Origin of the sequence: Taibaiella chishuiensis, from assembly GCF_003014535.1 — a bacterium.
GTDB lineage: Bacteria > Bacteroidota > Bacteroidia > Chitinophagales > Chitinophagaceae > Taibaiella > Taibaiella chishuiensis.
The window spans coordinates 113,627-171,297 of record NZ_PYGD01000010.1 but is presented as its reverse complement, the minus strand read 5'-3'; the positions used below and the strand labels follow the sequence as shown (position 1 = coordinate 171,297).

At 50.7% G+C, this 57,671-nt stretch carries 53 protein-coding genes (2 of these 53 running past the window's edge); 35 read left to right on the top strand and 18 right to left on the bottom strand.

Annotated elements, in window-relative coordinates:
* The 4 genes from B0I18_RS20705 to porX all read left to right on the top strand — a co-directional run.
* A protein-coding gene (locus tag B0I18_RS20705; protein WP_106524658.1) for a hypothetical protein crosses the window boundary here: on the top strand, positions 1 to 529 show its 3' portion. The gene continues 350 nt to the left of window position 1, outside the view; the window shows 529 of its 879 coding nt (coding positions 351–879); the start codon falls outside the window, past its left edge; the stop codon is at positions 527 to 529.
* Between the two features lie 104 nt (positions 530 to 633).
* Complete coding sequence (gene proC / locus B0I18_RS20700; protein ID WP_106524657.1) at positions 634 to 1,434, top strand: pyrroline-5-carboxylate reductase; 801 nt, start codon at positions 634 to 636, stop codon at positions 1,432 to 1,434.
* Between the two features lie 77 nt (positions 1,435 to 1,511).
* Positions 1,512 to 2,222 carry an SDR family oxidoreductase gene (locus B0I18_RS20695; protein WP_106524656.1) on the top strand — a complete coding sequence of 237 codons (711 nt, stop codon included), beginning with the start codon at positions 1,512 to 1,514 and terminating at the stop codon, positions 2,220 to 2,222.
* A 218-nt stretch (positions 2,223 to 2,440) separates the two neighbouring features.
* Complete coding sequence (porX, locus tag B0I18_RS20690; protein WP_106524703.1) at positions 2,441 to 3,994, top strand: T9SS response regulator signal transducer PorX; 1,554 nt, start codon at positions 2,441 to 2,443, stop codon at positions 3,992 to 3,994.
* Between the two features lie 36 nt (positions 3,995 to 4,030).
* Here porX and B0I18_RS20685 read toward each other — a convergent pair whose 3' ends face one another.
* Complete coding sequence (locus tag B0I18_RS20685) at positions 4,031 to 5,821, bottom strand: mechanosensitive ion channel family protein (RefSeq protein ID WP_181358560.1); 1,791 nt, start codon at positions 5,819 to 5,821, stop codon at positions 4,031 to 4,033.
* 159 nt (positions 5,822 to 5,980) lie between these two features.
* Between B0I18_RS20685 and B0I18_RS20680 the strand changes: the two genes are divergently transcribed.
* Together B0I18_RS20680 and hppD are read left to right on the top strand one after the other, a co-directional pair.
* A complete protein-coding gene (locus tag B0I18_RS20680; RefSeq protein ID WP_106524654.1) occupies positions 5,981 to 7,141 on the top strand; it encodes a homogentisate 1,2-dioxygenase in 1,161 nt (386 codons plus the stop codon).
* A 180-nt stretch (positions 7,142 to 7,321) separates the two neighbouring features.
* Positions 7,322 to 8,461, top strand: a complete 1,140-nt coding sequence (gene hppD, locus B0I18_RS20675; protein WP_106524653.1) for a 4-hydroxyphenylpyruvate dioxygenase — start codon at positions 7,322 to 7,324, stop codon at positions 8,459 to 8,461.
* 457 nt (positions 8,462 to 8,918) lie between these two features.
* On the opposite strand, the gene B0I18_RS20670 is transcribed toward hppD, so the two are convergent.
* Entirely contained in the window at positions 8,919 to 10,247 is a 1,329-nt protein-coding gene (locus B0I18_RS20670; protein WP_106524652.1) for a saccharopine dehydrogenase C-terminal domain-containing protein, read from the bottom strand.
* A 192-nt stretch (positions 10,248 to 10,439) separates the two neighbouring features.
* Between B0I18_RS20670 and B0I18_RS20665 the strand changes: the two genes are divergently transcribed.
* Positions 10,440 to 10,871 (top strand): hotdog fold thioesterase, encoded by a 432-nt coding sequence (locus B0I18_RS20665; protein ID WP_106524651.1) that lies wholly within the window; start codon positions 10,440 to 10,442, stop codon positions 10,869 to 10,871.
* Between the two features lie 89 nt (positions 10,872 to 10,960).
* A complete protein-coding gene (locus tag B0I18_RS20660) occupies positions 10,961 to 11,773 on the top strand; it encodes a glycosyltransferase family 2 protein (RefSeq protein ID WP_106524650.1) in 813 nt (270 codons plus the stop codon).
* On the opposite strand, the gene B0I18_RS20655 is transcribed toward B0I18_RS20660, so the two are convergent.
* From B0I18_RS20655 to B0I18_RS20640, 4 genes are all read right to left on the bottom strand, one after another.
* Complete coding sequence (locus tag B0I18_RS20655) at positions 11,763 to 12,998, bottom strand: 4-hydroxy-3-methylbut-2-enyl diphosphate reductase (RefSeq protein ID WP_106524649.1); 1,236 nt, start codon at positions 12,996 to 12,998, stop codon at positions 11,763 to 11,765. The two genes, B0I18_RS20660 and B0I18_RS20655, sit on opposite strands and share 11 nt — an antisense overlap.
* Positions 12,999 to 13,050: 52 nt before the next feature.
* Positions 13,051 to 13,998, bottom strand: coding sequence for an arginase (locus B0I18_RS20650; protein WP_106524648.1), 948 nt, complete (start codon positions 13,996 to 13,998; stop codon positions 13,051 to 13,053).
* A gap of 117 nt (positions 13,999 to 14,115) precedes the next feature.
* A complete protein-coding gene (locus B0I18_RS20645) occupies positions 14,116 to 14,613 on the bottom strand; it encodes a TlpA disulfide reductase family protein (RefSeq protein ID WP_106524647.1) in 498 nt (165 codons plus the stop codon).
* 133 nt (positions 14,614 to 14,746) lie between these two features.
* On the bottom strand, positions 14,747 to 15,817 hold the full coding sequence (locus tag B0I18_RS20640) for a branched-chain amino acid aminotransferase (protein ID WP_106524646.1): 1,071 nt from the start codon (positions 15,815 to 15,817) through the stop codon (positions 14,747 to 14,749).
* Positions 15,818 to 15,943: 126 nt separating this feature from the next.
* Here B0I18_RS20640 and B0I18_RS20635 point away from each other — a divergent pair, with 126 nt between their 5' ends.
* Entirely contained in the window at positions 15,944 to 16,402 is a 459-nt protein-coding gene (locus B0I18_RS20635; protein WP_106524645.1) for a DNA polymerase III subunit psi, read from the top strand.
* A 20-nt stretch (positions 16,403 to 16,422) separates the two neighbouring features.
* Positions 16,423 to 16,998, top strand: a complete 576-nt coding sequence (rdgB, locus tag B0I18_RS20630) for an RdgB/HAM1 family non-canonical purine NTP pyrophosphatase (RefSeq protein WP_106524644.1) — start codon at positions 16,423 to 16,425, stop codon at positions 16,996 to 16,998.
* A gap of 743 nt (positions 16,999 to 17,741) precedes the next feature.
* Here rdgB and B0I18_RS20625 read toward each other — a convergent pair.
* From B0I18_RS20625 to B0I18_RS20615, 3 genes are all read right to left on the bottom strand, one after another.
* Positions 17,742 to 20,204 (bottom strand): PIG-L family deacetylase, encoded by a 2,463-nt coding sequence (locus tag B0I18_RS20625; protein ID WP_106524643.1) that lies wholly within the window; start codon positions 20,202 to 20,204, stop codon positions 17,742 to 17,744.
* Positions 20,205 to 20,299: 95 nt separating this feature from the next.
* The gene (gene porU2 / locus B0I18_RS20620) at positions 20,300 to 25,372 is read right to left on the bottom strand and encodes a putative type IX secretion system sortase PorU2 (protein ID WP_106524642.1); all 5,073 of its coding nucleotides are present in this window, start codon (positions 25,370 to 25,372) and stop codon (positions 20,300 to 20,302) included.
* Between the two features lie 33 nt (positions 25,373 to 25,405).
* Positions 25,406 to 26,578 (bottom strand): putative type IX sorting system protein PorV2, encoded by a 1,173-nt coding sequence (locus B0I18_RS20615; RefSeq protein WP_181358559.1) that lies wholly within the window; start codon positions 26,576 to 26,578, stop codon positions 25,406 to 25,408.
* Positions 26,579 to 26,837: 259 nt separating this feature from the next.
* Between B0I18_RS20615 and tyrS the strand changes: the two genes are divergently transcribed.
* Genes tyrS through B0I18_RS20600 form a run of 3 tightly spaced genes read left to right on the top strand, consistent with a single transcriptional unit; the run spans position 26,838 to position 30,387 of the window.
* On the top strand, positions 26,838 to 28,121 hold the full coding sequence (gene tyrS / locus B0I18_RS20610; RefSeq protein ID WP_106524641.1) for a tyrosine--tRNA ligase: 1,284 nt from the start codon (positions 26,838 to 26,840) through the stop codon (positions 28,119 to 28,121).
* 12 nt (positions 28,122 to 28,133) lie between these two features.
* Positions 28,134 to 29,642 carry an NAD(P)H-hydrate dehydratase gene (locus B0I18_RS20605; RefSeq protein WP_106524640.1) on the top strand — a complete coding sequence of 503 codons (1,509 nt, stop codon included), beginning with the start codon at positions 28,134 to 28,136 and terminating at the stop codon, positions 29,640 to 29,642.
* Between the two features lie 43 nt (positions 29,643 to 29,685).
* The gene (locus tag B0I18_RS20600) at positions 29,686 to 30,387 is read left to right on the top strand and encodes an outer membrane beta-barrel protein (protein ID WP_181358558.1); all 702 of its coding nucleotides are present in this window, start codon (positions 29,686 to 29,688) and stop codon (positions 30,385 to 30,387) included.
* Between the two features lie 2 nt (positions 30,388 to 30,389).
* On the opposite strand, the gene B0I18_RS20595 is transcribed toward B0I18_RS20600, so the two are convergent.
* Together B0I18_RS20595 and B0I18_RS20590 are read right to left on the bottom strand one after the other, a co-directional pair.
* Positions 30,390 to 31,589, bottom strand: coding sequence for a PepSY-associated TM helix domain-containing protein (locus B0I18_RS20595; RefSeq protein WP_106524638.1), 1,200 nt, complete (start codon positions 31,587 to 31,589; stop codon positions 30,390 to 30,392).
* Positions 31,590 to 31,657: 68 nt separating this feature from the next.
* Positions 31,658 to 34,018, bottom strand: a complete 2,361-nt coding sequence (locus B0I18_RS20590; protein ID WP_106524637.1) for a TonB-dependent receptor — start codon at positions 34,016 to 34,018, stop codon at positions 31,658 to 31,660.
* Between the two features lie 307 nt (positions 34,019 to 34,325).
* Here B0I18_RS20590 and B0I18_RS20585 point away from each other — a divergent pair, with 307 nt between their 5' ends.
* From B0I18_RS20585 to B0I18_RS20560, 6 genes are all read left to right on the top strand, one after another.
* Positions 34,326 to 35,489, top strand: coding sequence for a hypothetical protein (locus B0I18_RS20585; RefSeq protein WP_106524636.1), 1,164 nt, complete (start codon positions 34,326 to 34,328; stop codon positions 35,487 to 35,489).
* Positions 35,490 to 35,547: 58 nt separating this feature from the next.
* Positions 35,548 to 36,609, top strand: coding sequence for a tetratricopeptide repeat protein (locus tag B0I18_RS20580; protein WP_106524635.1), 1,062 nt, complete (start codon positions 35,548 to 35,550; stop codon positions 36,607 to 36,609).
* Between the two features lie 107 nt (positions 36,610 to 36,716).
* Positions 36,717 to 36,974, top strand: a complete 258-nt coding sequence (locus B0I18_RS20575; protein WP_106524634.1) for a phosphopantetheine-binding protein — start codon at positions 36,717 to 36,719, stop codon at positions 36,972 to 36,974.
* An 83-nt stretch (positions 36,975 to 37,057) separates the two neighbouring features.
* Complete coding sequence (locus B0I18_RS20570) at positions 37,058 to 38,254, top strand: beta-ketoacyl-[acyl-carrier-protein] synthase family protein (RefSeq protein WP_181358557.1); 1,197 nt, start codon at positions 37,058 to 37,060, stop codon at positions 38,252 to 38,254.
* Positions 38,255 to 38,309: 55 nt separating this feature from the next.
* Positions 38,310 to 39,269, top strand: coding sequence for a YpdA family putative bacillithiol disulfide reductase (locus tag B0I18_RS20565; RefSeq protein WP_106524632.1), 960 nt, complete (start codon positions 38,310 to 38,312; stop codon positions 39,267 to 39,269).
* A gap of 65 nt (positions 39,270 to 39,334) precedes the next feature.
* Positions 39,335 to 40,405, top strand: a complete 1,071-nt coding sequence (locus B0I18_RS20560) for a beta-ketoacyl synthase chain length factor (RefSeq protein WP_106524631.1) — start codon at positions 39,335 to 39,337, stop codon at positions 40,403 to 40,405.
* A 134-nt stretch (positions 40,406 to 40,539) separates the two neighbouring features.
* Here B0I18_RS20560 and B0I18_RS25165 read toward each other — a convergent pair whose 3' ends face one another.
* Positions 40,540 to 40,773 (bottom strand): class I lanthipeptide, encoded by a 234-nt coding sequence (locus tag B0I18_RS25165; RefSeq protein ID WP_219906019.1) that lies wholly within the window; start codon positions 40,771 to 40,773, stop codon positions 40,540 to 40,542.
* 225 nt (positions 40,774 to 40,998) lie between these two features.
* Here B0I18_RS25165 and B0I18_RS20555 point away from each other — a divergent pair, with 225 nt between their 5' ends.
* The 5 genes from B0I18_RS20555 (at position 40,999) to B0I18_RS20535 (ending at position 44,878) form a co-directional block, all read left to right on the top strand.
* Positions 40,999 to 41,256, top strand: coding sequence for a DUF7660 family protein (locus B0I18_RS20555; protein ID WP_106524630.1), 258 nt, complete (start codon positions 40,999 to 41,001; stop codon positions 41,254 to 41,256).
* A gap of 63 nt (positions 41,257 to 41,319) precedes the next feature.
* Positions 41,320 to 41,718, top strand: coding sequence for a hypothetical protein (locus B0I18_RS20550; RefSeq protein ID WP_106524629.1), 399 nt, complete (start codon positions 41,320 to 41,322; stop codon positions 41,716 to 41,718).
* A 66-nt stretch (positions 41,719 to 41,784) separates the two neighbouring features.
* Positions 41,785 to 42,429, top strand: a complete 645-nt coding sequence (locus tag B0I18_RS20545; protein WP_106524628.1) for an SMI1/KNR4 family protein — start codon at positions 41,785 to 41,787, stop codon at positions 42,427 to 42,429.
* 33 nt (positions 42,430 to 42,462) lie between these two features.
* The gene (locus B0I18_RS20540; RefSeq protein WP_106524627.1) at positions 42,463 to 43,281 is read left to right on the top strand and encodes an AraC family transcriptional regulator; all 819 of its coding nucleotides are present in this window, start codon (positions 42,463 to 42,465) and stop codon (positions 43,279 to 43,281) included.
* A 40-nt stretch (positions 43,282 to 43,321) separates the two neighbouring features.
* Positions 43,322 to 44,878, top strand: coding sequence for an FAD-dependent monooxygenase (locus B0I18_RS20535; RefSeq protein WP_106524626.1), 1,557 nt, complete (start codon positions 43,322 to 43,324; stop codon positions 44,876 to 44,878).
* Here the strand turns inward: B0I18_RS20535 and B0I18_RS20530 are convergent.
* Positions 44,875 to 45,258 carry a VOC family protein gene (locus B0I18_RS20530; protein ID WP_106524625.1) on the bottom strand — a complete coding sequence of 128 codons (384 nt, stop codon included), beginning with the start codon at positions 45,256 to 45,258 and terminating at the stop codon, positions 44,875 to 44,877. The two genes, B0I18_RS20535 and B0I18_RS20530, sit on opposite strands and share 4 nt — an antisense overlap.
* A 69-nt stretch (positions 45,259 to 45,327) precedes the next feature.
* Between B0I18_RS20530 and B0I18_RS20525 the strand changes: the two genes are divergently transcribed.
* From B0I18_RS20525 to B0I18_RS20490, 8 genes are all read left to right on the top strand, one after another.
* Positions 45,328 to 45,663: a hypothetical protein gene (locus B0I18_RS20525; protein ID WP_106524624.1), complete on the top strand. Its 336-nt coding sequence runs from the start codon at positions 45,328 to 45,330 to the stop codon at positions 45,661 to 45,663.
* A 14-nt stretch (positions 45,664 to 45,677) separates the two neighbouring features.
* Positions 45,678 to 45,845 carry a hypothetical protein gene (locus B0I18_RS25160; RefSeq protein WP_181358555.1) on the top strand — a complete coding sequence of 56 codons (168 nt, stop codon included), beginning with the start codon at positions 45,678 to 45,680 and terminating at the stop codon, positions 45,843 to 45,845.
* Positions 45,846 to 45,883: 38 nt separating this feature from the next.
* Positions 45,884 to 46,282, top strand: coding sequence for a VOC family protein (locus tag B0I18_RS25380; protein ID WP_106524622.1), 399 nt, complete (start codon positions 45,884 to 45,886; stop codon positions 46,280 to 46,282).
* Positions 46,283 to 46,453: 171 nt separating this feature from the next.
* Entirely contained in the window at positions 46,454 to 47,284 is an 831-nt protein-coding gene (locus B0I18_RS20510) for a helix-turn-helix domain-containing protein (protein ID WP_181358554.1), read from the top strand.
* A 57-nt stretch (positions 47,285 to 47,341) separates the two neighbouring features.
* Positions 47,342 to 48,112 (top strand): MBL fold metallo-hydrolase, encoded by a 771-nt coding sequence (locus B0I18_RS20505; protein WP_219906018.1) that lies wholly within the window; start codon positions 47,342 to 47,344, stop codon positions 48,110 to 48,112.
* Between the two features lie 19 nt (positions 48,113 to 48,131).
* On the top strand, positions 48,132 to 48,410 hold the full coding sequence (locus B0I18_RS20500; protein WP_106524620.1) for a hypothetical protein: 279 nt from the start codon (positions 48,132 to 48,134) through the stop codon (positions 48,408 to 48,410).
* Between the two features lie 141 nt (positions 48,411 to 48,551).
* On the top strand, positions 48,552 to 49,418 hold the full coding sequence (locus B0I18_RS20495) for a helix-turn-helix domain-containing protein (protein WP_106524619.1): 867 nt from the start codon (positions 48,552 to 48,554) through the stop codon (positions 49,416 to 49,418).
* Positions 49,419 to 49,568: 150 nt separating this feature from the next.
* Positions 49,569 to 50,711 (top strand): epoxide hydrolase family protein, encoded by a 1,143-nt coding sequence (locus B0I18_RS20490; protein ID WP_106524618.1) that lies wholly within the window; start codon positions 49,569 to 49,571, stop codon positions 50,709 to 50,711.
* A gap of 285 nt (positions 50,712 to 50,996) precedes the next feature.
* Here B0I18_RS20490 and B0I18_RS20480 read toward each other — a convergent pair whose 3' ends face one another.
* The 3 genes from B0I18_RS20480 to B0I18_RS20470 all read right to left on the bottom strand — a co-directional run bounded on the left by B0I18_RS20480 (position 50,997) and on the right by B0I18_RS20470 (position 54,119).
* A complete protein-coding gene (locus B0I18_RS20480; RefSeq protein ID WP_106524616.1) occupies positions 50,997 to 51,242 on the bottom strand; it encodes a hypothetical protein in 246 nt (81 codons plus the stop codon).
* Between the two features lie 72 nt (positions 51,243 to 51,314).
* Positions 51,315 to 52,016 carry a hypothetical protein gene (locus tag B0I18_RS20475; RefSeq protein ID WP_106524615.1) on the bottom strand — a complete coding sequence of 234 codons (702 nt, stop codon included), beginning with the start codon at positions 52,014 to 52,016 and terminating at the stop codon, positions 51,315 to 51,317.
* A 6-nt stretch (positions 52,017 to 52,022) separates the two neighbouring features.
* Positions 52,023 to 54,119: a WG repeat-containing protein gene (locus B0I18_RS20470; protein WP_106524614.1), complete on the bottom strand. Its 2,097-nt coding sequence runs from the start codon at positions 54,117 to 54,119 to the stop codon at positions 52,023 to 52,025.
* Positions 54,120 to 54,411: 292 nt separating this feature from the next.
* On the opposite strand from B0I18_RS20470, the gene B0I18_RS20465 reads away from it, so the two are divergent.
* Positions 54,412 to 55,350, top strand: coding sequence for an alpha/beta fold hydrolase (locus B0I18_RS20465; protein WP_106524613.1), 939 nt, complete (start codon positions 54,412 to 54,414; stop codon positions 55,348 to 55,350).
* A gap of 139 nt (positions 55,351 to 55,489) precedes the next feature.
* Here the strand turns inward: B0I18_RS20465 and B0I18_RS20460 are convergent, their stop codons facing one another.
* Positions 55,490 to 55,924, bottom strand: coding sequence for a hypothetical protein (locus B0I18_RS20460; RefSeq protein ID WP_146146823.1), 435 nt, complete (start codon positions 55,922 to 55,924; stop codon positions 55,490 to 55,492).
* A gap of 315 nt (positions 55,925 to 56,239) precedes the next feature.
* Positions 56,240 to 56,674 (bottom strand): hypothetical protein, encoded by a 435-nt coding sequence (locus tag B0I18_RS20455; protein ID WP_106524611.1) that lies wholly within the window; start codon positions 56,672 to 56,674, stop codon positions 56,240 to 56,242.
* A 292-nt stretch (positions 56,675 to 56,966) separates the two neighbouring features.
* Between B0I18_RS20455 and B0I18_RS20445 the strand changes: the two genes are divergently transcribed.
* Both B0I18_RS20445 and B0I18_RS20440 read left to right on the top strand, forming a co-directional pair.
* Entirely contained in the window at positions 56,967 to 57,626 is a 660-nt protein-coding gene (locus tag B0I18_RS20445) for an SMI1/KNR4 family protein (RefSeq protein WP_106524609.1), read from the top strand.
* Positions 57,627 to 57,651: 25 nt separating this feature from the next.
* Positions 57,652 to 57,671: the start of a DUF7677 family protein gene (locus B0I18_RS20440; RefSeq protein ID WP_106524608.1), read on the top strand. 304 nt of this gene lie beyond the right edge of the window; the window shows 20 of its 324 coding nt (coding positions 1–20); its start codon is at positions 57,652 to 57,654; its stop codon lies off the right edge, out of view.

Here is a 57,671-nt window from a genome sequence, read left to right as displayed (position 1 = left end):
AGTAGGATTCAGCGGGCAATACGACAACCGGCTTAAATATAAATTCATTACCGAAGAGCTCTTCCTGCACGAAACCCAGCAGTTCGATATCCCGGACATGGTGAACCACTTTATGTACGAGGAGTTCCACCCCAACCATAAACTGTCTATTGAAGCCCTGGTACAGGAGTTCCTTGATAGCTGGCTGGCCAAGCAACTGGACCCGGAAACCTGGGTACTGGCCGAAATGCTGCAGGGCAGCGAAAGGCAGTACAGCAAAACGGAGGTGCTTACCCGTATCGATCATATCTTCGATGCCTATCTCGGTTTCGATGCCGGCGCTGCCGAAATTACGCTGACCGCGTTCGAAGAGCATCCCGAAAACCCTGTGGTGCAGGGTACCGGGTATGCGGAGGGCGTGATCAGCTACGATGCCCAGCTGGAAAGCCACGAAACCCTGCATATCAGCGGCGCCTTCCGGCTGGAGGTCGAAATGCGCGAAGGCTATTGGGCCATTTGTGGTATCCGGATGCCGGGATTGACCCTCTGACCCTTACCAGGTAACGGTTTCGTCCTTGATGAGCTGCTGTTGCTTCCGCCAACTTGCTGCCATATGTTTGCCGATGCGCAATTACGATCTTAAACATTTTTAACATGAACCATAAAATAGCCATCATTGGTGGTGGCAACCTCGGCCAGGCTATAGCCGAAGGACTGATCAGCAGCGGGTTTACAGCCCCTGCCGACCTTATCGTTACGCGGCGCAATACCGAAGCCCTCGCCGGTCTGCAGCGCCAGGGCGTAGCCGTAAGTAATAATAATGCCCGGGCGGTACAACAGGCCCGCTGGGTTATACTGGCCGTAAAGCCTTTCCAGGTCAAAGCCATACTCGACGAGCTGCAACCGGTGCTCGACCCGGCGCAACATGTTATCATCAGTGTGATCTCCGGCGTATGGATCAAAGACCTGCAGGAAATGCTGGCTCCCGGTTTTGCCCTGTTCCGCGCGATGCCGAATACGGCTATAGCCATACGGCAAAGCATGACCTGTATCTGCAGCCACCAGGCCAATACGGAGCATACCGATTATGTAACGGCCATATTCGACCGCCTGGGTAAAACCGTATTTATTGAAGAACAACTGATGGATGCCGCCACGGTGCTGGGCGCCTGCGGTACGGCCTATGCCATGCGTTATATCCGCGCCAATATACAGGGCGGTATCGAGATCGGCTTTAATGCAAAAACAGCCGCCCTGATTGCCGCACAAACCGTAAAGGGCGCCGCCGAACTGTTGCTGACGCACAATACCCATCCCGAACAGGAAATAGATAAGGTAACCACACCCAAAGGCTGTACCATAGCAGGTTTGAACGAAATGGAACACCAGGGCTTCAGCTCGTCGCTGATCCGGGGCGTAGTGACGAGTTATAAAAAAATAACCTCGGGTATGTAAGCCGCAATGAACAAACCCGCAGTTGCATTGTTCTTATAGCGCAGAAAAAAAATCTAAATTCAATACACTTCCATAACATGTCAACAGGAATAAAAACAGCCTTCATAACCGGCGGATCCAAAGGGATCGGTTATGGTGTGGCAGAGGCCCTGATCAAACAGGGTATACGTGTGGCGGTAACGAGCCGCAGCCAGGGCAATGCCGACGAAGCGGCCCAGCGGCTCAATGCCATCAAGGCGGGTTACGCCATCGGTATCGAATCGGATGTGCGCAATTTTGCATCGCAGCAAAAAGCCGTACAAACCGTGCTCGACCAATGGGGCGGCATCGACTACGTGATCGCCAATGCCGGTGTGGGGCACTTTGCGCCCGTACAGGAACTTACACCCGAAGTATGGCTCGAAACCATCGAGATCAACCTCAACGGCGTGTTCTTTACCGCCAAAACCACGATGGATGCGCTTCGTGCGAGCAAGGGCTATTTTATCAGCATTGCCAGCCTGGCCGGTACCAATTTCTTTGCCAATGCCTCGGCCTATAATGCCAGCAAATTCGGTGTGGTGGGCTTTACCCAGGCCATGATGCTCGATGTGCGTAAGGAAGGCATTAAAGTGTCTACCATTATGCCGGGCTCGGTAGCAACCGAATTCGACAATCATACCGTATCCGAAAAAGATGCCTGGAAGATACAACCCGAGGACATAGGCCAGATCGTAGTCGACCTGATCCGTATGCCGGCGCGTACCCTGCCCAGCAAAGTGGAAGTGCGGCCTTCGATGCCCGCCTGACCTGCATTACAACCGTTTATGCCTGCACCCCGCGTGCAGGCTTTTTTTTGTCCCTGCCGATACAAAAACTTCTGTTAAGACAATAGTTTCTTAGTTTATTCGTTCTAACTTAGCGCTTTCCAAATTGTATTATTTCTATTCTGTATCTTTACCCCATACCAATTTTTCATCTTTAAAAACAAATGTACCGCCTGGCGGTATATCGCTCAATACACAATATGCAAGCAGAAATTCTTTGGGTAGACGACGAAATAGAATCCCTGAAATCACAAATCCTTTTCCTTAAAAATAAAGGCTACGAAGTAAGTCCCTTTACCAATGGCTACGACGTACTCGAACACTTAAAAACCAACCAGGCCGATGTGGTGCTGCTCGACGAGAGTATGCCGGGCATGACCGGCCTCGAAACCCTTTCGAAAATAAAAGAGCTCTATCCTACCCTGCCCGTGGTTATGGTAACCAAAAACGAGGCGGAGAACATTATGGAAGAAGCCATCGGCGCACAGATCACCGACTACCTGATCAAACCCGTAAATCCCAACCAGGTACTGCTTTCGCTCAAAAAGATTATCGACAGCCGGCGCCTGGTTTCCGAAAAAACCACGGTAGAATACCAGAAAGACTTCCGTAACCTGTTTATGGCCCTCAACAATAATCCCAACGTGGAAGAATGGGAAGAGCTGTACAAAAAACTGGTATACTGGGAAGTGGAAATGTCGAAGAGCGACAGCCCGGAAATGCAGGAGGTATTTAATACCCAGAAGGCCGAGGCCAATACCGAATTCTTCAAGTTCGTATCCCGCAATTATATCGACTGGATCAAGGAGAAGAATGAAGATACGCCCGTAATGTCGCATACCCTGTTCCCGAAAAAGATTGCGCCTCATATCAAAAAAGGCAAACCTACCTTTATGGTGCTGATCGATAACCTGCGTTACGACCAGTGGAAAGCCATCGAGCCGATCGTAAGCCAGTCGTTCCGTACCGTAGAGGAAGATATGTTCTATGGCATTTTACCTACCTCTACCCAATACAGCCGTAATGCCATCTTTTCGGGCATGCTGCCTGTAGAGATTGAGCGCCGTTACCCGCTGGAATGGAAAAACGACGACGAACAGGGCGGTAAGAACCTTTATGAAAAACAATTCCTGGGCGACCAGCTGAAACGCCTCAACCTGGGCAATATAAAATGGGACTACCTGAAGATTACCAATAACGACGACGGTAAGACGATGGAAGATAATATCCATAACTACCTGAAGAACGACCTGACCGTTATCGTGTACAACTTCGTGGATATGCTGTCGCATGCCCGTACCGAAATGGAAGTATTGAAAGAGCTGGCCGGCGACGAAGTATCTTACCGCTCGCTTACGGTAAGCTGGTTTGAGCACAGCCCGCTGTACCGTGCACTGAAAAAGATCGCGGATAAAGACATACAGCTGATCGTTACGACCGACCACGGTACCATGCGGGTAAAAACACCGAGCAAGTGTATCGGCGATAAGGCCACTACGACCAACCTGCGTTACAAACACGGCCGTAATATCCAATACGAGGATAAGGACGTGTTTGCCATTACCACACCGCACGAGGCCGGCCTGCCCCAGCCCAATGTAAACTCCAAATACATTTTTGCCAAAGGCGATGTATTCCTGTGTTATCCCAATAACTACAACTATTACGTAAACTACTACCGCAATACCTTCCAGCATGGCGGGGTATCGCTCGAAGAAGTAATCGTACCGATCATCAGGATGACGAGCCGTTAAGGTTTATAACAAAATAGGGATAGAAAGCGGGCAGCCTCAGGCTTGCCCGCTTTTATTATGTTCCTGGATATTGATCTGCTGCGGCGACATGATCTGTACACCGGCATCATGGAACACATCCTGGATGCGGCTCATGAGGTCGGACTGGATAAAGAACATCTGTTCCGGTAAATGCGTATAGGCATTGATCTCGTAAGAAATATAAAAGTCGTCGAGGCTCGTCTGCAGCACAAAAGGTTCTTTGCCGCTATCGATGCCCTTCGTAGTCCTGGCCGCTTCGATCAGCAGGCGGTGCACCTCGGGCCAGGGGGTATCGTACCCGATAGAGATCGTCGTATGGATCAGCAGGCCGGGATCTTTACTCGCCGAACTATAGTTGATGGTATGGTTGGCCAGGATCGAAGAGTTGGGGATCGTGATATCTTCATTGTGCAGGGTGCGGATACGGGTAATCAGCGCCGTTTTCTCCACCACATAACCGGTAATATCGTTAACCCGTATCCAGTCGCCCAGTTTAAAGGGGCGCATATAGGTAATAACGAAACCCGCTACGGTATTGGCAATGGCCGAAGAGGAACCGATCGAGAAGAGGATACCCAGGAATACAGATACCCCCTTGAATGCTATCGAATCGGAGCCCGGCAGGTAAGGGAAAATAACCACGAAGGCAAAGGCATACACGAAGAACCGGACGATATTATACGTAGGCTTGGCCCAGTCTTTATGAAAGCCTTTGATATGGAGGATGCCCCGTTCTATCTCCAGCGAGAAAAACCGGAAAAGCCGCGCTATAAACCGTGCTACCAACACGATAACGATAATAGTAATGAGATTGGGCAGGTAATGGAACAGCGCCAGGCCTATACGCCGCACCGGCGCCCAGATCCAGCCCATAAGCGTACCGGTCCAGGAGCGGGTAAAGGGGAAGATGCTGAAGGCAACAGTTGCCGCAAAATACAGCACGAGTACAATACATACCAGGCGCAGCAGCAGCAGGGCATGCCGGATCATATTCCATACATAATCGGGACTGAACAGCTGGTAGTTCTTGACTTTAATACCCTTCAGCGCTTCCTTTTTACGACCGATAAGCCGCAGCAGGCGCAGGAACAGGCGGTTGAGCAGGAAGATCAGCAGCCATACCACCACGATCACGATGGCCACATAGCCGATCCGGATCAGGGTATTGCGCAGGCTATAGGATTCGCGGTAATCGTACACTGCTTTGCCGATGCGGTCTTTGTACTGTGCGGCCAGGCTGTCGCGGCTGGTATGCTCCCAAAGCGCGTCGGTATTGCTTATGCTGGTAATAATCTCTGTGCCGTATTTGATATTGAGAAATTCCTGCTGGGCTTCGATACGCAGCGAGTCGCGGTTAAAAAAGGCCGATTCGTACAGCGCCTGCACCTTCTCCTCCGTATTCCTGACGCGCTGTACCGGTGAAAAGGGACCCAGCGCGGTATAGACCATAAACAGCGTATCGTTGAACAGGAGCACGGGTATGCCGCGGGTTTTCTGGCGTAAGGCTTCTACCGCCTGTTGCTGTTTTACGAGGCGCAGCGAATCCTGCCGGCGTATATCGGCCAGTTCGAGGGCAAGGGCCTGGTATTCGGAACGTTTGGGGTTTACCATTTTCGACAACTCCTCGTTCAGTACCGCCGCCTTTACGGAATCGCGTATACGCTGCAGCTCGCTTTGCTGCAGCAATTGCTGGATCTCGGTAAGGGCCGAATCGGCCCGCACGGCCATGGTATCGCCCGTGGGTTGCGCCGCCGCAGGAGCGGCCAGGAAACACAGGGCCAGGAGCAGCCAGGTCAAATTTTTCAATCGTAAACTGATTTGGTTATTTACAAATATAATATTTCTTGCGAAGGCGGTACATACACCCTTGCGGCAAAAGCGCATATAACAAATACAGCAAGGTTTTGCGTCATGAAAATGTCTTAAATCTTCTTACCTTTACGGCATTATCCACTAAACACGATCATGGCACATTATTATAGTTTAGGCAATATTCCGCACAAAAGACATACGCAGTTCCGCAAACCGGACGGCGGCCTCTATTCCGAGCAGTTGTTCAGCACCGAAGGCTTTTCTTCCAACTCCTCCCTGCTCTATCATATCCATCCGCCAACCATCATTATCAAAACGGAAGAGCCGCGCGATGTATCGCCCAAACCCGCTACCGATAATATCCTGAAACACCGCAGCTACCAGGGCTTTAAGATAAAACCGGAAAAAGATTTCCTGAGCAGCAAGAAAACCGTGCTGTTCAACAACGACGTACACATTTCCCTGGCAGCGCCGCAAGCCGGTTTGCCCGAGAATACCTTTTATAAAAATGCCGATTCGGACGAAGTGATCTTTGTACACGAAGGCTCCGGCGTATTAAAAACGCCCTACGGCAAACTGAAATTTGCCTACGGCGATTACCTGGTTATTCCACGCGGTACCATTTACCAGATCGAATTTGATACAGCCGACAACCGCCTGTTCATCGTCGATTCGTTCAGCCCGGTTACCTTTCCCAAAAGGTACCTGAGCAAATACGGCCAGTTGCTGGAACATGCCCCCTTCTGCGAGCGCGATATCCGCAAGCCCGAAGACCTCGAAACCTTCGACCAGAAAGGCGAATTCCTGATCAATGTAAAGAAGAAAGGCCTGATGTATCCCATCTGGTACGGCACGCATCCGTTTGACGTGATCGGCTGGGACGGCTGCGAGTATCCTTACGCATTAAGCATCCACGATTTCGAACCCATTACCGGCCGTGTGCACCAGCCACCGCCCGTGCACCAGACCTTCGATGCTCATAACTTCGTGATCTGTTCGTTCGTACCGCGCCTGTTCGATTATCACCCTGCCGCTATCCCGGCGCCCTATAACCACAGCAATATCGACAGCGACGAAGTACTGTACTATGTCGACGGCGAATTTATGAGCCGCAAGCATGTGGAAAGAGGTATGATCACCCTGCATCCGGGCGGCATACCGCACGGCCCGCATCCCGGCGCAGTAGAGAAAAGCATTGGTGTAAAAGAAACCAAAGAGCTTGCCGTAATGGTCGACACCTTCCACCCGCTGATGATGACCGATGCCGCAAAAGGTATCGAAGACGACAACTATATAATGAGCTGGGCGGAATAATACGTCGGCGATCTTTTAAACCAAACGCATAGAGCTTGGAAACCGAGTATCTGAATTCAAATTACATCAGGGTCAAAAAGCGACTCAAAAAACTGGTGATGGCGCAATGGAGTTGAGCCGATTATTTTTAGGATATAACCGATCTGAATAATTATCTCAAAAAATTAAAACCAATTTACAATGTCAACAGTAACAGGAAAAACATTCGCTGAAAAGATTGCCCAGGCCCAGGATTTCTTACCGATCAACGGTACGGATTATATTGAATTTTATGTAGGTAATGCCAAGCAGGCTGCCCACTATTATAAAACCGCATTCGGCTTCCAGTCGGTAGCCTATGCCGGTCCAGAAACCGGTGTGCGCGACAGGGCTTCCTATGTGTTACAGCAGGGCAAGATCCGCCTGGTACTTACGACTGCCCTGCAGTCCGACCATGCTATTGCCGAGCATGTTAAAAAACACGGTGATGGTGTAAAAGTATTGGCCCTTTGGGTAGACGATGCGTATAGCGCTTTCGAAGAAACCACCAAACGCGGCGGTAAACCTTACCTGGAGCCGGTTACCCTTACCGACGAATTCGGCGAGCTGAAAATGTCCGGTATCTATACCTACGGCGAAACCGTACACATGTTTATCGAGCGTAAAAACTATACCGGTCCGTTTATGCCCGGTTATGAAAAAATGGAAAGCGCTTATAATCCTGAAGAAGCGGGCCTGCTTTATATCGACCATTGCGTGGGCAATGTAGGTTGGAACAGGATGCTGCCAACCGTTAAATGGTACGAAGATGTGATGGGCTTTGTGAACATCCTTTCGTTCGACGATAAACAGATCAACACCGAATACTCGGCCCTGATGAGTAAGGTGATGAGCAACGGTAACGGGTTCTCTAAATTCCCGATCAACGAGCCGGCAGAAGGTAAGAAAAAATCGCAGATCGAAGAGTACCTCGACTTCTATGAGGGAGAAGGCGTACAACATATCGCCGTAGCTACCAAAGATATCGTGGCTACCGTAAAAGCACTGAAGGCGCGTGGCGTAGAGTTCCTGAGCGCACCGCCGGAAGCGTACTACGAAATGATGCCGGAGCGCGTAGGTGAGATCGAAGAAGAGATCGCCCCGCTGAAAGAACTGGGTATCCTGGTCGACAGCGATGAAGAAGGTTACCTGCTGCAGATCTTTACCAAACCGGTAGAAGACCGTCCTACCCTGTTCTTCGAAATTATCCAGCGCAGGGGTGCACAGAGCTTCGGCGCCGGTAACTTCAAGGCCCTGTTTGAATCGCTGGAGCGCGAGCAGGCCAAACGTGGTAACCTGTAATGGGGTTTAGGTTTTAGAGTTTAGATTTTTAGATTATAGATTTTAGAGTTTAGATTTTAGAGTTTAGATTTTTAGATTTTAGAATTTAGATTTTAGATATGGGTATTGTGTATTGGGATAACCGGTACATGATGCCCATTTTTTTTGTATTGAGTATTCGGTAGTGAGTATTGAGAGGGCGCCTTGTCATCCTGAGCGTAGCGAAGGAGCTTACCAGTTAGCTGGCTTTATTGGCCTGCAAAGCATCAAGTATCAAGAGGACGGTTGTCATCGGGAGCGTAGCGAAGGATCTCATCGGTTAGCTGGCTTTATTGACATGCAAAGCATCAAGTATTAAGAGGACGGCTGTCATCCTGAGCGCAGCGAAGGATCTCATCCCTTAGCTGGCTTTACCGGCGTATAAAAAAAGCCCGCACGCTGAAATAGCGTGCGGGCTTCCTTTTGAGCAAACAACCGCTTATTCGATCGTCTCCATAAATTCGATACCGTTCTTTTTCAGTTCTTTTAGTACGGGCACATACACCTCCTGCATTACCGGGATCTGTACGCCTGTAATATTCTTGATATTGATCTCGTCGAGCAGGATCTTTTTAGCCAGGATGGCCATAGGCAGACCTACGGTTTTGGCCATAGCGCTGTGCTGGCGGCTTTCGCCGGTTACCACCATGGTGCTGGTCAGTTTTACCAGTACGCCTTTACGTTCGTACTCGATCTGGTGCTGCATCACTACCATATCCTTATCGAGCGCTTTCATCTTCCATTTTTCTTCCAGCAGCGATTGAAGGATATCGGCCGAAGACATTTTGCCCGTACCATTGATCCGCCTGTTTTCGAAAATGCCCAGCCAGTCGAGCTGTTTCATTTCTTTTTCATCTACCGTAAAGGCTTTCATGAAATTGGTGCGCAGGTCGGCATCGTTGGCTTTGCCCGTCTTCTGTGCGATCCAGTCGGCATAAGAGATATTGTTAACTTCGAATTCGTCGTTTTCCTGGGTAAGTCCCGATTTGATCACCACATCCCAGGCCTTCATAAAGGCCGGGTAGCGCAGTGTGGCGCGCATAAAGGTTTTGACGTCGGGCAGGCTGTACAGGTCAAGGTACTTGAGCGAGTCGCGGTTAGGGTAATAAGCCAGCGAACCTACATCGGCAACCTTGATCTTTTTGTTGGTTGCGAAGAGGTGTTCGTATACGGCTTCCTGTTGTTTGCCGTTCTCCAGCCATACGGCGCCCTGTTTGCCCGCCAAGACGATATTTCTGGGGTTCCAGCTGATCTTGTAATGCCAGGGGTTATTGTCGCTCTCCGGTGCTACCAGGCCGCCGCAATAGCTTTTAAAGCTCTGGAGGGAGCCGGCAATACGCTGCACGCCGTGGATGATTGCGTTGGCAGACATATGGTCGATACCGGGATCGAGGCCCATTTCGCACATAAAGAGGATACCGGCCTTTTTCGCTTCTTCATGCAGCTCTTTCAGCTGGTCAGATACGTAGGAGGAGGTAATGAGGTTCTTTTTAAATTTAAGGCAATCTTTGGCCAGGAGAAAGTGAAGGTCAGGCGGCATCAGCGAAAGCACAATGTCGGCATTTTTGACCAGGTTTTGTCTTGCGTTTTCGTCGTGGATATCAATGACTGCTGCAGTTCCTTTGGGGTGGCCGTTGAGCTTTTCTGCGATCATTTCGGCGTTGGCGTCCATGATCACAACTTTCCATTTCTGCTTCGCATTGGTTAGCATGTAGTCAATGAGGAAAGCAGAAGATTTTCCTGCTCCGGCGATAAGTACTGTCTGCATAATACGTTATTCGGTTTAAGTGGTTATCGTGCGCTACAAAGATAATGATAAAAAAGACTGATAAAGAATATAAAATTATTCATATACTAACACGAATTATGGTTAAAATTTAAACTTAATATTTTATCATCATCTCTACTTTACCTGAAGCTAATGGCATTTTCTACGGGTATTTAGCAGTAATTTTGCGGCATGTCGATCTGGAAACAACAAGGCCTTACCCTGGCCGATTTAAACGCTATGAACCAGCATACCCTGGGGGCAACTTTAGCCATGGAATTTACCGAGATCGGAGCCGATTTCCTGAAGCTCCGGATGCCGGTCAACAGCAATACCCATCAGCCTTACGGCCTGTTGCACGGGGGCGCTTCGGCGGCGCTTGCCGAGACCGTGGGCAGCGTGGCCAGCTGGATGTGCATCGACAGCGAAAAACAGATCTGTGTGGGCATGGAAATCAACTGTAATCATATCCGCGGTATCCGGCAGGGTTTTGTTACGGCCACTGCTACCCCGCTACACCTCGGCGCCACATCGCATGTATGGGATATCCGCATAAAAGATGAAGCCGGTAAACTGATCTGCGTAAGCCGGCTTACCGTGGCAGTGCTTAAAAAACAGCAGTAGGTACATACGCTTTTCTTCCATCTGTTATTTCCCATTTCTTTAAAGAAATTATACCTTTCTTTACGGGAATATTATATTAATCGCCCGATTTGACCCAGGATACCCTACACACCAGTGCTCCCGCGATACCAAAGCTACCGGCTTCCGTCTGTATCGTTACCAATACGATTAACTCCGTACTCGAACAGATCGTGCTGAGCACGCACCCGGTCTGCCATGAAGTACTGGTTGGCTACGATGGCGCCTGCGACAGTATTCCCAAAGATTTTTCGGGCTGTAAAAAGGTACATATCCGGGCGGTAACCTGGGAGGGCTACAGCGCAACCAAAAACAAGCTGGCGGCCACCGCCGACATGGACTGGATCCTCTCACTGGATGGCGACGAGGTACCTGACCGTAAATTGCTGAAAGCATTCGTACAGCTTGCGGACAAACTGGATCCCAACACGATCTATGCCCTGAAACGCAGGTCGATACTGGGTAATAAAAAGATACGGTTCGGCGCCTGGGGGCGCGACAAGGTAAGAAGGCTGTACAACCGCCGGCATACCGGTTGGAAGAACGACCTGGTGCATGAAAACCTGGAGATACACGCCGATACGAAAATAGCCCTGCTCAAGGGCTACCTGTATCACTATACGGCCGATAACTACCGGACCTTCCTGGAAAAGAACCGGAAGTACGCAAAGCTTTCGGCCGATAAGTATTTTGAGCAGCAAAAGAAGAGTAAGATCATTAAACGCTGGTTGTCGCCGGCATTCACTTTTATAAAGGAGTACCTGCTCCAGCTCGGTTTTCTAGATGGCCGCGCCGGCTTCCAGATTGCCTGGGGCAATGCCTTATATACTTATTGGAAGTATCATTTCTTATTGCAGAAATACCGGCGTCCCGTTATGCATTAGCTGCAAAGGCCTGTTCGGTTTCGGCCAGGGCCTGGCCGGCGTCCATCAGTTCGCATAAACGCCTGATCACGCGTTCTACCAACGCATCGGGGCAACTTGCCCCGGAGGTGATCATGATCCGCAGGGGCCTGCGTCCGGGCAGGTAGTTTTCCGTTTCCTGCTCCCGGTGATGATGCAGATCGAAGCTCCTGATCATTGTTGCAGATACCAGGCAATCTTCGTGGTTGATAAAATAAGTAGGTACGCTTTGTTCGCAAAGCTCTACCAGGTGCGAAGTATTGCTGCTGTTGTAGCCACCGATAACAAGCGCGATATCGGCCTGCTCGCTCAGCATGGCGCTCACCGCCGACTGGTTGTCGTTGGTGGCATAACACAGGGTATCGCGGGTATCGGCAAAGCGGTCTTTTACCGTTTGTTCGTCCAGGTCGAAATGACTGATCATTACCTGTTTCAGGTAGTCGGCAATACCTTGCGTATCGCTGGCCAGCATCGTAGTCTGGTTGACCACGCCGATGCGTTGCAGATCCTGCTCTACTACAAAGCCCTGCGAATACTGTCCTTTAAACTCATCGTAAAAGTGCGCTGCCGGCTCCTGACCGGTTATATACCGGGCCAGGCGTTCTGCTTCTTTCATATCTTTTACGATTACGGTATGGGTATGGGCTTCGCTGTGTGAAAAGGTGGCGCGGGTTTCTTCGTGTTTGGGCTTACCATGTACGATAATGGTATACCCGTCTTTACCGATCTTCTCGCTCCGGTTCCATACTTTTTCTACAAAGGGACAGGTAGTATTATAACGGGTAGGTTCTATGCGTTTTTCCTGCAGGATCCGTTCGATCTCGAGCGTGGTGCCGAATGCCGGTATGATAACGATATCCTCCTCCTGCAGCTCATCCCAGCTGATCAGGTGATTGCCATAGGTGTCCATAATAAACTGTACGCCTTCGGCAACCAGGTCGGCATTTACCTGAGGGTTATGAATCATTTCGCTAAGCAGGAAAATACGCTTGCCGGGGTTTTCGGTCACTGCACGGAAAGCGATCTCGATCGCGTTCTCGACGCCATAGCAAAAGCCGAAATGGCGCGCCAGTATAATCTCGAGGTTGCCGATCGGTAATACGGTCGGGCTAAAATCTTTTTTCAGCTTATCTGCTGCACGCCTTTTGTTCTTAATGGCAGTTACCAGCGGACTGCGATAATGAACCGGTACATCAAAAGTCTTCATAGCGATCAGGTAAAAGTAGCGTCGGGCCGGAAACCCGCATCCACAGGTCTTCTTAGTTTACAAGCAGCAGGTTTACGCTGCGTTGCAGGATATTAAAGGCGATCTCCGCCATCAGGTTTTCTTTATCGAGTGTCGGGTTTACTTCGGTAATCTCGAAGCAGCAGATCTTATGGTTCTGCATAAAGGAAGCCACAAGATCCTCGGCCTCGCGCTCGCGCAGCCCGTTGCTTACCGGGGTACCGGTGCCGCGGGATATGGAACTGTCCATACTGTCTACATCGAACGAAACATAGATATCTTCGCAGTTGCTGAGGTGCAGCAAGGTTTGCCGTACCACGTTCTCCACGCCTTTTTTACGCACTTCCTGTACGGGTATCACTTTAATGTTGTGCTTGCGCAGTATGGCTTCTTCTTCTTTTTCGTAATCACGCAGCGCGATAAATACCAGGTCCTGCGGTAATATTTTCGGGCTGATCTTACCGATATTTTTCAGTTTATTCCACCAGTCTGTCGTAGTGGCATCTACCTTATGGGTTTTGTTTTCTTCGTTGTCCTCGGCCAGGGAAGCGGCCAGGGGCATGCCGTGCATATTGCCCGATGGTGTGGTATAAGGCGAGTGCATATCGGCATGGGCGTCGATCCAGATCACACCGAGACGGCCTTTAGGTTTGGCCATCTTAATACCGGCAATGGTACCGCCGCCGGTGCTGTGGTCGCCGGCCAGCACGATAGGGAACAGGCCCGACTTCAGGGTTTCGTTTACCGACTGGGCTACCCTTTCGTACATGGTATACACCCCTTTTATCCTTTTGGCATAAGGCGACTCTACGGGTTCGTAGAGCAGGCGGTTCTCGTCGGGAATAACTTCGGTTGGAATATTTACAAACAGGCTGCTCATAAAGTCGAGGGCAGCTATTTTAATGGCATCGACACCCAGGCTTGCGCCCCGGGTACCTGCACCTATTTCGGAACGTACTTCTATGATTTTTATATTACGCATAGACGTCAAAATTACGGAAAACAGTACAGCTTTCCGAATTACAGCATGGCTTTGATGAATTTTAACCGGATGGTAAACAGCGCGATCGCAGCAATACCGCGCCACGTAAGGAGGAGATCAACGACTGCCGGGCTGCGTTGCTATCCATTGTTTGAGTTCATCGGCCGTGATCTCGCGGCCCAGCACCTCGCGCTTGCCGGTACTGTTATTGATGAGCAAGGTAGCGGGCAATGCGCCTTCCCATTCCGGCGCTATTTTGGGAATATAGTCGTTGGGATTGCTTTCGCTGAACCAGGCTACTTCGCTATGGATTTTTTTCTTTTTTACCCAGGATTCGAGCTTTGCGGGGTATTGCTCCCTGAAGTCGAAGCTCATCAGCAAAACCTTTACCGGTTTGCCTTTGTACAGGTCGTGTATGATATCGAAAGCCGGCAATTCCTTAACGCAGGGTATACACCAGGTAGCCCAGAAGTTAACGATATACAGGGTATCCGGGTTGGAAACCCGCTCCAGGAAAGACTTTGAATCATAAGCTGGAATGCTCTTCTGGGCAAAGGACTGCCGGGTGGTAAACAGGGTAAGTATGAGGAGTAAAACGGGAATGCATTTTTTCATGTGGCAAAGATAGACCGTGGATTGTCAACAAACTCTTAATTGCGCTACCGGGACCAATGCCCTTAACCCGCTGTTAACGGTACAAAAAAAAGCGATGCAAAATGCATCGCCTTTCATTTACCCGGTATACGGATTATACTTTGAATCTCCAGCCGTGGTTGTCTGCTACATGACCGTAACGGATCTCGTCGAGCTGTTTTTTGATTTTAGGAGAAATGATCCAGGTGTTTACATCCGGCAGGTGCAGGGTTTCCTCTTTATAGGTAAGGTCGGCAATAAACGACATAGAAGCCGCTGTACCGCTACCGAAGGCTTCCTGCAGGCGACCGTCTTTCTGCGCAGCGATCAGTTCGTCGATGCTGATCGGGCGTTCTTCAACCGGGATACCGTTTTCTTTAAGCAGGGTAATGATACTGTCGCGGGTAACGCCGGCCAGGATGGTACCGCTGTTCAGATCAGGAGTAAGGGCCACGCCATCAACGATGAAGAACACGTTCATGGTACCGATCTCCTGTACATATTTATTTTCTACGGCATCTGTCCAGAGGTTCTGGTCATAACCCATTTTCTTTACTTCTGCAGCGGGCAGCATGCTCGCGCCGTAGTTACCGGCAGCTTTAGTGTAACCGATACCACCTTTGGCAGCACGTACATATTTGTCCTGTACATAAATGCGTACGGGTTTGTTATAGTAAGCGCCGGCAGGGCTGGTAATGATCGCGAAACGGTAAGTTTCTGAAGAACGTACGCCGATAAATTCGTCCATAGCGATCATGAACGGGCGGATATAAAGCGAAGTTTCGGCATCGTTAGGTACCCAGGCTGCATCGAGTTCGATGAGCTGGCGCAGGCCTTCCATAAAGATCTCTTCCGGGATATCAGGCATACCCATACGGTGTGCAGATACATTCATACGTTTCCAGTTATCGATAGGCCTGAAAATGGCTACAGAGCCATCGGGCTGACGGTATGCTTTAACACCTTCGAAAATAGCCTGGCCATAGTGCATGAAAGAGGTAGCCGGGCTTAAGCTGAAATCGCCATAAGGAATGATTTCGGGCGTTTGCCACGCTCCATCTACATAATCACATACAAGCATGTGATCTGAATATTCTTTACCGAATACGAGTTTGTCTTTTTCAAGTGGATGGATCCTGCTGTTCTCCGTTTGACGGATAGTAACATTAAGCGTACTTACACTCATAGAATGAATTGATTTACATTGATTATTAAAATTCCAGTCTTCACAAAACCAACAGTATTATCTTTGCGCTGCAAAGGAACGAAATATTTTTGTCGTTTCGTCTTTCATAAAACAGATCCCGGTAATATGTCGATGTTAAATTTAATAAATGAGCGTTTTTTAGATATTCTTTTTTCTGATAGAAAAATAATTGTGTCCAAAAACGATGCTCAAAAAAATATTAGTGAGCAATTACTAACTGTTTCTGTGCTGCTGTTTATTCCCGCTTATAACAACCGGGATGCAGAAGAAGTTCAATTACATAAAATACTTAAAGCGTGTGCTTTACAGCCCGAACAGTACGCGATTATAACGGGCGATAATACCTGGCTGGATTTCAGGGAGTTGGAGCAGGTAAAACATGTCTTGCTTTTTGGTATGTCCGAAGAAGCGCTGGGACTCGGTATTCACCTGCCGTTCAACCGGGTAACCGGTTTTGACGGGCGCTCCTGGATAAAGACCTATGCCATATCCGACGTGATGCAAAACCAACAGGTCAAGAACGATTTATGGCAGCAGGCGCTTAAGCCACATTTTATCGGTTAAAACAATCATCAATAGCATTTATGAAACTTATTTTCGCTTCCAATAACCAGGGCAAATTAAAAGAGGTACAGTCTATGATCCGCAGGGATATGGAATTGATGACGCTGAAGGAAGCGGGTGTATGGGAAGAGCTGCCGGAACCCTATGATACTTTTGAAAAAAATGCCTGGTCCAAAGCGGATTATGTATACCGGAAGACGGGACTGGATTGCTTTGCCGAGGATAGCGGCCTGGTAGTGCCGGCCCTCAACGGCGCGCCGGGCGTATACAGCGCCCGTTATGCAGGCGAACCGACTAATGATGCAGCCAACAACGAAAAACTGGTCCGTGCACTGGTGGGTATTTCGGACCATTATGCCTATTACCAGTCGGTTATCTGTCTTATGCTACAGGGCAAGCCCCATTATTTCGAAGGCCGCTGCGCCGGTACCGTACAGGCTATAGCCCGCGGCGAGGGGGGCTTCGGTTACGATCCGCTGTTCGTACCCGAAGGCTGGGCCCTGACCTTTGCTGAAATTCCCCTGGAAGAAAAAAACAAGATCAGTCACCGTGGCGCGGCTATGCGCGCGTTTACGGAGTTTTTGAATGGGGTGTAATTAGTATTGAGATGTGAGATATTAGATGTTAGATATTAAATATCAAGCATCAGGAGGAAAGGTGTCATCCTGAGCGCAGCGAAGGATCTCATCAATTAGCTGGCTTTGTTGGAGTGCTACGTATTAAGAGGACGATTGTCATCCTGAGTCTAGCGAAGGATCTCATCAATTAGCTGGCTTTAACGGAGTGCTACGTATTAAGAGGACGATTGTCATCCTGAGTCTAGCGAAGGATCTCACCGGTTAGCTGGCTTTAACGGAGTGATTGTGTTAGAGGGTTATTGTCATCGGGAGCGTAGCGAAGGGGGGCATTTTTTTAGTATCAAGTACCAAGTATCAAGTATCAGGAGGACGATTGTCATCCTGAGCACAGCGAAGGATCTCATCCGTTAGCTGGCTTTGTTGGAGTGATTGTATTAGAGGGTTGATGTCCTGTTGCGTAATACATGTTTCGTCTGTAATAAATGAGAACAACTTAAACCTTTGTCGCATCGGCGGCTCCCTTAGTTAAGATCCTTCGCTTGGCTCAGGATGACATAGGACTAATTAAAATGGACAAGCTACAGGTACTCCCTCCTGTAGCTGGCTTTGTTGGAGCGCTATTCTATTATCGGGTTTCAAATAATAAAAATGGGTATTGCGTACGGATAAACCCGGTGTGCAATACCCATTTCTGCTATCTCAATACTAACATCTAATATCTAATATCTCACATCTCACATCTAATATCTAACATCCCAATACTACTTCCCTTTCCCTGCCGAAAGCAGGTTCATCATGAGCCTGATGGCGCCGGTATTGCCGGCGGGCAACTGGCGGAAAAAGGCGAGCGAGGTATAGATAAACTGGCCTTTGCCATAAGCGGCCTGGAGGATGGCGCCGTCCAGGGGCTTCTCGTCGGTATCGTGCATCGACAACATGGTTTTGTAATGAGCATCCCAATCGGAGGGATAATAGACGCCCCGTTCCTGTACCCAGTTATCAAAGTCCTGCGTACCGATCTTGTTGGGGAACAGCAGCAGTGGTGAAGCCGGGTCGGTAAAGGTTACTTTGGCATCCTCTTCCGTTACGCGGTCGCGCGATATCTTAAAGGGATAAGGGCCAAACTTGGTGGTCATCAGGTTCTGGTTGGTATTGTATTGTACAATAAGTGTACCGCCCTGCTCCACATACCGCATCAATGCAGGCATCCAGGAGCTGATCTGGCTTTGAGTGTTGTAGGCGCGGATACCGATCACGATGGCTTCGAAATTATCCAGGTAGCCCTGGTTGTTTACCGCGCCTGCCGGTATACGTTCTACATTCAGACCGCAGAGGTTCAGCACGGCATCTACATAATCACCTGCCCCTTCGATATATCCTACCTTTTTAATGGCCACCTGCCAGTCTTTACGTACTACCTTCATACGGGCATCGGTAAAATACTGTAGTTCGGGTATATGGGTATACCGGATCATATGCCGGCCGCGGTCGTAGGTTTTGCCATCGGCAGTTACGCTAAAGGCGATATAGCTATCCGTACCGGCAGCCTGCAGCGCCGTTGTGGGCACGGTTACCGGGATCAGGGTATCTGTACCGGCTTTAAGCGCAGCCAGTTGCAGGGTGGTCAAAGCCTGTGCGCCATAACTTACTTTCAGGGCCGCGCTGCTGATATCCTTAAAGGTTTTCAGCTTGATAAAGGCCTGTTGCGGTTTGTCTTTTTCAAATACGAAAAGCGTATGGTAAGGTTCTACCGATACGGCAGGTACGATATGCAGCCGCTCCACCACATCGCCCCTTACCGGGTCCAATACTTTATACGAAACAGGAACGCTGAAGCTAAAGGGCTGTCCGCCTATCTGTACGCCAACGGATACTACCAGTTTATTGGCGCCTTCCGGTGCACCGGCATAAGCGGCATCGTACTGGTAAGCGCCGGTCTGTGCGCTTTGCTGCAGCCAATAAGGTTCGGTAAGCGCTTCGTTGTTGCTTATGGTTGCGGGTACGGGTATCTTGTACAGCGAGTCGAAAGCCATGTTAAGCGGCGCCTGCACGGTATTACCATCCTGTTGTAAGGCTATATGCGTTACCGTAACCGGGGTCTGGCTCCTGCTGATCAGGTTAAGCGTAAGCGGTATTTTGCTGCCGGGAGTAGCGTCGGGATTATCGATAAGGGCCTCGGCCATGATGCCAGAAGCAGAGAGGATGATCTCGTCGATCTCCTGCAGCTTCTGGGCTTTCCAGAAGGGATCCTTTACCGTCTCTATCTGTTTGCGGATAGCCAGCAGTGCCGGTATATTGCGCGAAGGATCGACGAAGGCAAAGTTGCTGATCAGTTGCTGGATGGCAGCGCCTATTTCTTTACGCCCTACCCTGTTCCAGCTCAGGTCTATATTGTCGTATAAAGAGGTGCTTACCGGTTTACCGGCTATCAGTTTAAAGTACTCGTTGGTAATACCTACGCTTTGCGGTGTACCGGCGCCCTGGCTTTTGTGTACGCTGCGGCTGCGGCCGGCCATTTCGCCATAACCCTCGCCCAGTAAGGATTCGTACTGGTTAATGGGTAGTTTGAACTGGTCTTCGCTGGTGGTATTGCGGTCGCCGAAACGGAAGGAGTTAAACAACAGGCGCGTGGGTTGCCACAGGTCTGCAGGACCTTTGCCCGAGGTTTTCTGTTCTTCGATGCGTTTATATACATCGCCGGCTATGATCGCCGAAACGGTATGTTGTCCGTGCCCGCCTTCGCCCGTGGTCGGGAAACGGCAGATGATCACATCGGGTTTATATTGCTGGAAGGCGGCAGTAACATCTTTGATCAACTGCTCGCGGTTCCAGAACTTAAAGGTTTCTTCGGGAGATTTGGTATAACCGAAATCGATAACGTGGGTAAACAATTGCTCGGCGCCGTCTATCTTACGGGCCTCCAGCAATTCGTGGGTACGGATAAGGCCCAGGGTACTGCCCTGTTCGTTGCCCAGTATATTCTGACCGCCATCGCCGCGGGTAAGCGACAGGTAAACGGTACGGATATGATCGTGGTGGACGAGGTAAGAGATCAGCCTGGTGTTTTCATCATCGGGGTGCGCCGCCATATACATAACGGTACCCAATACGTTTAACTGCTGTACCTTATCGTAAATCTGGGTGGAAGACATCGGGCGGAACTGTTGCGCACATAACGCCGTTCCCGATATGGAAAGCATTAAAAAAGAAAAGATCCTTTTCATCAGAGGTTGCGGTATTTTTTGAATTTAAAAACCTCGTAGTTAATAAAAACTACGAGGTTAAATGAAAAATTACGCAACGAATGTACAACGAAAATCTATCGCATGATATACAATTTTCCGTAGCCGTTTTTAAAATATTTATCGACGGCTGCATTCTTTCTCTGCTCTATGCCTTCTCCTCTTATCGAAGTGATCACACGGTACAGGTACACGCCGTTACCCAGTGTCTGCCCGTATTCGTCTTTACCATCCCAGCGATAATCGGTGATATTGCGTCCGATATGCAGGTCGCCCAATTCATACTTTTTGATCTCCCGCACCACTTTACCCGTTACCGTAATGATCTGGATCTTGAACTGGGAGGGTATTTCCGAACCCGTCATGGTAAAGATAAACTGCGTCGATGTGGAGAAGGGATTCGGGTAGTTCAGCACATTGGTAATAGAGGGTTTGTTCTCGATGGTAAAGTTAACTTCATACATCGAAGCATTGGTGCCGGCGCCACCGGTACCGCCTGCATTATTGCCCACTTTATCCTTGCCGGTAACCACGAGCCGGTATACACCATCTTCCAGCAATTCGGGACGGTATTCGATCCTGGCCTCGTTCTTGGCGCTTACCCCGGTATCTGCAGCCGGGTAAAACCTGCAGATGTTGCCGTCGACCGGTATATTTTGCGGTGTACTGCTGCCGGGCCGCAGTAACTGCACCCGCATCAGCGCGGTATCGTTCAACGGCATGTATTTATTCTCATCGCGGAGCAATACTTTGATCAGTGGCTTGGCCGAAACGATATCCTTATCCAGGATATGCACCCCGTCGAAGGTTACGTCGAGCAGCGGGCTGCGCCGGTCCGAGGCCATATAGAAGTTCAGGTAACCCAGGTTGTTGGGATGGTATTGCTCGGGCTGGTTATTATCCGGGTTGGCCTCGATAAAGAGGAAGTTATTGCCGGAATAATTGAGCGGATCGAAATCCAGGTCGGCAATAAGCGTATCGTTGCCCAACAGTTTCTTGTATTTCTTATTGGCCAGCACATGGGTGGTATTGTTCGCATCGATCATTTTATAACGCACAAGCATACTATCCATAGGAATTGCGGTCAGGTTTTCGATGGCGATCCGGAGTTTGCCCCGTTGTCCTGCAGTGAGTGAATCCTGGTATTCGAAATGAGCATTGGCATTGAGTGCGGCCTCGGGCACAGGTTTATACAACACGCGCCAGTAGTTGAGGTACGGACTGGTACGTACGATGTTATCCACGCTGTACCAATTTAATTTCAACCTCGGGTATTGGTTGGCCGAAATAAAGGACAGCGAAGTATCGCGGGCCAGGCCCGAATACAGGAGGTTCTCAGCATTCTGCGCAGTGATACCATAAATCTGCACGTAGGGAGAGTCGAACTGCGGTGCATTGTCGGTAGGTGAAGTCTGCCAGATCAGGTTTTTCCATTCCAGCGCCGGTCCTACGATGGTGCTTTCCATCATACCGGTATCCGGGTAACTTAAGAACGTAATATTGTCCATCGTGATCTTCGTTACTTCATCCGGACTTACCGACTGGTATACGGGATACGTATTGTCTCCTTTTTTACGGAAGAAGGCAAATACTTTTTTGACATTGACAAAAGAATCGATCTGGTTGAAGCCAAGGTTCTTGATCGTATGGTACAACGAATTGCCCGTACCGTTCACCAGTTCATCATCTTTCCATTGTGCCGCAGTTTGTCCGTTCCAGATCGGATCGTAGATCAGGTTTTTGATCATGATATAATTACCGTTCGGCACCGAATCGATAAAGCGCTTGGCGTAGTTCCGAGATTCAAGCGTACCGGTAGAGAATTCGTACTGGTAACGTTTCAGGTTAGGGTTGCCGCTACAGGTTGGCTGCGAGTGTGCGGAGCCCGCCAGGGTATTGGTCCAGGGTTGTCCCGATACCGAGTCGATAACCAGGATCTGTACAGAGCCGTTAAAGGCACATCCCCAGTTGTCGAGCACAAGGTCGTTGAGCGACTGCCTTACATTGGAGTAATCGTTAGCCGGGGAATAGATCGTTTTGTTTTCGATTTTGAAGGTGTTAACCAGGGGGTTAAACCTGAACTTCCTCGTTGTCTCCAGCAGTTTAATACCGGTTAACTGGTTCCTTTTATATTGGTAGTAGTGCGACTGGTTCCAGCCATCCGAGCCGTTGGCCAGGTAGATAAAGGAACTGGAAGACCAGCTGTTGACCCCGTTGATCAGGGTGTCCGGCGCAGCACGCCAGTAGTAGACCACGCTGTCTCTATAGGTAATATTGGGCTTCCATTTTATGATGCCCCCGGAACTGGTAATCTGGGTAGCCAGTTTCAGCGGGCTGTCGAAGGTTTCGGTCGTATCTATTTCCAGTTTGTAACGCATATTACGGGCAAATGCGTTCAGCGTAGAGGCCTTTAATGTGGTATTCTGATCATGTACGATCGCAAACTCGTGCGGGTATACCGGTACCAGGTTTTCCGAATAGATAAAGAGTTGCAGGGTAGCTGCATTGTTCTGCTCCGATACCTCGTCGTAGCGGTCATTGGCATCGATCTTGACCGTATATTTATTTAAACCGATATCCAGGTTGGGGTTAACGGGTACGCGGAAGTAAACGGTGTCGGTATTAAGCAGGTTGGCCACGCGTAAGGTATCGGTATAAGCTACCGCACCGCTGCCCTGGCGTACATGCTCCAAGCGTACCAGTACCGTATCGCGCTCGGCTTTACCGAGGTTGTACAGCACGGCTTTGAGGGTAAACGAATCCAATGCTGTGGTTACATTGGCCGGGTTGGCCGAAAGCCCGGCTTCTTCTACGGCATAGTCCCTTTGCTCCGGGTTGAACATATAGAGTGCAGGGTCGCCCTGGTAAACGAGACATTGGGTATGTACATCCACAAATGCGCCACCGAAATTATTCTGCAGGTATTCGATATTCTTCCGGTATTGCTGCCCCAGTGTTTTACCATAGTCGCGGTAAGAGATGCTGCGCATCAGGTTTTGCATATAAGGGTGCAGCACAGTGGTCCAGCCGGTATTATCTCCGGCGATCATCATAATGGAGCCGCCTTTTTCGGAAACCAGGTAGTTCTCACTGATGGTCTTAACCGTATCCAGCGTAAAGATATGACCTACGTTACAGCCATAGGCAAAGAAGGTCATGAACCGCGGCGTTGAATTATAATTATCCGGTGTATTCAGGTTGAAGTCGAAGCCCGTGGAGGAAGCGTGGCCATAAAAGGTAAGGTTACCTACGCCTTTATTTACCAGCGAATCTACGGCATTGCTATGCTCCTGGTCTACCGGGTCGGTTGTCGATTTAGCGATCGTAGTTACGATACCGCCTACAAGGGTATCCTCGTAAATGTCTTTACATCCCTGCAGGGAGTTCAACAAGGTAACCTGCAGGCTCTGGTTGGACGAACCGGCAATGTTGAGCCCTTTTTTCTTCCAGAATTCGGAAGCAACGGTAGGCAGTGTTGCCGGCCGCATGGCACCTTCATAAAGTTTTACCTTATTCAGGTAACCGCCGATCTCGGCATTGCTCCATGCCGAGAACCTGCCTGTGGCAAGTATGGGCTTATTGTCATTATTAAAGCTGGAAAAAAGGTTGTCGGAACCCGGGTCGCCCCAGGTGGGCACCGGTGAATAAGAGTACTGGGCGGCATTTTGCTGGTAAGCGGCATAGGCGTTGTAAACAATACCCTTGCCCACAATAAACAGGTAGCTCGGTTTGGTGCCCCAGTTGTCGCTGGCATATTTAATAAACTTACGAACGCTCATCGGGTGGTATTCAAAGCCGAAGCCAAACTGGTCGTACAGTTCCGTTACGTCGACAATAACCGGGCTGTGGCTGCCCCCGTTGGCGCTGCTCCTGTAACTCTTGAAATCGTTCAGGTAGTTCGGTGTAGCATTGATATAATTTTTATGACTGAGGATAATATAATCACCCTGGTTATTGCTATTGCTGTAGTTACGGAAGGTAACGGGTTGTAAATTGTTTACAGCCCCGATGGTACCGGCGCTTACCAGCAGCAGATCGCGGTCGGCAAAGGAGTTATCGAGATAGAACTTAACCAGGCCACCGTCTAACACACCGTTATAAACCCTGCTGTTGGTACGGTCGATCAGCCTTGGGGCCTGTCCGCCGGTATTGAAGCCCGAGATCTCGAGATAACGTTCTGCAGCCGGAACCTGGAATGCGGCAAGCGTGCTCAGGCTACCGGCAAAATTATAGGTCCGCGGGTAGCGGATGGAAACCTCCATTACGTATTTATTGGCCGGTCCACTGGCTGCATCGGTTAAAGTAACCGTAGTATTCGGATCGTTAAGCAAACCCGTGGAGATATTCACACTGCGTTTTACCATGTTGAAGCCGTATACGGTACTATCGAAAACACTGGTACTGTTCACCCTTACATTAAACAAATGCTGGTTGACAGCGATAGTATGGCCCGACATGGTAAAGGAAAGCGATGCATTAGGGCCTGCGTTATACACCTGGGATACTGGGACGTTAAGCGTATGCACCGGTTTTAAATCGGGGTAGGCCCAGCCTTCGCCCAGGTCGTAGTCGGCGGCATAGAAGTAATCGCTGCTGATATTGGTCTGTCCGTCGTTAAAAGAGCTCCTGATGTTTTCGGTAGGACGGGATACCGCCCAGCAATACGGAGCTGCAGCCGGCGCGGGCACCGGTATTGCGGCATTTACCTGTTGCAGGCGTTGATGGGTCGTGTTGTCGTAGGTAAGGAAGTAATAGGCGGTATCCGAGATCAGGTTAAGATCTTTATTGGGCTGGAAACCGGGATCGGGATAAAGATCGGTATCGATCTTGCCATCCGCCTTGGTGGCATAGAATTCGATAAAATCGCTGCTACCGAATACGCCGCTGGTGGAAGTATAAACCGGCACTTCCTGGCCTTCGCGGAAAATAGCAAACTGGTTGCCGGTTACAGCCGACATACCCAGGGCATCGAGCTGTGTTTTACTGATGCGGTAGATGCCCTCCCGCGCTATTTTAAATTTATAATAGGTATTGCTGAATTTGATCCATTCGTTACCGTAAGGCTGCGCATGCGCGGGCGCTGTAACCAGCCCGTTCAGTACCAGGGCCAATGTGGCAGCCAGCAATGATTTGTATAATATATGCTTCATTTCTGTTTTCTATTTTTAATGATGAAGGGCAGTTTACTGCTGTTTAGCAGGTTCCGGAGCTACCGTCCTGGCCGGGGGCCTGCTGTCTGCAGCGGCCTGTTTCCTGGCTTTGTAGATATCCAGGCGGATGGAAATCACGTGAGACATCAGCGGGTTGTCCTGCATTTGCAAACTGGTAAACGCATAGTCTACGGAAAAGCTCTTCACCTTAAACCCTACCCCTACAGAAGGCTGGAATACGGTATATTTTTTGGTATTGGTGGTGTCCGCATTATCGAGCGCCCGGTAGAAGTTACCGATGCCGGCCCGTACAAAAATGGAGTTTTTATAGCTGGCCTCTACACCCAGTCTCGGGTCGATACTGATGGGTTTGGATGAAACCAGGGTAGTACGTTTACCATCGGTCGTAACGTCGAACCCGAGTTCGGCCAGTACCTGGATATCTTTACCGGCTTTCATAAAGTTACGGGCAATGCCGAAGTTGAAGCGGGGCAGCATAACCTCGTAAGACTTGATGGGTATTTCGTTTTTAGTGGCGTCGAAGATTTTCTTCTCCTCATCGGTCAGGTGAAAGCTCCATGCCGTATAACTGGTGGTAATATCTTTCGCGGTAAGCCCGAAGATCCATTGTTTATAATCTACCTGCAGCCCCAGGTCGAGGCCGAAACCCCAGGCATTGGCCATACTGCCCACATTGCGGTACAGGATCTTACCGCTGGCGCCGATACGGGTGTGGAGGTCTTTATTCTTTTTGAACCAGTTCAGCTTTTGCGCATAGGAAAGCAGCACGGCGTAGTCGCCGGCCGAGAATCCTTTCAGCTTGCTTTCGTTAAACGAACCATCGGGCTGTACATAATCGAGCGTATAAGGAATATTGTCGGTGGCAAAACGGATAAAGGTGATGCCCAGGGCCCTGTCCTTCTTTTTTAAAGGAACAGCTACGGAACCATAATCGTATTTGAAGATACCGGCAAAGTACTCGGCATGCATCAGGCCTGCCTGGTAATCCGCATCCACCTTCATCAGGCCGGCGGGGTTCCAGTAACCTGAATACACATCGGAAGTGGAAGCGGCCGTAGCCCCCGCCATACTCAATCCCCTGGCCCCTACCCCGATATTGAGGTATTCATTCACATAAATCCGGCTTTGGGCGCGGGTGGTGAGGGAAAAACAGGATAATAAAAAAACGAGTCCAAATTTTCTCATAGTGTAGCTTTATAGCTGGCGCAAAAATAGCCGTTTTTGATTAACTTAAGGTTAACGCGGCTTATTCGTTGGATATTGGTTCACAAAGCGTTTAAACATTACAACCCGTAAATCAAGTAACCTGCAACGAAGTTAGGAAAATCTTAACTTTTGAAACAGATTTAGATCAAAAATCTTGCCATTTTGTTACATTTGCAACCGGGTCGGCATTTCCGCATTCCTGATCCGTCTTCATTCATTAAAATCAGCATTTACAATCGTGGTAAAGAATTTTATTCCCGAACTACAGCAACGAGGATTACTACAAGACATTATTCCGGGTACAGAGGAACAATTAGCGAAAGAGATGACTTCGGGTTATGTGGGCTTCGACCCTACAGCGGACAGCCTGCATATCGGCAGTATGCTGCCGATTATATTATTAATGCACATGCAACGCGCAGGGCACAAACCCTATGCCCTTATTGGCGGCGCTACCGGCATGATCGGCGATCCGACCGGGAAATCGGCCGAGCGCAACCTGCTGGACAACGATACTTTACAACGCAATATTACCGGCATCCGGAAACAGTTACAGAAATTCCTGGATTTCGACGCCGCAAAACCCAATGCCGCAGAACTGGTCAACAACCACGACTGGTTCAAGGATTTTTCCTTCCTCGATTTTATCCGCGATGTGGGCAAGCACATTACCGTTAATTATATGATGGCCAAAGATTCGGTACAGAAAAGACTGGAATACGGTCTTTCATTTACCGAATTCAGCTACCAGCTCATCCAGGGTTACGATTTCTATTACCTGAACCAGCATAAAAATATTAAACTGCAGTTTGGCGGCGGCGACCAATGGGGCAATATCGTAACCGGTACCGAACTGATACGCCGTAAGGGCGGCAGCGAAGCCTTTGCCTTTACCTGCCCCCTGCTGAAAAAAGCCGATGGCGGTAAATTCGGTAAAACAGAATCCGGTAATATCTGGCTGGACCGCGAGAAAACCTCGCCTTACCAGTTCTACCAGTACTGGCTTAAAGTAACCGACGAGGACGCCAAAAACCTGATCCGTTTATTTACCTTCCTGCCGATCGATGAAATAGAGGCCCTGGTACAGGAACACGAAGCTGCCCCGCACCTGCGCGCCCTGCAAAAGAAGCTGGCCGAGGAGGTGACGACGCTCGTACACAGTGCCGAAGACCTGCATTTTGCACAGCAGGCCAGCGATATCCTTTTTGGTAAATCGACTACCGAAGCCCTGGCCACCCTCGACGAAAAACAATTGCTCGAAGTAATGGAAGGCGTGCCCCAGGTTACCTTTTCACGCGCATCGCTGAAAGAAGGCGTCGATTTTGTGCAGTTCCTGGCAGATACCGGTGTTTTCAGCTCCAAAGGCGAAGCCCGCAAAATGCTGCAATCGGGCGGCATCAGCATCAATAAAGAGAAAGTGGAAGATGCTGCCGTACTGCTGAAAGAAGAGCACCTGCTGAATGACCGTTATACGCTGATTCAAAAAGGTAAAAAACAATATTATCTTGCTGTTTTCGAATAAAAAACTGAAGCCTTGAAAATATTTACCGCCCGCCAGATCAGGGAATGCGACGCCTTCACCATTCAGGAAGAAGGCATAACTTCCGCTGATCTGATGGAGCGGGCGGCTAACGCCTGTGCCTCCTGGCTACAGCAACATTACAGTAATCATACCCCCGTACTAGTCGTTTGCGGTATGGGCAATAACGGCGGCGACGGGTTGGCGCTTACCCGCATCCTGTTACAACAGGGCTACCCCGCCAGGGCCGTGGTCCTGCGGCATGCGGCCCAGTTTTCGCCCGATGCCGCTCATAACCTGACCCTGCTGCACCAGCTGATGCCCGAAAACATCAGGATCCTGGAGCCTGGGCAATACCTGAGCACCTTATCCGAAGACATCCTGGTCATCGATGCATTATTCGGCACAGGCCTGAACCGACCGCTCGAAGACTGGCCGGCATCTTTTGTGCAGGAGCTCAATGCCTTGAGCAATACCGTTATTGCCATCGACACGCCCAGCGGCTTACCCGCCGACAGCCTGCCGGAGCCGGAGGCCGCGGTGATCCGGGCGCAATACACCCTCAGCTTCCAGTTTTATAAACGCAGCTTTCTCCATCCCGAGGCAGCGGTCCATACCGGCGCCGTACACCTGCTCGATATCGGGCTGAGCACGCAGTATATAACCGCTACCCATACCCAATATTATACGACCGGTGCTGCAACGGCTGCAGCGCTGTATAAGCCCAGGAATCCCTTCGGGCACAAAGGCAGTTTTGGTAAAGTACAACTGGTAGGCGGCAGTTATGGTAAAATGGGCGCTATAGCCCTGAGCACCCGTGCCGCACTGCGAAGCGGGGCGGGCCTGGTTTTTACCGCGGCCCCCGAAACCGGCAATACCATCCTGCAGGTGCTCAACCCGGAAGCCATGTTTATAGCGGCCGGTAAAGAAGTAGTCGAAAAAATTAAAGCCGAAGATAAAGCGGTGCTGGGTATCGGTCCGGGTATGGGCCAGGCCCCGGAAACGGGCGCTGCCCTGCTGCGGTATATCCGTTCGGCCAATGGCAGCCTGGTGCTCGATGCCGATGCACTCAACCTGGTTGCAGCCGAAAAGGATATGTTGCATCTTTTGCCGGCGCATACCATTATCACACCACATCCCAGGGAGTTTGAACGCCTGTTTGGCAAGGCGCCCGACTCCATGCTCCAGGTAGAACTGGCGCGGGCCAATGCCATGAAGTACAATATCTGTATCGTGCTTAAGGGCCATCATACCGCTGTGGTGCTGCCTACAGGCGCCTGCTGGTACAATACCACGGGCAATGCCGGCATGGCTACCGGCGGCAGCGGCGATGTACTGACCGGTATCCTTACCGCCTTGCTGGCCCAGGGCTATACACCGGCAGATGCTGCCCGGCTGGGCGTATACCTGCATGGCCTTGCCGGCGACCTGGCAGCTGCCGCATCCGGACAGGAAGCGCTCATTGCCGGCGACCTGCCCGATTGGCTGGGCGCTGCATTCCGGAGTTTGTCCGGTGACCTGTAATGCTTATTTCTTTATATTTACAGACCTTATTCCCCTTTTCATCATGCGAGCGCTGCTTACCGCAATGGTCTTTTTGTGTTGTGCCCTGCCGGCGCCCTCAGTGCGGGCACAGGTGCAATATGCCGTTTATGCCGGGGGCGGTTATCCGTATGCATCGGCGACTAAAAGTGCGGTCAGCAATAACTTTATAGTTACACCCAATGCCGCCGTACTGCTGCATATTCCTGTCGGTAAACATATCGGTATCGAAACCGGGCTGTCCTACACCGTAAAGGGACTGATCAATGACGATACTTTATTCAACGATCATGCAGGCTGGGGCCTGCGGTTCCGGTTACGTAAAAAGCTCGACTACCTGGGTATCCCGCTGATGCTGACCTGGCGTGTAAAAGCCGGCAAACAACATGACCTTTTTATCGGTGGCGGTATGGTGTATAGTTTTATGTTGCGCGGGGTAACAAAGGGCTACAACTGGATATTTTCGCCCAATGGCTTATCCGAATCCGGTTGGGATGAGCCCATTCAACCGGTTCTTATACCGGATCGCGACCTGAAGATATCGCAGGAGTATTTCTTTGATGCCGGTCTTAAGCTGCAATTATCGTACGTCTGGCGTGGCCGTTATGGTATACGCCTGTTTCATGAACAGAGTCTTTACAGTTATCATACACCCGGCTCGGGCGTCGAAACCCGCTTAAGGTATACGGGTATCGCATTATCTTTCGGGTTTCCCCGCCTGCCTTAATATCAGGCCGCAGTAACTTCCCGGGTCTTTGCCGGAACGGCATTTCCTTTTTTCGATTTTTTCCTGCGGCCCCGCCAGATCAGGAAGCCGGTAACAGGCAGGCTGGCGCAGATCAGGCTGGCGCAGAAGGCCAGTATCTTGCCCGGCAAACCGGCAATAGCGCCTACATGGATATCGTAATTCATCCGTACCAGCTTATCGGCAACTTTGGTATCCTGCAACCGGCCAAAGGCATGTTTTACGGATAACTCTTTGAACGAGTACTGGTCGAAATAGCGGTAATCGGCTTTCCAATAGGTCCTGCTATCGGGATTCAGGGCAATCTCGATCGAGGATGCCTTGCTTTCCGGTATATGTACTTCCATCAGGCCGGCAAAGGCAGGCTGTTCCTGCCGCATATTGAGCCATACCTGGTCGATGGCGGGCAATGTGGAACGGCGTTGCATGCTGCTCGTATCCGACAGGGTTTCTTCAAAGGCGATGGCTTCTTTACCGCCGGAGGTAGTCCAGTACACGGTTTTGGCAAACCATTGAAAACCCCATACCAGGCCGGTAAAGGCGATAAAGATAATGACCCAGCTCATGTAGAAACCCAGTACGTTATGCAGGTCGTAATTGGTCCTGCGCCATTTGGCATTGAACTTTACGGAGAACCGTTGTTTTCGCGCGGCTTTATTGCGGGGCCACCATAAAATGATGCCGGTAATGATCATCACCACGAAGATGAGTGTGGCGCTGGCCACAATAGGCTGCCCGATGGCAGGTGGCAGCCAGAGATAAAAATGCCCGTCTATAATAAACCGGAAAAAGTCCTGGCTCATATCCCTTACCTTAAGCACTTTGCCCGTATAAGGATCGAGGAAGACGAGGTAATAATATTGCGGTTCGGCATTGTAGAATACGGCCACACTGGCCTTACCCGGCTCGTAGGAAACGCTGTGCAATTTCTTGTCGGGCAGTTGTTTCAGCGCAATGGTTTCCAGCTCGGACGGCGCCATCAGCGGGGTTTTCCGGGTTTCTACAAAACGGTAGTGCTGGGTAGCGTCTTCTATTTCCCGTTCAAAGGCAAGTATACAGCCTGTCAAACCCAGGAAGCATACAATAAGGCCCGAGGTAAGGCCCAGCCACAGGTGCAGCCAGCTCACCACTTTCTTAAACGGCGACTTCGTCTTTTTCTTCGCGGCAACAGCTGCAGTTTTCATCGTATTATCCTTAAAAAGCTATAGCCGCCAGGAGCGAGCCCGGCGACCATAGCGTAGAAAAAAAATCATTAAAAACGGTAAGCGATACTTGCCCTGAAATTACGCGGCGGTTCGGCCTGGTAATAATAGAAGCTGGCGTATGGCGCACCGGAGTACAGGTATTTATCCAGTATATTAAACACATTAACGGCTACGGTCATCCGGTCGTTCTGCCAGGATACGCCGCCATCGAGCCGGAAGTAATCGGGCAGGTTCTTCTGGTTGGTCGCATCCCAGGACCAGGTGCTGCGGTCTTTCTGGTAAGAGAAACCACCGGCAAAGCCCAGGCCTTTAAGCGCTCCTTCCGGAATGCGGTAGCTGAGCCATGCATTGGATACATGTTTGGCGAAACCGGGAACCAATTTGTCGATATTGGCCGGCACAATGTCCTTGGTAATCCTGGAATCGGTATACGCATAGTTCAGGATCAGGCTCAGGCCGCGGGTAATCTCGCCGCGCAGGTCGAACTCCACGCCCCAGGCACGGCTCTGGCCTACCTGCAGGGAATAGATATTGTTCGGGTTGTTGGTGGTATCCGGGTCGGCGATCAGCTGGTTGTTTTTAAGAATGCGGTATACCGAGAGGGTCGTATTCCATTGTCCGTCCATCCAGTCCCTTTTCAGGCCCAGCTCTATATTGTTACCGGTAATGGGTTTGGGCTTATCGCCATTGCGCAGCAGGCCCGATTGCGGTACAAAAGACTGATCGAACAAGGCATAAGCCGTAGTATTCTTATCGATAGAAGCGCTGAGGCCGATACGCGGCGTGAAACGCTTTGCATCTACTACAGTGCCGTAAGACGATTCTTTAACATAGGTGTACCTGCCGGCCAGGGTAAGACGCAGCCTGTTTTCGAAAAAGCCGATCTCATCCTGTACATAAAGCCCCGCAAACGATTGGTTGATCAGGTTGCCGCCGGCACGCTGGCGCAGGCTCCTGCTGCGGTCAAACACCGGGTAGCCATTGGATGGCGTACCGTGTACCGGCTTATAAATATTAAAGAAAGTACCTTCTTTATCGAGGGCATGCGATTGGCCCCAGTCGGCCATATACTCTTTATCGCCGAGGTCGAGGCCGGCAAGAATACGGTGGTGTACGGGCCCGGTCTGTATATCGCCGTTCAGGTATACCTGGCCAAACTTGGATTCGTTGGCGGCATCCCAGATACCTACCGAACGGATCATATTGCCCTGGGCATCGAGCGAATTGGGCCAGAGGGATGAGCCCTGCTGGCTGTAGTTTAAATAAGCGGCCTGGGCAGTCAGTTTCCAGTCGCTGTTGATCTTATGGTGCAGGTACAGGAACAGGCTATGGTCTTTGACAATAGTAGGATCCAGGCCCGACTCCGCAGTGGTGAAGTTGCGGGGCAGGTCGCCGTAACCATTGGGCGAGAATACATAGGAAGAGCCTACATCCGACATGCGCGCATACTGGAAGTTATACTCGGCCGTAAGACTCGTTTTATCATCTATCTTATAGGTAATCACCGGGGCAATGCTGATCCGGTTATTGTATTGATAATCGCGGAAGGAATTCTGGGTTTGTCCCATCAGGTTAAGGCGGTACAATACTTTGCCGGTTTTATCCAGCTTACCGTCAAGGTCCACCGCCGCGCGGTAAAAGTCGAAGCTACCCAGGGTCAGCGTCGCTTCTCCCCTGTTTACACCGGTCGGCTTTTTCGTTACTACGTTATAGATGCCGCTGGGTTCGCCATTCGACATCATAAAGCCTGCAGGGCCTTTTACAAATTCAACATGGTCTACCATGCTCATATCTTCGGTAAGCGGGCCCCAGGTCGAGAGTACATTCATACCGTTGCGGAAGGCCGAGGCACGAGAGCCTCTCATATTTACACGTACATAGCTGTCCCAGTGTTCGAGCTGTGTGGCGCCGCTGATATTGCGCAGCAAGCCCATCCCCATACTGGTAATCTGCTGGTCGGCCATCACCTTATTGGTGATCACCTGTATGTTTTGCGGTGTTTCCAGTATCGGCGTTTCCAGCCTTAACGAGCTCGATACTTTATCGGCTTTGTAGCCCTGGCGGGCGGCGCCCACCACCACTTCGTTCAGTTCGGTATTGTTACCCTTAAGCCTTATTGCCGGTACATTGATGGTCTGGTCGTCGCCTACTTCTACCGTCATCGTACGTGTGGCGGAGCCTACGGCATGTACGGTCATTTTATATTTGCCGGCATCGCTCTCTATCGAAAAGTTCCCGTGTTCGTCGGTAATCGTGTTAACGTCTGTATCCTCGTTTTCGAGCGATATGGTAATGTTGGCCGCTGGGCTGCCATCATTGTTTATGATCTTACCTTTGATCGTGCCTGCCTGTCCGAATACAAGAGCGGAAGAGCAAAGCAAGCCAAAGAGCATAAACGTTTTTTTCATTATTCTGTTGATTTAAATTGTAAGAACCGGAACATGTTTTGGGGCTGTCTTTCGGGATACGGGGTATATTTACGTTTTCGCTGCAAAAGTAGAAGCGCGTATTTTCTTACACTTTCACAATCGGGAAAAATCCTTTCACAATCGGGAAAACCCGGGTTTCCGGTCCGTCTATTTTTGACTGTGTCGAAAAAAAGTCTTATCCAAGAGGTGTTTGTAATTTTTCTGTCATTTCGGGCCTCCTGCTCAGCCTCCGGGGCTTAAAGGATAATTTAGGATTTAGTATGCTGCAAAAAATTAAATTTGCAGCATGAATTTCAGCCTAGTAGAAGTGAGTTCCCCCCGGCAGGTACGCCAGTTCCTCGACCTGCCGCTAAAGATCTATAAAGGTGATCCCAATTGGATACAGCCGCTGGACAAGGATATTGAAGAAGTTTTCGATCCCGTTAAGAACAAGACGTTCCGGCAGGGCAAGTGCAGCCGCTGGCTTTTATTGGATGATAAAAAAGAAGTGATCGGCCGCGTTGCGGCTTTTATCAATAAAAAGTACAAACAAACGCAGCCTACAGGCGGCATCGGTTTTTTTGAATGCAGCAACGACCAGCAGGCGGCAAACTATATGCTTGACCACTGCCGCGAATGGCTGCGTGCCGAAGGCATGGAGGCCATGGACGGACCGATCAATTTCGGCGAGCGCGACCGCTGGTGGGGCATGGTAACGGAGGGCTTCCGCGAACCGTTATATGCCATGAACTATAACCCGCCCTATTACAACGAGCTCTTTACGAATTATGGCTTCCGGGTGTACTTCTACCAGGAATGTATGGGCCTTAAGATCGCCTGTGATTTTCACGAAAAACTGATTGCCCGGCGCAACGAGTTACGCAAAGACAACAACCTGCGGGTGGAACCGCTGCGCAAAAAAGACTGGCAAAAATATGCCCGCGACTTTGCCACGGTATACAACAAAGCCTGGGCCAGTCATGGCGAGGGTAAAACGATCGACGAACGCCAGGCCCTCAAGATCTTTAAATCGATGAAGCCCGTTATGGACGAGCGCATTACCTGGTTTACCTATTATAAAGACGAGCCTATAGCCTGCTGGCTTAACCTGCCCGACCTGAACCAGTATTTTAAACATCTGCACGGTAAGTTCGGTCTTCTGCAAAAGCTCAAATTCCTCTGGCTCAAAAAAACGATGGACAACAAAGGCGTGGTGGGCCTGGTATTTGGCGTAGTACCCGAATGGCAGGGCAAAGGTATCGACGCCTTTATGGTGGTGGAGGGTACCCAGGTCATGGTCGATAAGAGTCCGTTCGAAGATTACGAAATGCAGTGGGTCGGCGACTTCAACCCCAAGATGCTGAATGTGGCCAGATCCTTACGTGCTACGCGTACCCGGCAGCTGGCCACCTACCGTTACCTGTTCGACCGGCAAAAAGAATTTGTAAGACACCCCATACTGAAGCACTAAAGAGAAGGCTTCCGCGTTTTTACTTACATTTGCAACCATTAAATCAGATTATTTTCGAATGATAAAATTAGCGTCTATATTACTGGCAGGTACGCTTGTTTTTACTACCTATCATGCAAAAGCGCAGGACGACCTCAGTCCCGAGGTGGCGCGTATGCAGGAAAATGCCCGTACCTACCTGAACCGGGGCGACTATGCCAATGCGATCATGATGTATAGCCAGGCGGTAAGGCAGGCACCGGGCGAAGTAACCCTGCGCCGCGACCTGGCCTATGCCTACTACCTGTCGGGCGACGCTAAAAAAGCCAAAGAAATTATCGACCCGGTAACGGGCTCTTCTGTTGCCGACGAGCAAACCTACCAACTGGCCAGCGTGATCGAAGCCAAGCTCAACAACCGGGGCAAAGCCAAAAAGCTGTTGAACGAAGGCCTGGGCAAATTTCCCAATTCGGGCGTTTTGTACAACAGTAAGGGCAATATGCTGAATGCGGAGAAATACGACAAGGACGCGCTTGTGGCCTGGAATACCGGCATCCGCGTGGATCCTGGCTTTCCGCTGAATTATTACAGCGCTGCCAAAGCTTATTACGAACAGGACCAGCCGGTATGGACGCTTACCTATGGCGAGATCTTTATCAACCTGGAGCCGGCCACAACCCGTACCACCGAGATCAAAAAACTGATGATCGAAGGTTACCGCAAATTACTCTCGCCGGGTAAAGACGAGAAGTTGCCCGATTTCAATGCCTCGTCAGGTGCAGCGGCAGCCAACGACCGCAACTATGTAGCGGCCTACAAGGCAGCCATTACCCGCAGTGCGCCTGCCATTACGGAAGGCCTCAATACGGAGACCCTGACCATGCTGCGTTCGCGGTTTATGCTGGAATGGATGCAGCGTTATGCCAACCGGTATCCTTCTACCCTCTTTACCTACCAGGATAAAATGCTGCTCGAAGGTCATTACGATGCGTACAACCAATGGCTGTTCGGCGCCAGCGATAACTCGCAGGAGTTCTCGGTATGGATCAAGCAGAATGCCAAAAACTACGTGGCCTTCGAAAACTGGAAAAAGAGCAACCCGCTGCAACCCGCCGTTTCAGACCCCAAACCTCTTAAATAAAATCCTGACCTGAAAATTTTAACAATGCCAAACAGGCACAGCGATATCCATAATGACTTATAGTAATTCATTTTTTGGATTATCTTTGCCGCCGTTACAACTAAGATATGGAAGATTTAAAAGTTACCTTAAAGCAACAAATTATTGAGTCGTTAAACCTCCAGGGCATGAAGCCGGAAGATATCGACGATAACGCACCCTTATTCGGCGAAGGCCTGGGCCTGGACAGCATCGACTCCCTGGAGCTGATGGTACTGCTGGAGCGTAACTATGGCATCAAAATCGAAGATGCCCGCGAAGGCCGTAATATCCTGGCTTCCGTGGCGACTATGGCTGCTTATATCCAGGAGCACCGCAAGTTCTGATCCTGATCTATAACCTCTTTTTAATGTGCAAATTCAGTCCTGCTAATTTGCACATTATTTTTTTACCCAATCAAACAGCGTACATGGTGCTTATTACAGGCATGGGTATGATTACGGCACTGGGCAATTCGGTACCCGAAAACCTGGAGGCCCTGCTCTGCAACAAACAGGCCGTCCGTTACCCGCAACTGCTGCAAACCCGCCATCATAAAGAGTTACAGGTTGGCGAGGCAGACCTGACCAACGAAGCGCTGGCTGCGGCGCTCGACCTGCCGCTTACCGGTTATAGCCGTACTACCCTGCTCGGCATGTACGCCCTGCGGGAAGCCCTGTCTGCTTTACCGCCCGAACAACGCAGTACGCGCCGTATCGCCTTTATCAACGCCAGTACCGTAGGCGGTATGAGCGAGGTAGAGCGGATGTACAGCGATATGATCTCCGATGCGCCCCGGGGCGAATTTTTCGATTATATCGACTCGGTAGACTGCGCCGATTGTACCCTGCGTATGGCGGCCTATTTTAAACTCGAAGGTTTCCAGACCACAATCAGCACAGCCTGCTCTTCTGCGGCAAACGCCCTGCAGCTGGGCGCGCGCATGATCGAAAACGACGAGACCGATATCGCGATCTGCGGCGGCACTGACGCGCTTACCCGTTTTACGCTGAATGGTTTTAATGCCCTTAAAAATGTAGACCGTAACCTCAGCAGGCCTTTCGACCAGAACCGCAACGGGCTTAACCTGGGCGAAGGTGCGGCTTACCTGGTACTGGAGTCTGCAATATCGGCACAGGAACGTGGCGTTGAACCTATTGCACGGCTGGCTGGTTATGGCAATACCAACGAGGCGCACCACCCTACAGCGCCCTCGCCCGATGGCAGCGGTGCGGCCCGCACCATGCAGGAGGCGCTTACCGTAGCGGGTATTGCTGCCACCGATATCGATTATATCAATGCACATGGCACGGCCACCCAGGGCAACGACCTCTCGGAAGGCACTGCTATCGAAAAGCTGTTCGGCACGGCCCATCCGCCTTTCAGCTCTACCAAGGCTTTTACGGGGCATACCCTGGCCGCCTCAGGTGCAGTAGAGGCCATTATCTGCTGCCTGGCTATACAACACCGGTTTATCCCGGCCAACCTGCGTTTCGAAACTCCCATGGAGGAAATCAGTATCGTACCACAGGCTACCCTGCTGCGTGATGTAGGGGTGCAGTATGCCTTATCCAATTCTTTTGGTTTCGGCGGCAATAATGTTTCATTAGTGCTGCAGAGGGTGTAATTTTGAAGCATATACCGGGACTGCCCCTGCTTACCCGGCAGCAAAACAACCATTCATGTTCGATCTTATAATTATCGGTGGCGGACCTATAGGACTGGCCTGTGCCATCGAGGCCCGGAAGAAAAACCTCCGGTATCTTATTCTTGAAAAAGGCGCGCTGGTCAACAGTTTATATCATTATCCGCTGTACATGACTTTTTTCTCCACGGCCGAACGCCTGGAGATCGGCGATGCCCCCTTTACCTGTCTCGCGCCCAAACCGGGCAGACCCGAAGCCATCGAGTATTACCGTAAAGTAACCGGCAGCTTTAAACTGAACATCAACCTGTATGAAGCCGTAGCTGATGTACAGCCTCATGAAGGCGGCTTCCGGGTTACCAGTTCCAGGGCGGTATACCAGGCCGCCAAAGTCATTGTGGCTACCGGCTTTTACGATATACCCATGCTGATGGACATCCCGGGCGAGGACCTGCCGCAGGTAAGACATTATTACAAAGAACCGCACGAATACGCCTTTCAGAAAGTGCTGGTGGTAGGCGCCAGCAACTCCAGTGTGGATGCAGCCCTGGAAACCTGGCGCAAAGGCGCCGATGTAACCCTCGTAGCGCGGGGACCGGGTATCGGTCCGCGGGTAAAATACTGGGTAAAGCCTGATATCGAGAACCGTATCGAAGAAGGCAGTATCAAAGCCCATTTCAACACATCGCTTACGGCTATAAGGCCCGGCGCCGTAGACCTGCTTACACCGGATGGCCCTCTGACCCTTGAAAACGATTTCGTACTGGCCCTTACCGGCTACCGGCCCAACTTTGAATGGCTGCAACAGTGCGGTATCGCATTATCAGACGATGGCCTCTGCAAACCGGTTTATAACCCGGCGACCATGGAGACCAATATACCCGGCTTGTACCTGGCCGGTGTGGTATGCGGCGGTTTGGAAACTCATAAGTGGTTTATCGAAAACTCCCGGATCCATGGCAACCTGATCATCGATCACATTACCCGTACCCCTTAAAAGTATTTTCATTCCAGCAGGAAAAACATTTCCTTTGCAGGCAGTAAACAAGACCATAACGCAATTTGAAGCCCGTTTATATTACCCATACCAGCGCCATCATCCCGCAACATCAGGAGGCCGGAGCCTTGCTGGAACCGCTTATCCCGGATGAGCGGCAACGCTTTGCCGTAATCGAACCCGATTATACGACCGTGATACCGCCCATGCAGCTGCGCCGTATGAGCCGGGTATTGCGTATGGGCGTGTATACCGGCATGGACTGTTTGCGTAAGGCTAACCTGGCAAGACCCGATGGTATACTGACCGGCACGGCCAAAGGCAGTATGACCGATACCGAGAAATTTGTAAAGGAACTCAAGAGTTATGATGAAACTGCGCTGAATCCCACGCCTTTTATTCTCTCTACCTATAACGCCATTAACGGCGCTATAGCCCTGCAAACGGGCGCTACGGGTTATAACCAGACCTTCGTGCACCGGGGCAGTTCTTTCGAAGCCGCCTTGTACGATGCGCAATTGAAACTGCATACGGTGCAGGATCCACAGCACTACCTGGTGGGTTGTTTCGACGAACTGACCGAAGAGTACTTCCACATCAAAGACAAAGTAGGTTACTGGAAAAAAGACCGGGACAACAGCCTGCCCCTGTGGCAGCAAAACGACAGCCCGGGTAGTATAGGCGGCGAAGGCGCTGCGTTCTTTCTATTATCCAACCATAGCGATGGGGCGGTTGCAGCAATCAAAAGGGTGTTTACTTTTTATAATACCGGCAATAGCGCTCCGCTCGCTTCTATTCAGGGGCAAATTGAACGTGAAGGCTGGACTGCTGCAGATGCCGACCTGCTGGTATTGGGTTATAACGGCGACCCTGCCGACGATCCCTGTTACGACCAGGTCCGTAACCTGTTGGGCAACAAGCTGCCGGTATTAGGCTTCAAGCATCTTTGCGGGGAGTACGAAACCTCCGGCGGCTTTGCCTTATGGCTTACCTGCCAGCTCCTGTCGGGTAATGACCTGCCCGAAGCGGCCTGGTACCAAAAGCCCGCCGGACAAGACTTCCGGCCCCGCAAGATTGTTTACTACAATCATTTTCGTGGTGTGAATCATAACCTGGTACTGCTGGAAGGATTGTAGATATCAGCTATTGGATTTGAGTATTGAAAAGCAATACAAAGCCCGCAAACCGGATTGGTTTACGGGTCTTTTCGTTTAGTGTTCCGGCGATAACGCACTTAAGTAAAAATGATGCGTTGTCCGCGGTTACATTTCTAGGGACAAGGTTGCCAGGTTTGACAGATCGTCGTGGCGCCCGTACAGTTATCACTCATACAAAGCGTGTCGCAAATCGACTTCTGGTTGGTGGCGCAATGGGCGTCGCAATTCATGATCATCGAAGATAAGCCTTCGCTGGCTCCACCTTTAAACACCGATAAATCTGTATTCAAAGCCACGATAACTGATTTTCCTAAACAGAGTTTGTTGCCTAATGATTTCTTTTTCATATGAATGCATTTTTATAGGCTAAAATTACATTATAAGCGAAAAGTATACAATACCGGGAAACCAGTAGTTTTTATGTTTCTTTAGCAGTAGTATCTTCGTATTGCAAGCCAGGAGCGGCATACAAGGCATTATACTTTTAATTTTACTAGAGTACACCAATGCCAGACGGAAAATGCGTTTTGACTATCCTGTAACATCCCGTCTTTCAAAAATTTAAATAGCTTATGCACACTACACCCGACCAATTCGAGGTTACCGACCGGCAATCATTCATAACCCTGCTTGAACTGATGCAGCAGGAATTAGCAGCGGATCCGGACCTATGGGAAAACAAAACGCTCCCTGATTTTTTAGCAGCTATAGGCGCATATGCCAACGATATCCAGGGTTACTACGATAATAAGCAAATGCGTAAAAATGCCGACGAAGCCGCCTGGTCTACCTTTGCCGATATATTGAAAGGCGCCCGGGTTTATGAATAAAAACCGGAGGTTGCCGGCTTCGGTTGCACAATTGTATCTTTACGGCATCTTATGCTTAGCCTTATGGAACAGGACATCATCAGCATTACCGTATACGACAAGCGCCAGGGGCTGAGCTGGGAGATGTATGTAGAACCGCTGGGCGATAACGTATACCGGGCCGTCGAAAATGAACTGTTCAGCGACATCACTATAGGCACCGAGTTCCGCACCTGGATCAATAAAGAAGGGCAGCACCAGGTCCTGAAGATCCTGAAAGCATCGCCCTATACCACCCGGCAATTTATGCTGAGCCGCGACGTGTCCGAAACGCAGTACCGCGCTTTGGGAGAGGAGATCCGGAAACATGGCGGTTACTGGCAGACAGATATGGGCGGTATCGCCAGCATAAGCCTGCCCGCGGGTTGTACCATGGACCTTGACGAACTTTTACGCGATCTTAAACGCAACCGGAAGCCCTGAGCCACCGGTGACGCGATACTTAAATTAAACCATAAAGCCGGCGCTGGCCTCAAGCCGATAACGACTATGACTGAGCAACTAAAACGTATCCGCGAAAAGTTAACCCGGTTGCGGGAGCAGGACCGGGGCTTCCGTGTTTTTGGCGCATCGGCGCACCATTACCGCCTTAACGATCCCTTGCCCCTGGCTTCCGTAAAACAGTTCGAAAGCCGTTATAACCTGCAGCTCCCGGAAGACTATGTCTTGTTTATTACAACATTGGGTAATGGTGGCGCCGGACCTTACTATGGGCTGGAACGCATGGAAAACGGGCTTTTCAGCGACCTGGACTACAGAGCCGAAGCGCCGCTGCTCCATCCCTCCCTGCCCTTTGTGCATACACAGGCCTGGAACCCGGAGTTTGTTGCCACTGCCGATGAGGCCGTAGACCCAGAAGCATATAGGCGGCAGTACCAGGTTTTCGAAAAGGACTATTACGATATTGCGTGGATGAACGGCACAATAGCGATCTGCAATTTTGGTTGCGGCGTAAGTATGCACCTGGTAGTAACAGGTCCGCAGCAGGGTTATGTCTGGGCCGACGACCGCAGCAGCGATTACGGTATCTATCCCTCCCGCGAAATGGGTAACCAGGAACCGCTCCGGTTTCCCGACTGGTATGAATTATGGCTGGACCAGTCTTTAAACCAGTTGAACCTGGCCGGTGCATAAGCCGGGCTGCACAAAACAAACTAACTTTAACCTATGCTGCACCGCGAATTTGAACCCGCCGAAGCACTCCGGGACGCCATCCGGTGCTTTTGGTACGACAAACGGGACTTTGGTCCGCAACCCACCAACTTCGACGTGATGCCGGATGGGTATGCCGAAATTATTTTTCATTTCGGCAAGGGTTGCAGCCGGGTTAGCGGGAACACGGTAGCGGCGCTGCCTTCACCCTTTATGGTGGGCCTCCTGAACCAGCCCGAAGTTTTCCGCGCCACACAGTACCTCGAGATCCTGGCGGTACGTTGTTACCCCTGGACGGTGTTCGACCTGCTGGAACTACCTTCGGGCAAAGACAGCGTGCAGGTGTTCGAACATCCTGTAGCCCAACTCCAGCCTGCATTACAGCAATGCATCGATACCGGCGATATCGATACGGCCATTAACCTGTTGCAACAGTTCTTCCTCGATGCCCGCGCAAAAGTTGCAATCGACAGTATGTTGCACAAAGCCGGTGTAGCTATGCAGCATGCGGGTGGCAACCTGCCGGTAAGCGGTGTTGCAGCGGCAGCGCATGCGACCGTCCGCACCCTGGAAAGGAATTTCAAACAATCGTCGGGACATACCGTTAAAGATGTATCGGGCCTGATGCGATTCGAACAGGCGCGTAACCGCCTGTGGCATTATCCGCAGACCAACCTGGCGGGCCTTGCCGAGGAATTGGGTTATACTGATCAATCTCACCTGAGCCGCGAGTTTAAGCGATATAGCGGCACTACTCCTGCGGCCTTTGCGCGCAAGGCTAGACAGACCAGGCCCCTGGCCGGCCACGATTTTGTCGCGTTTGTACAAGCCTGAGCCAATAGCATCACTGAATTTTGCAGTTCAATCATTCGACATGAACGCAATAACTGCAAACGGGTTAAAGCCAACTACCGCTTACGATGTGATCATCGCCGGCGCAGGCCCGGTAGGCCTCTTCCTGGCCTGCGAACTGGCACTGGCGCAGTGCACCGTACTGGTACTTGAAAAGGCTGACCAGGCTCCTGCCCCCTTAAAACAACTCCCATTCGGGATACGCGGTCTCTCCGCCCCTACCATCGAAGCTTTATACCGCCGCAACCTGCTCGGCGAATTACAGCTGCACCAACAAATGAAGAACCCGCATCAAAACGCCAAACAGGGCGCGCAGCGCCAGGTGGGGCATTTTGCCGGTATACCTATTACAGAAGGCCATGTGGACAGCAGCCGCTGGACCCGGCGCCTGCCGGGCGCTACGCCATCCAGCCTTATCTCCTCCATCGACGAACTGGAAACCGTATTTACCCGTCGCGCCCTCGAACTGGGCGTAGAGATACAATACGGACAGGCGCTTACCGGCTTCGAACAGGCCAACGCTGAAGTACAGGTGTACTGTAGCGACCAGGCTTTTAAGGCGCAATGGCTGGTAGGCTGCGACGGCAGCCGGAGTATCGTACGCAAAGCGGGTGGTTTTACCTTTGCCGGTACGGAACCGGAGTTTACCGGTTACTCTACACGCATGGAACTCGACGATGCCAGCCTGCTGAAACCCGGTCGTAATGTGACAGCCAGGGGCATGTACCTGCAATCGCAACCGGGTTATATCATGATCCAGGATTTCGACGGCGGGGCTTTCCATAGTTCGGGATTGCCGGTTACGCGCGCACATATCCAGGAAGTATTACGCCGCGTATCGGGCACGGACGTTACCGTTACCGACCTGCAAGTCGCTACAAGCTGGACCGACCGTGCCCGGCAGGCGACCGCTTATCGCAAGGGCCGTGTATTGCTGGCCGGCGATGCCGCCCATATCCATTCCCCCTTGGGTGGCCAGGGACTCAACCTGGGCCTGGGCGATGCTATAAACCTGGGCTGGAAGCTGGCGGCAGTCATCGGGGGCCGGGCGCCGGAACACCTGCTGGATAGTTATGATACCGAGCGGCATCCTATCGGCGCAGCTGTGCTGGACTGGTCAAGGGCGCAGGTAGCGCTGATGCAACCCACAGCCGCGGCCCGTGCCCTGTATGCGATCGTAGGCGACCTGCTCGATACCTGCGATGGCGCTACCTATGTGGCCGGCCGGATATGGGGTATCGATATGCATTATAAACTGGAAGGCGCACACCCGCTTACCGGTTACAGCATGCCGGCATTTACATTGGAGCACGGAGCCCATGCCGGCAGCTACCTGCAATCGGGCCGGGGACTATTGCTGGATTTCGAAGTCAACCCGGCGCTGCAAAGCCTTGTAACCCGCTACAGCCAAGCCTTACAGTATATACCCGGCAAAGCGGCCGACCGGCAGGAGGTAAGCGCGCTGCTGGTGCGTCCCGATGGAATGGTAGCCTGGGCTTGCGATGGGGATACAGACCTGGCCGCGCTGGAAAAGGCGCTTGGTACCTGGTTTATGCCGGACAACGGTACCGGGCATTAGTCTGCGGACAGCTGCTGTACCGCGATCCGGTTGCCTTCGCTGTCTTCAAACTCGGCCACCCAGAATTTATATTTTTCATTGAAGGTGCTGGGATACAGGATACGCCCGTTTTGGGCAACCACGTTTTCCAGGGTCTGGTCAAGCTGCTCCGTCCGGAAATAGACGATCACGCCATCGCGTGTGGGTTGATAGACGTCGCCTTTGGCCAGTGCACCGGATATACCGTTGGCGCAATCATTAAAGGGGAAGAAGGACATTTCGTAACCGTCTATCGTTTCCCGTTCAAAATCATAGCCGAATACCTGTTGATAAAAATGTTCGGCCCGGTCCAGGTCGCTTACCGGGATTTCGAAAAAGAGTACGGGATTGGCTGGGTTCATATTTATGTTAAGATTATCGCTTACTTTTACCCGGCAGCAAAAAAAATACGGCCCGGAACAGCATTGGCTATGGCCTGCAAAGATAGCGCATACACCGGCCTTGTTGGTATAAATGCACACGACGATATGAGCCTTTACGGACCAGGATCCTTCTTTAAACTACAGGTCAGCTGGAAAGACGCGGATATGCTTGAGCTTGCGGTAAGCGCCTCAAATGGCCGCTACACGGGTTATACGGAAGTATACGACACTGAGGGATCATTATATCATCTTGCTGAGGGACTGGCTGCATTCCCGGGCAAAGAGCAGGTATTGGTTTATGAAGCAGGTCTTAAAGCGGGTTATGCTTTCTGCGGCCTGAAGTTTTACCTGGTACACCCGGCCGGATCTATCGGGTGGAAATAAGCCTGGAACAGAACGTGAATACGGATTTCAGACCGGAGGAGAAAGACCTGGTGAAACTTGAACTGCTTACAGAGCCGGCCGCCGTCGATAAATTCAGCACGGCATTACCCCGTCTTGCTGCACAACAGGAAGGAACGGCATTGCTTTATGGCAGCGATCATCCTGGGTATGATATACCCTGAAACAACAACGAAAATCTATTAGCGCAAAAACAAACTATATGGAAAAAGTAACCGGCCTCGGCGGCGTGTTTTTTAAAAGTGACAACCCCAAAGCAATGAACGAGTGGTATGCTCAAAACCTCGGGCTGGCTACCAGCGACTATGGCGCCACCTTTGAATGGCGGCAGGCCAGCGATCCGTCGAAGACGGGAACCACCGCCTGGTGCGCCTTTCCCCAGGACACCAAGTATTTCAACCCCTCTGTCAAACCTTTTATGATCAACTATCGTGTGGCCGATATCGTGGCCCTGGTGGAACAGCTGAAAAAGGACAACGTAACCGTTGTGGACGAGATTGCAGAATACGATTATGGCAAGTTCGTACACATACTCGATCCGGAAGGCAATATCATCGAGCTTTGGGAACCCAAGGACGAAGCCGGTAAAGACGCAGAATAAAGTCTTGCCTTAAATCTTATGGACATGCTAAACGGTCTGCCGGTATATCGCCCGCAGGCCGTTTTAATGCAATCTTTTCCCCCGGGATATAAATTAAAGAAAGTCGGGGAAGGGTTGCTGTTGGTGCAACCAGGCTGTCCGGTCCGGCGGGTTGTGCTTATCTTCGCTGGTATGGATATCGTAACCCTTACCCCGCAGGAGCAGCTCAGGCCCTTTGTAAGGGCATTCTGGTACGCTTCCGTTCCGGTCCAAAACCGGGTGCAGCGCAGTTACCAGGTGATGGCCGATGGCGCTCCGGGCATTATTTTTCAACATGCACAAGGCCGCTCAGCGCTCTGCCAGGCAGACGGCACGCCACTCCCCGTTTCCTTTGTCTATGGACAAAAGAGCCAGGGTCCCTGTACCAATTACGCAAGCGACAGTTACTTTATTTTCGGTGTAAGCCTGCAACCTGCGGCCTTTAAACAACTGTTTGCCCTTGATGCATCCCAGCTCACCGATAGCTTACTGGATACCGCGCACCTTTTTCCCCAATCGTTCGGAGACAGCCTGCTCAACGCTTCCGGCCCGCAACAGGTATGCCAACTGTTCAGCCGGGCACTGATCGAAAAACTGCCCCGGGCGCGGGAGGATCGCATGGTGGATGAAGGGATCAGGCTGCTGTTACAGGATGCCAGCGAAACCCATGCCGCTTCCCTGCCCCGTCATTTCGCTATTTCCAGGCGGCAGTTCCAGCGCAGGTTCCGGGCCGGAACAGGTGTTTGCCCCGAGACGTATATGCGGATTGCCCGGTTCCAGAAAGCGCTGTATAACCTGCGCAGCGGGCATTATGAAAAGTTAAGCGATATCGCCTATCAACTGGGGTATGCCGACCAATCCCATTTTAACCGGGAGTTTAAACACTTCTCCGGGTGCAGCCCCGGCGCTTTCAGGAAGGCCAATATACCCCTATTCTTATCCCTGCAAAAAAGCGATACCCTGCGCATCGTGGAAACGCGTTGAGCCATGTCGCCAGCGTTCTATTTCAGAAGGCCGGCATGTTCTTATTTTGCTAAAAAAATGATGAAACCCATACTCCGTCACCTGAACTGTGTCGATATCGTATTACCGGACCAGAGCCCGGTTTGCGGCCATTGCCTGTTGCTGCAGGAACACGACAGGCTTGTCCTTATCGATACCGGCATAGGCCTGCTGGATACCCAAAACCCACAGGAAAGAATCGGTAAGCCATTGATCGATGCAGTAGGTTACCGCTTTGACGAACGCAATACCGCCATAAGACAGATCGAAGGACTGGGGCTCGATCCGGCGCGGGTTACCGATTGCATCATCTCTCACCTGGACAACGATCATACCGGCGGACTGCCCGACTTTCCAAAGGCCAGGGTGCACCTGGGCAGCGAGGAGCTGGATAACTTCCATGCAGGCAATCCTCGTTATCTTGCAATACCGCTTGCGCATCAACCGGAGCTGGTCGTTTATCCGCCTGCTGTATGCGATTGGTTTGGGTTTGAAGCCCGCAGGATCGAGGCCGGGCTCGATACGGAAATATACCTGATCCCGCTTTTCGGGCATACCCTGGGGCATTGCGGTATTGCCTTACGCATCGATGATGCCTGGTTGCTGTACGTAGCCGATGCCTATTACCTGCGGGCCGAGCTCGATGATGAAAACCACCCGGTGGGCCAGCTGGCGGCCATGCGGGCCGATGATAATGCCTTAAGAATAACGACCCTCGGCCGCATCAGGGACCTGGTGCGTAAACACCCCGAACTTTCACTTTTCGGGTATCATGATCCGGCTGAGTTTATCCCTTATGCAAAAAAATAACACGCTTCTATAACCAATTATGAACAACAACACAGGTTTGGTAGCCTATATCGTAAACCGGCTGCAACAGGCACAGCTGAGGCACGAGGTGGAGCATTTCCCCTCGGGGGCGGTAATGATTGATATATGGATCGGGGACCGGTTCTATGTGGTACAACTCGACGGTACCCGCATGGGCCTGAGTGAGGTCACCGGTGAGACCTCACCTTTTGATGTACTGCCCGACCAGGTATTCGAAGACCAGGACCGCTTCAAGGCCGCCCTGGAAAAAATTATACTGCCCGGAACCGGCTTGTAGCAAGGACTACGGCTTGCAAGGACAAAGCACAACCGGGTAAATACAATATATGTTGTTAAAAATAAGAACAGCCGCCGGCGCAGGATAGTATGGGTATAATTTTTTATATTTTTGAGACATAGGGATAAGCCCCGTATCGTTATGCTCAAAAAACTGAATCTTAAATCCTTTAACCTGTTCGAGTACCTTAAAGAACAGCAACGCCAGTATATGAGCGTGCCCTACCTGCTGGCCGATAAGCATACTTACAAAGACGCCAGGGTACGGTTTCCCTTTCGCACCTTTACCTATGGCATCGGGCTTACCTATACCGGCATCCCCGAGCTGTTTAAGATCGGCAGCACCGATTATGCCGTCGGCGCGGGTTGCCTCACCACCATCGGCCCGGGTATCGTATCTCACTGGATGGGCGACTATACCGCCGACCACGATACCATCTATTTTACCGAAGAGCTGTTTGCCAATTCCCTGCGGGCTTCTTTCCTGAAGTCACTCCCCTTTTTTATGCCGGGTGGCAACCATGTCATTCCCCTGGACGAGCAAGCGGTAGCAGAGATGGGCACACTCTTCCGGACCATTAAAACCTTTAACGGCGACCAGGATATCATAACCGGCCTGGTGTATGCTTTGCTGGTGCTGGTTAAAAAGTACCATAACCTGCAAGGGCAACATATGCCTGCCGAAGGCAGCCACCAGGGCCAGGTTGCGGCCACCTTCCGGCAGTTGCTGGCCAAACATTTTGCAACACAGAAAGATGTCGGCTTTTATGCTGCCCACCTGCATATCAGTCCCAAATACCTGAGCGAGGTATTACAGGCGCAACTGGGCAAACCGGCTAAAATGCTGATCGACGAATATATAGCCATGGAAGCTAAGAGCCTGCTGCGCCAGACTACGATGTCTGTACAGGAAATAGCATATACATTGGGTTATGAAGATGGCTCATACTTTATTAAAGCATTTAAAAAGTGGGAAGGACTTACCCCGGCCGCCTATAAAAAGTTATAGAAGTTGCAGGTTTTGTTAAACCGAAAAAAGTACCATTTCCCCCGACGTTTATACCTGTTTGCACCGGGTGATTGTTTGCATTTTTGTAGTGTTGAATGCTTCAGGCATACTCTTCAACAATCATCATTTCATCCTTTAAAAACGCAAAACATGAAAAACGTAAGCTCCTTTAAAATCGAGATCGGCCAGGCCGTATTGGAAGACCTGCAGGAACGCCTGCAAAGAACACGCTGGACCGACGAGCCCGCCAATGCAGGCTGGAACTATGGTACCAACCCTGCCTATCTTAAAGAACTGGCGGCTTACTGGCTGGAGCATTACGACTGGCGCAAGCAGGAGGCCATGCTGAATACCTTACCGCATTATAAAACCGAGATCGATGGTACCGGTATTCATTTTATCCATATAAAAGGCAAAGGCAGCAACCCCAGGCCGCTATTGCTTACCCATGGCTGGCCCGATAGCTTTTACCGGTTTTATAAAGTGATCCCGATGCTTACCGACCCGGCTAGTTATGGCGGCGATGCCGACCAGTCGTTCGACCTGGTGATCCCTTCTGTACCGGGTTTTGGCTTCTCCGACCGGGTGGCCATGAATACCGACCAGGTGGCCGCGCTCTGGGCAAAGCTTATGACCGAAGTACTGGGTTACGATACCTACCTGGCAGCCGGTGGCGATATCGGTGCGATCATTACCAAATCGCTGGCCAACCAGCACCCGGAGCAGGTAAGCGCAATACACCTTACCGATGTAGGTTATCCGACGGGCCAGGAAGACTGGGCCAGTATGTCGGCGCCGGAACAGGAGTTCGGCAGGTTTATACAACAATGGTGGTATACCGAAGGCGCTTACAATATGATCCAGGCTACCAAACCGCAAACCCTGGGTTACGGCCTGAACGACTCGCCGGTGGGCCTCGCCGCCTGGATACTCGAAAAATTCAATACCTGGAGCGATAACGATAATCATATCGAAAACTGTTTCAGCAAAGACGAATTGCTTACCAATATCATGATCTATTGGGTAACGCAGACCATCAATACTTCCGTACGGACTTACCTGGAAAATGCGCATGCAGCCTGGTCCGGAGCACCTTCGCCTTCTATGCAATATGTAGGTGTGCCCACGGGCGTCAGTATATTTCCTGCCGAGGCCCCGGCGCCTATCGAATGGGCCAACCGGATGGTTAATGTACAACGCTTTACCAAAATGAAGAAGGGCGGGCATTTCGCAGCGCTCGAAGTACCTGCCGACTGGGCCGGCGAACTGCGGAGTTTCTTTTACAGTCTTTAAAAAAGATAACGGCTTATAGCGGCGGCCCTCCGGGGCCCGCTATAAGCCGTATGATTTATGCCGGTACCGCTAACTGTTATTGCCGGGGTAAAAAGCCGGGTTATTTGATCCGTAAATAAGGGTTGTCGAGCTCTATGGTATCATTATTAAACATAGTGATGCTGATGATCGAGTCGCCGGCGTACCGCAACAAGTTACTGGACAGGGACGGAGGATATTTATTTGAAGTGATGACGATGTAATTACTGCGCCTGTCGAACCGGAAAAAATAATAATGTTGCTCCACTAATGAATCGCCATTGATATAATCCACTCGGTTTGCAGGAAGGCTGAATCACTGACGAAAGCCAGTTCATCTGTTCTTTTCAATCCAGGGTACATCGGCGGATAGAAAACATATTTGTATCCCTTACCGGCCCAGAAGGAGTCGGGAAGCGGGTCATCATCCGGTTGTACAACCGGGCTTCCCTTGTCGCAGGCTGTGGCAAACACCCAGGCCAATATCGTAAGGGTAAAGATTAATTTATTCATTTTGCATACTTTAATTCAAATATAAGACAAATATTCATTTTAAATATTGTCCTGTTGAATACTGTTGCACCTTTAATAACGCGTAAGATCGCCGGTAAAACTGCGGGCCTCCTGCAGCACTTCATCAAACATCGGTGTAACGACAAACAGCATTACGTGGATACCGTCTTTCTTTTTTCTGATGGCATCGACGACCTTCGCCTCATATTTCGCACCAAAGGGCAGCGGGTCAGGCGCCTGTTCTTCCGAATCCACGATCTGTGTACCAATATCGTCGAGGGTCAGTTTTATCACCTTACCCTCGGCCTGGAAACGGATCCGTACCTGCTCCAGGTGTACAGAGGAGGTCGTGCTCAAGGTAGCCTGCCCATAGGCTTTCTGAAGCTTTTTGAGCAGTTCTTCCACCTGGGCGGCTGTTGCGTAATCCGTACCTGCGCTTACCAGTAACACCTTTTCATCGGCACTGTCGGTAACCATACCCAGCGATTCGAAGTTCATAGCGCCATACTTTGCCAGGATACGGTCCTGGCTCATCGAACGGGTAGCATATTGGATAAAGGTCGTTTGGTGATCTTTATAGGCGTAACTGATCTCGCTTGCAGAAACCGAAAAATCGGATTTGCCGCGGAAGATACTTTCATCTTTATAAAAAGAACCGACATCCAGTTTGAAATTGAACTGGTCCAGGAGCAAAGGGTTCTTGCCGTACTGCGGTTGCTGGCTGCAGGAAGAGAACGCAAGGGAAACAAAAAAGAGCAGGAATATCTTTTGCATAATAATTTATTTTTTAATGAGCTCGCCTTTAGGGGTGTACAATTTACCGTTGATCTCGTATCCGGCGCCATGCGGATCCGTTTTCGGGTCTAAGACAGAAACTTCCGCATTGGCCACATCGCCGGGGAAAGTAAATACGGTATTGCCTTTTTTATCCACCAGGCACAAACGGTTATTGAGCGACACCAGGGCCTGGCCTTGTATAAAGTCGCCGGCCCTGTCGAAACGAGGCGGCACCTGTACCTGGCCTTTACTATTGAGATAACCATACCGTTTTTCAGGACTACCGGTGGATCTGAAGACAATCATGTCTTCTTTGAGGTCACCGATATAGTCCAGGTTGGCGGGTGTGATTGCCTTACCCTCCGCATCGATGATACCATATACTGTATTGCCGTTGCCCTGTGTTTCAAAGTAGACGGCGAGGGTCGTAATGTAATCGGTTATAAACTCGATCCGTTCATACCTCGGTTGCGTACTCACTTGTCCTTTGCCATTCATGATGCCGTACTTATTACCGGGTGTCACCAGTATGATGTTATTGCAGCCTCTTTCTGTGATTGCTTTTTTTACCGGTCCGGCGTCGATCTTCTTGCCCGCCGTGGTATAAAATTCGTAAAAGCTCCGCCCCCGCTTACTGCCTTCGGCTACCAGCACATCGCCGGCCAGTGTAATGTTATCATATTTAAAGGGTACGACTTCCTCTTTATTGTTGCGCAATACGCCTTCATATGCTGCCTTATCCGAAAATACGACCAGGTCCTTATCGAGCTGCTTGCTTACCTTTTTTCCATCTGCTATCTGCTCCAGCTTCTTTTCTTTGCTGTTGAGGTACCAGGTGATCTCGTTGGTATCTACCCTTTCCGTAAAATACAGTTCATCGTGTTTGTCCAGGCGGTTGTACCGGGCCGGTATGATAATATTGGAAGCGGCATCTATAATACCATATTTACCTGTAGTCTTGTCCTCAAATATATTATTGCCCTTCTGCTGGTAGGCGTTAACGGCCATAAGCCCTTGTGAAAAAGAATCGTAGCGGGTGGCGACAAACAGGTAGATGCGGTCGATATCGCCCTGGAACTTCAGTTCCAGGTTTTGTTCCCTGGGCCCGAGCAGGTCCTTGTAGCGCTCTTTGAATTGCCGGATGACTTGTACCAATTGCTTAAACGGCAAATCAGCTTCTTCCTGCTTATCGATTTCCTGCACCGATTTCAGGAGTTCCTGTACCCGGTTACGGCTGGTAAAAGCATGTTCCGGTATCTTCCCGATCTCGGCGAGCGCCGCTTCCTTACTGGTTTGTTCCAATGCCTGCTTCAGTGCCTCGCGAAAAGCATCTATTTCTGCGATCACACCCGAAGCCACGCCGGTTATGGGCATGGAGGAATAGCTGGTTGGTTTCATCAGCACGCCCTGCGCATTACTGGCCTGGTAACCGATCAGTTGCTGATTAAAAGCAACCGGTAGTTCCAGGGTCGCTTCATTACCTGTTATGGCCGAGATCCCGATGCTGAAATTGCCGTAACGCACCGAGTCCTTATCCGATTTACGGATCACCAACGTATCGTAGGCGGTTGGGTAGCGATAAGACGCCTGTAAGAAAAGACTGTCGGCGCGCTGCAGCTTAAGTTGCTGTGGCTGCAGTTCGCGGCCGCCGGTATATACTTTATCGATCCTGTAACTGATCTCGTCGCTTTCGATCACTTCCATACGGCGATCGGGGGAAAATTCGAAGCCGGATTGCGGCAGGGCATACCGCTGTTCGGCTATGATACCGCTTTTCAGGCTTGCAAATTCAGGGACGATCGCTGTTGCCGCCGGTAATTGAAAACGTGCAGCCGTATCTATCTTCACGCCGCTTTCGCCGTTGCCCGAGGAACCGGATATCGAAAAACTGAGATAAAGCGTTACGCCCCGGGCGCTATCCCTGAGTGCGTTCATAAAGGCGATCTCGCTTTTCAGCCGCTGCTGCAGCTCTTTATGGGAGAGGTCTTTGAGGGAATTTATATACTCCGCTTTGCCGGCAGTAGCCTGTGCATTTTTCCCGGAGCAGGCGCCTATATACAGGGGCAGTAACAGTACAGGTAGTAATCTTCTTAAGGTCATAATAGATCTGCTTTTTAAAAGGCATACCGCTGGTATACTTACTTTGCCGGTTATGCCGTTGTTCTGTACGAGGAGGTAACAGTACGAATCCGGCTCAAATATAAGACAGCCCTGCCGGCCGGGCTGCCTGTTTTTATTATCTGTTCTTATAAGCCGTAAAAACGCGGCATATCGGGCCTTTTTTGTGGTTGCAAGCTATGTTTGTCGCATTCGGCCCCCATAATTGTTGTATACACACAGCCGGCCCCGGCAAGTCATTACCGACTTTTGTATCCTACAAAACAAACCAACTATGCATAAGCACCTTCTTTCCCGTATCGCCCTGGTCCTTGCAATCGCTTTGGGCGTATCCTGCCAGCAACAGGCGCCCAGGCAAAAAGATAAGGGTACTGTAACTACAGACACAGCCGCTAAGGCAAGCCTTAAGCCCGGCGAAAGCGGTTATGCCGAAGTCAACGGTCTTAAGATGTATTACGAGGTCTATGGCCAGGGTAAGCCCCTGGTATTAATACATGGCTCTTTTATGACCATACCGCTCAATTGGTCGCATATCATCCCGCTCCTGGCGCCTCACCGTAAAGTGATCGTGGCTGAAATGCAGGCTCATGGCCGTACACGGGACACCGACCGCCCGATGAGCTACGAAGGTATGGCCGATGACGTGTCCGGACTGCTGCAACACCTGAAGATCGATAGCGCCGATATACTGGGTTATAGTATGGGTGGCGGTGTGGCTTTCCAGTTTGCCATACGGCACCCCGGACAATTACGCAGGCTCATTATCCTCTCCGGCACCTATGCCCATAATGGCTGGTGGCCCGATGTGGAAGCCAGTTTCGGCGCTATGAATGCCGATATGCTTAAGGGTACGCCCATCGAGCAACAATACGATAGCCTGGGTAATGACCCGGCACGTTTTCCCGACTTTATTAAAAAGGTAATGAGTATCGATCTCCAACCTTATGACTGGACCGCCGCCGTAAAACAGATCAAAGCACCGCTGTTTATGGTGATCGGCGATGCCGACGGGGTGCGTTACGAACATGCCATCGAACTGTTTAAGGCTAAGGGCGGCGGTAAGATGGGCGACCTGCATGGTATGCCCCAATCGCGCCTGGCCATACTACCCGGCACCACGCATATCGGTATGATGCTACACAACAACTGGCTGATCCCGATGATCGAAGATTTCCTGGATTCGGACCTGAGCACCAAACCACCTATGTTTTAAGTAACCAGTTTATACACTGCCGTGTTGCTTCCGGCCTGTTCTTCAAAGTTTACGCAGCAATATACTTACATCAAATAAAATAAGCCGGCGGCACAGGCCACCGGCTTATTCCTATAAAAAACGCGTTTCTGTTACCGGTTTATGGATTAACCACGATCAGCACATTATTACCGCCCAGGTTGGTCCAGGTAGCGTTATAGCTGCAACCGAAAGGATCTGTATAAGAGATGGATGTTCCGGCAGCACAGGTTCCGGCATTACCGATAAAGTAAGGGGCCTGGAAGATCCAGGCTGCATCCCAACCCGAGCCTGTTGCCGTCATGTTGGCATAGTTAGGGGTACCGGTCTGGTTCAGACTCCAGCCATTATTCAGTTCGGTAACATTATTGTAAGCGCGTGCCGTTCCCATGGGAATTTCCACAAATACATAGTAGGAGCAGGCAGCAGGATGGTTTACATCGTGTGCGGTAAGCTGTAACGCAAGGTCACAACCGGCATTGTTGGTGATAAACAGGCCCGCGTTCGCGCTGGAAGCGCCGGCAATCAATGCCAATGCAGTAAATAACTTCTTCATGTTTTTTTGGTTTTGTGTTTGGATGCCGAAAATATGCCTGCTTTTTTTACTATAACGAACTTTTTCAGGAACGGCTTTAATTTGTATACGAAAGCTGTTTAATATTTCACCTCCTGCGCCAATACCCGGTGCGCCTATAGTTTTGCGCAACCGCTTTTACAATACCGCAGCTGGAAGAATTGAATATTGCCAGGTTCCACCGGCCGCTAAGCAAAATACAAACAAGCCGGTGGTAACGGACCACCGGCTTGTTTATCCTGGAAAGACAGGCTTTCTTTCGCCTGGCGTTATGCCCCGGTGACGAAGCCGTCCGGCTTAAGGATTAAGCTCAAGCAGTACATTATTACCGCCCAGGTTGGTCCAGCTGGCGTTATAGGTACAGCCCCAATTGTCGGTATAGGACAGGGTCGTTGCAGCAGCGCAGGTACCGGGGTTGCCGATAAAATAAGGGGAGCTATACACCCAGGCTGCATCCCAACCCGAGCCTGTTGCCGTCATGTTGGCATAGTTAGGGATACCGGTCTGGTTAAGCTGCCAGCCGTTATTCAATTCAGTAACATTATTGTAAGCGCGTGCGGTATTCCTGGGTATTTCTACAAATACATAATAGGAACAGGCGGCAGGATGGTTTACATCATGTGCGGTAAGCTGTACGCCCAGGTCACAACCGGCATTGTTGGTGATAAACAGGCCAGCGTTTGCGCTGGAGGCGCCGGCAACCAGCGCCAGTGCGGCTAATAACTTCTTCATATTGTCTTGGGTTTTATGTTTGGGCGCCGAAAATAGACCGGCTTTTGCTACTGTAGCTGCGCTTTTTCAGGAAAGGCTTTAATTTGTATACGAAAGCTGTTTAATATTTTATTGCTGTTCAAACGAAGGTCTGCTTGCAGCGAAACCAATAAATGCCGGGTTAAAAAAGCCGATCGGCTGAACCGGTTGCTGGTATTATCGTACAGCCCTTTGCCGGCATACAGCAGCGATATGCCATGATCGCCACAAACCATTAATAAGCTTATTTTGCAGGTTTAATACCAACCGGACCATGTGGTACCATAAGTATGCTTTTTTCTATAAGCAGGAGGGGCTTGCTACCCTACCGCCCGCGGATTATTACACCCGGCCGCTTACACCCGATGAACATGCGCTATATCCCGATATCGTAAAGCTGCATCCGGAGGTCGAAGCAGATCCTGGTTTTCTGAAGCCGCCGCCCGGTCTCGCTTTACCCGCCGAACTCCTGGAATTGCTGCAGTATGCCAATGGCGGTACCATCATAAACGGGGAAAGGGAGTTTGGCTATTTTTCACAACAGGAAATCCGGTACTATTACTTTGCATATGGTTTCTTTAAATGGGCGCCCTTTTTATTACCGGTAGCACTTAACGGCGGGGGTAAATTTTATGCCTGCGACTTCAGGAACATCGATGATACCCGCATCGTGGCCGTAAGCTCGGGCGATATCAGTTATGAGAGCCAGGTACTGCTCGGGCATAGCCTGGACGAGGTATTGCAGCACAACACCAATATCGAAGAGGAACTGGACCGGTTATACCCCGCGTCTGCAATGACCGTCAGCCCGTTACAGCAACTCAAAAAACAATTGCAGCAGTTGCAACAGGATAAAGCACAGGGCTTGCTGGACCTTAAAGCATACCTGCAAGCGAAACGCTTGCTGGAACAACAGATCAGGGCACTGGAATAAACCCGTCTACACCTATCTTTACGGGATGCAATTATCCGACGATTT

What these genes read in the sequence shown, in the direction of transcription:
- proC (WP_106524657.1), top strand. Translation starts at nt 634, where the DNA reads ATGAACCATAAAATAGCCATCATTGGTGGTGGCAACCTCGGCCAGGCT.
- B0I18_RS20695 (WP_106524656.1), top strand. Translation starts at nt 1,512, where the DNA reads ATGTCAACAGGAATAAAAACAGCCTTCATAACCGGCGGATCCAAAGGG.
- porX (WP_106524703.1), top strand. Translation starts at nt 2,441, where the DNA reads ATGCAAGCAGAAATTCTTTGGGTAGACGACGAAATAGAATCCCTGAAA.
- B0I18_RS20680 (WP_106524654.1), top strand. Translation starts at nt 5,981, where the DNA reads ATGGCACATTATTATAGTTTAGGCAATATTCCGCACAAAAGACATACG.
- hppD (WP_106524653.1), top strand. Translation starts at nt 7,322, where the DNA reads ATGTCAACAGTAACAGGAAAAACATTCGCTGAAAAGATTGCCCAGGCC.
- B0I18_RS20670 (WP_106524652.1), bottom strand. Translation starts at nt 10,247, where the DNA reads ATGCAGACAGTACTTATCGCCGGAGCAGGAAAATCTTCTGCTTTCCTC.
- B0I18_RS20665 (WP_106524651.1), top strand. Translation starts at nt 10,440, where the DNA reads ATGTCGATCTGGAAACAACAAGGCCTTACCCTGGCCGATTTAAACGCT.
- B0I18_RS20655 (WP_106524649.1), bottom strand. Translation starts at nt 12,998, where the DNA reads ATGAAGACTTTTGATGTACCGGTTCATTATCGCAGTCCGCTGGTAACT.
- B0I18_RS20650 (WP_106524648.1), bottom strand. Translation starts at nt 13,998, where the DNA reads ATGCGTAATATAAAAATCATAGAAGTACGTTCCGAAATAGGTGCAGGT.
- B0I18_RS20645 (WP_106524647.1), bottom strand. Translation starts at nt 14,613, where the DNA reads ATGAAAAAATGCATTCCCGTTTTACTCCTCATACTTACCCTGTTTACC.
- B0I18_RS20640 (WP_106524646.1), bottom strand. Translation starts at nt 15,817, where the DNA reads ATGAGTGTAAGTACGCTTAATGTTACTATCCGTCAAACGGAGAACAGC.
- B0I18_RS20635 (WP_106524645.1), top strand. Translation starts at nt 15,944, where the DNA reads ATGTCGATGTTAAATTTAATAAATGAGCGTTTTTTAGATATTCTTTTT.
- rdgB (WP_106524644.1), top strand. Translation starts at nt 16,423, where the DNA reads ATGAAACTTATTTTCGCTTCCAATAACCAGGGCAAATTAAAAGAGGTA.
- B0I18_RS20625 (WP_106524643.1), bottom strand. Translation starts at nt 20,204, where the DNA reads ATGAAAAGGATCTTTTCTTTTTTAATGCTTTCCATATCGGGAACGGCG.
- porU2 (WP_106524642.1), bottom strand. Translation starts at nt 25,372, where the DNA reads ATGAAGCATATATTATACAAATCATTGCTGGCTGCCACATTGGCCCTG.
- B0I18_RS20615 (WP_181358559.1), bottom strand. Translation starts at nt 26,578, where the DNA reads ATGAGAAAATTTGGACTCGTTTTTTTATTATCCTGTTTTTCCCTCACC.
- B0I18_RS20600 (WP_181358558.1), top strand. Translation starts at nt 29,686, where the DNA reads ATGCGAGCGCTGCTTACCGCAATGGTCTTTTTGTGTTGTGCCCTGCCG.
- B0I18_RS20595 (WP_106524638.1), bottom strand. Translation starts at nt 31,589, where the DNA reads ATGAAAACTGCAGCTGTTGCCGCGAAGAAAAAGACGAAGTCGCCGTTT.
- B0I18_RS20590 (WP_106524637.1), bottom strand. Translation starts at nt 34,018, where the DNA reads ATGAAAAAAACGTTTATGCTCTTTGGCTTGCTTTGCTCTTCCGCTCTT.
- B0I18_RS20585 (WP_106524636.1), top strand. Translation starts at nt 34,326, where the DNA reads ATGAATTTCAGCCTAGTAGAAGTGAGTTCCCCCCGGCAGGTACGCCAG.
- B0I18_RS20580 (WP_106524635.1), top strand. Translation starts at nt 35,548, where the DNA reads ATGATAAAATTAGCGTCTATATTACTGGCAGGTACGCTTGTTTTTACT.
- B0I18_RS20575 (WP_106524634.1), top strand. Translation starts at nt 36,717, where the DNA reads ATGGAAGATTTAAAAGTTACCTTAAAGCAACAAATTATTGAGTCGTTA.
- B0I18_RS20570 (WP_181358557.1), top strand. Translation starts at nt 37,058, where the DNA reads ATGGTGCTTATTACAGGCATGGGTATGATTACGGCACTGGGCAATTCG.
- B0I18_RS20565 (WP_106524632.1), top strand. Translation starts at nt 38,310, where the DNA reads ATGTTCGATCTTATAATTATCGGTGGCGGACCTATAGGACTGGCCTGT.
- B0I18_RS25165 (WP_219906019.1), bottom strand. Translation starts at nt 40,773, where the DNA reads ATGAAAAAGAAATCATTAGGCAACAAACTCTGTTTAGGAAAATCAGTT.
- B0I18_RS20555 (WP_106524630.1), top strand. Translation starts at nt 40,999, where the DNA reads ATGCACACTACACCCGACCAATTCGAGGTTACCGACCGGCAATCATTC.
- B0I18_RS20550 (WP_106524629.1), top strand. Translation starts at nt 41,320, where the DNA reads ATGGAACAGGACATCATCAGCATTACCGTATACGACAAGCGCCAGGGG.
- B0I18_RS20545 (WP_106524628.1), top strand. Translation starts at nt 41,785, where the DNA reads ATGACTGAGCAACTAAAACGTATCCGCGAAAAGTTAACCCGGTTGCGG.
- B0I18_RS20540 (WP_106524627.1), top strand. Translation starts at nt 42,463, where the DNA reads ATGCTGCACCGCGAATTTGAACCCGCCGAAGCACTCCGGGACGCCATC.
- B0I18_RS20535 (WP_106524626.1), top strand. Translation starts at nt 43,322, where the DNA reads ATGAACGCAATAACTGCAAACGGGTTAAAGCCAACTACCGCTTACGAT.
- B0I18_RS20530 (WP_106524625.1), bottom strand. Translation starts at nt 45,258, where the DNA reads ATGAACCCAGCCAATCCCGTACTCTTTTTCGAAATCCCGGTAAGCGAC.
- B0I18_RS20525 (WP_106524624.1), top strand. Translation starts at nt 45,328, where the DNA reads ATGGCCTGCAAAGATAGCGCATACACCGGCCTTGTTGGTATAAATGCA.
- B0I18_RS25380 (WP_106524622.1), top strand. Translation starts at nt 45,884, where the DNA reads ATGGAAAAAGTAACCGGCCTCGGCGGCGTGTTTTTTAAAAGTGACAAC.
- B0I18_RS20510 (WP_181358554.1), top strand. Translation starts at nt 46,454, where the DNA reads ATGGATATCGTAACCCTTACCCCGCAGGAGCAGCTCAGGCCCTTTGTA.
- B0I18_RS20505 (WP_219906018.1), top strand. Translation starts at nt 47,342, where the DNA reads ATGATGAAACCCATACTCCGTCACCTGAACTGTGTCGATATCGTATTA.
- B0I18_RS20500 (WP_106524620.1), top strand. Translation starts at nt 48,132, where the DNA reads ATGAACAACAACACAGGTTTGGTAGCCTATATCGTAAACCGGCTGCAA.
- B0I18_RS20495 (WP_106524619.1), top strand. Translation starts at nt 48,552, where the DNA reads ATGCTCAAAAAACTGAATCTTAAATCCTTTAACCTGTTCGAGTACCTT.
- B0I18_RS20490 (WP_106524618.1), top strand. Translation starts at nt 49,569, where the DNA reads ATGAAAAACGTAAGCTCCTTTAAAATCGAGATCGGCCAGGCCGTATTG.
- B0I18_RS20480 (WP_106524616.1), bottom strand. Translation starts at nt 51,242, where the DNA reads ATGAATAAATTAATCTTTACCCTTACGATATTGGCCTGGGTGTTTGCC.
- B0I18_RS20475 (WP_106524615.1), bottom strand. Translation starts at nt 52,016, where the DNA reads ATGCAAAAGATATTCCTGCTCTTTTTTGTTTCCCTTGCGTTCTCTTCC.
- B0I18_RS20470 (WP_106524614.1), bottom strand. Translation starts at nt 54,119, where the DNA reads ATGACCTTAAGAAGATTACTACCTGTACTGTTACTGCCCCTGTATATA.
- B0I18_RS20465 (WP_106524613.1), top strand. Translation starts at nt 54,412, where the DNA reads ATGCATAAGCACCTTCTTTCCCGTATCGCCCTGGTCCTTGCAATCGCT.
- B0I18_RS20460 (WP_146146823.1), bottom strand. Translation starts at nt 55,924, where the DNA reads ATGAAGAAGTTATTTACTGCATTGGCATTGATTGCCGGCGCTTCCAGC.
- B0I18_RS20455 (WP_106524611.1), bottom strand. Translation starts at nt 56,674, where the DNA reads ATGAAGAAGTTATTAGCCGCACTGGCGCTGGTTGCCGGCGCCTCCAGC.
- B0I18_RS20445 (WP_106524609.1), top strand. Translation starts at nt 56,967, where the DNA reads ATGTGGTACCATAAGTATGCTTTTTTCTATAAGCAGGAGGGGCTTGCT.